Raw genomic sequence first — 57,671 nt, forward strand, 5'->3', positions numbered from 1 at the left:
GCAATTATGTTCGTTCGCGCATTCGTGTTATTTTCGTTTTGGTATATAAGTCACATGAATTTCATTAAACGAAGGTGGGCTTAGGGGTTTAACCCGATGGTAAAGAGAATAATTTGCGCGTTTTCGAATAGAAGGACGGCGGATTTGCGAGTCATATCAAATTTTATAAAGAACAGATGATATAATTGGAATAATTAGTAATAAATCTAGGGTACTGAATGATGAAAATAACTATAGATAACCAAACATTCACTATCGATGAAGAGTTAACACTTTTAGCAGCTGCAAAGGAATGCAATGTCGAGATCCCGTCACTGTGTGGAAACAACATTAATGGCGAAAAAATACCATGTGATCTGTGTGTTGTAGAAGTTGATGGTCAAGGAATTCAACGCGCTTGTGAAACTCAAGCCGTTGATGGTATGCAAGTGATCACTTCGTCTGAAGCGTTAGCAAAACGTCGTCAAAGTGCATTAAATAAAATTCTTTCTGATCATTACGCAGATTGCGAAGCGCCGTGCCAAACTGCGTGCCCAGCTGGCGTGGATATACAATCATATCTGTACCATATTTCGCAAAATGATCATCAAAAAGCGATTGAAGTCATCAAACGAACATTACCAATGCCATTGTCGATTGGCCGTGTCTGTCCTGCTTTTTGTGAAACAGAGTGTCGTCGTGGCTTGGTTGATGAGCCATTAGCTATTCGTCAACTTAAACGTCACGCCGCTGATGTGGATCTGCATGCTCAAGAATCTTACGTTCCACCGAAAAAAGCAGATAAAGGTAAATCCATTGCTGTAATTGGCAGCGGCCCTGGTGGATTAACCTGTGGCTATTACCTAACCAATGAGGGTTACAGCGTAACGGTGTTTGAGTCGATGCCTAAAGCGGGCGGTTGGCTACGTTATGGTATTCCTGAATATCGTTTACCAAAATCAATTTTAGATAAAGAAATCGAATTGATGTGTCGTAACGGTATGGAAATTCAAACCTCTGTGAAATTAGGTGAGGATTTCTCATTAACACTGTTAAGTGATGAGTATGATGCTGTCTGTTTGGCAGTCGGTGCTTCAAAAGCGGTTGAAATGCATTATCAAGGCAGTGAGCTTGGTGGTTGTTATTTAGGAGTTGATTACTTAAAAGATTACGTAACAGAATCTAAATTAACGACAGGTAAAAAAGTAGCGGTTATTGGTGGTGGCAACACGGCGATTGACTGTGCTCGTACAGCGGTACGTGATGGTGCCGATACAACGCTTATTTATCGTCGTACTCGTGAAGAGATGCCAGCAGAAGATTATGAAGTGATTGAAGCTGAACACGAAGGTGTTAAATTCCATTTCTTAACCAACCCGGTTGAAAATATTGCTGATGAAAATGGACGAGTAACTCAAGTTCGCTTGGAGAAAATGGCATTAGGTGAACCAGATGCGTCTGGTCGTCGTAGTCCTCAGGCAACCGGTGAATTTTTCATTGAAGAGTTTGATACCGTAATTTCAGCGGTATCACAAAAACCGGATTTAAGCTTTTTAGAGAACGATACGATTGATTTGCCACTGACTCGTTGGAATACCGCTGATGCAAACAGTTTGACAATGCACAGTGGTGTGAAAAATATTTTTAGCATCGGTGATTTTCGTCGTGGTCCTGCAACGGCAATTGAAGCGGTTGCTGATGGCCGTATTGCTGCAGAAGCGATTGATCGTTTCTTTAACGGTGACATGGAGAAAATTCCAACTAAACCGTTTAATTCTCAAAAAGAGAAGAAAACTAAGCAAGTTGATCCTAAGCATTTTGAACATATTCAAAAAGCAATGCGCGTCATCATGCCTGAGTTAACCGCTGAGCAGCGTGAGCAAAGCTTTGATGAAGTTGAAACTGGCTTTGATAATCTAGATGCGATTCGTGAAGCTGAGCGCTGCTTAGAGTGTGCCTGTCAGGCAAACACCAATTGTGGTTTGCGTGATTATGCGACGGAATACAAAGCCGATGAAACGGATTTAACCAACGAAAGTAAGCAAAAGTTTGCTATTGATACCAGCTCTGAATTTATTGTTTTTGATGCCAACCGTTGTATTAGTTGTGGCCAATGTGTTGAAGCGTGTAACGAGAAGGGCGTGCATGGCGTATTAAGCTTCATGAAAAATGAAGATGGAACCAATGCCTCTCGCCCTGAATGTCGTGCAGGTTTTGAACATGGTTATCAAATGGGTAACTCGAACTGTGTGCAATGTGGTGCGTGTGTTCAAGCGTGTCCTGTTGGTGCATTGGTTGATTCTCGTGATAAATCTCAAGGTCGAATCGAAATTTTAAAACCAGTAGATACCATTTGTACATACTGCGGTGTGGGTTGTAAGTTAACCATGATGGTTGATGAATCTACAAACAAAATTAAATACGTTCAAGGTGCGAAATCGTCTCCGGTAAACGAAGGCATGCTGTGTGTTAAAGGTCGCTTTGGTTTTGATTTTGTCAGCAGTGATGAGCGTTTAAAAACACCGTTAATTCGTAAAAATGGTGAGTTAGTTCCTGCAAGTTGGGAAGAGGCGATCACATTAGTTGCTGATAAGTTCAGTGCCATTAAATCTCAATATGGCGGCAATGCGCTAGCTGGATTCTCGTCGGCAAAAACCACCAATGAAGATAACTACGCATTCCAAAAATTAGTACGTCGTGAGTTTGAAACCAATAACCTTGATCACTGTGCACGCTTATGTCACTCAACGACAGTAACGGGCTTAGAAGCGTCTATTGGTAGTGGGGCGATGACCAATGATATTCCAAGTATCAAACATTCTGATCTGATCTTTATTATTGGTTCAGATACAACATCTGCTCACCCGATTATTGCTTCTCACATTAAACAAGCCATCCGTCATCACGGTGCTCGTTTGATTGTTGCGGATCCAAAACAAGTGGATATTTCTGATCATGCTGAGCTGTATGTAGCGCAACGTCCGGGTACGGATGTGATGTTACTTAACGGTATTATGCAGCAGATCATTAAAAACAACTGGCACGATCAAGCGTACATCGCTGAACGTGTTGAAGGTTTTGATGAGCTGAAATCAGAAGTGATGTCAGAGACATATTCTCCGGAAAAAATTGAGCTAATCACAGGCGTAAAAGCACAAGATGTGATTGAAATGGCACGTTACATTGGTACTGCTAAACGTACTGCTATTTATTATTCAATGGGTATTACGCAGCATACGACGGGCCATGATAACGTCCGATCTATTGCTAACTTACAAATGCTGTGTGGCAACATTGGTATTGAAGGTGGTGGTATTAATCCACTTCGTGGCCAATCAAACGTACAAGGTGCGTGTGATATGGGTGCGTTGCCAACAGATTTCCCAGGTTACCAAAAGGTCGAGAATCCTGCAGTTTATGAGAAATTTGTAAAAGCGTGGAATAAGCCAACATTGCCAAGTAAGAAAGGCTTAACATTAACAGAAATCATTGATGCAGCCTGCCATGAACAAGTAAAAGGTCTATTTGTCATGGGTGAGAACCCAGTATTGAGTGACCCTGATCAAGCACACGTTATTCACGGTTTAGAGAAATTAGATTTCCTAGTTGTACAAGATATCTTTATGACAGAAACCGCAGCGTATGCTGATGTGATTTTACCGTCGTGCTCATTTGCAGAAAAAGCGGGTCATTTTACCAATACTGAGCGTCGTGTTCAGCGTATCTCACCTGCAGTTAATCCTCCGGGTGAAGCGAAAGAAGATTGGTGGATAATCCAAGAAATTGCCAATGCAATGGGCGGCGAGTGGAACTACCAATCGGTTGAAGACATTACTGAAGAGATCACTCAAGTGACGCCTCAGTACCAAGGCATGCATTGGGATGCGATTGGTAAGAATGGACTTCAATGGCCATGTAATGAAGCGAATCCGCAAGGCACTCGCATTATGCATAATCAGCAATTCTTACGTGGTAAAGGTCAAATGGCAGCGGTTCCATTTAGATATGCGGCTGAGTTGCCTGATGAAGAGTATCCATTAGTGCTCACAACGGGTCGCTTATTGGAGCAGTACCATACAGGCACTATGACACGTAAAACTAAAGGGTTGAACAACCTTGCTGGTCCGCGCGCCATGATGAGTGTGGCTGATGCTGAGCGTTTAGGTATCTCAAACAGTGAGATGGTTCGAGTATCAACACGCCGTGGCACGATTGAAGCGCCTGCATTTGTGACTAAGCGTATGCAAGAAGGCGTGATATTTGTACCGTTCCATTTTGTGGAAGCGGCAGCGAATAAACTGACCACAACAGCGCTTGATCCTCATGCGAAGATCCCTGAGTTTAAAGTGGCAGCGGTGAAGGTTGAGAAGATCGTAGTACCAGAAATGTGTGAATAATCATTATACGTTAAAATAAAAAATGCCCGATGGTTATACAATCATCGGGCGTTTTTGTTTGTGACTTTTTTTTGATCAGAGTTAAATTACTTATTATTCAGCGCGTTTAACTCTGCAATTTTCACAATCACATCAACGGCTTGTTTCATGCCATTAATGGTAATGAATTCATGAATACCGTGGAAGTTATAACCACCCGTAAAGATATTAGGGCAAGGTAAACCCATAAAAGATAAACGAGCACCATCAGTCCCGCCTCGGATTGGTTTAATATCAGGTTGAATGTCACAAGCGGTCATTGCTTGTTTTGCTAATTCGATGACGTGTGGATGAGGTTCTACCATTTCACGCATATTGAAGTAGCTGTCGGTTAAGATTAATTCAACACGGCCCTTTTCTAGTTTTGCGTTTAGCTCATCTACTTTTTGCTGCATAAAGGCTTTACGATCAGCCATACCTTCACGACTAAAATCGCGAACAATGTAACCTAATTCTGTTTTTGCTACGCCGCTTTCCATTGATTTTAGATGATAGAAACCTTCATAGCCTTCAGTGCCTTCTGGGGTTTCATTTGCTGGCATCATCATTTGAAATTGAGCCGCGATATTCATGGAGTTAACCATCTTACCTTTAGCTGTACCCGGGTGAACGTTTACACCGTGGCAAATAACATCTGCACTAGTAGCGTTAAAGTTTTCATATTCTAATTCACCCACAGGGCCACCATCGATAGTGTACGCCCACTTGGCATTGAATTTCTCAACATCAAATAGGTTTGCGCCACGGCCAATTTCTTCATCTGGAGTAAAGCCAATGCAGATATCCCCGTGTGGTATTTCTGGATTTGCTTTTAGTACAGCAATTGCTGTTAAAATTTCAGCAATGCCTGCTTTGTTATCGGCACCAAGTAGGGTCGTTCCGTCAGTCGTAATTAGATCATGACTGATAAGATTCTTAAGATCAGGAAATTGAGTTGGGTTTAGTTCTTCACCACTAGTGCCAAGCGTAATAATATCCCCCTGATAGTTTTCAATAAGCTGTGGTTTTACATCTTTACCAGATGCATCAGGGGCTGTGTCCATATGTGCAATGAAACCAATCGCTGGCACATCGTAGTCGACGTTTGATGGTAAGCGAGCCATGACATAGCCATTGTCATCAAGAGAGACATCAGAAAGTTCAAGCTCAGTTAATTCAGCGATTAATTGCTTTGCTAAATTAAACTGCTTTTCTGTACTTGGGCATTGAGGTGCTGAAGGATTGGATTGCGTATCGATACTTACATAACGAAGAAAGCGTTCTACGAGATCTTTCATGATAGTCACTCTATATAGTTGAAAAGAAGGCAAAGAATGAGTATGGATCAAAAAAGAAGATGAATAATTGCGATGGGTCATAAAAAGTAAATTGGAGTAGCGCACATTTGCGCGCTACTCATACAGATTATTTGTTGTCTTTTGTTTTTAAAATAAAGCCGAATTGGCTAATTAAGTTACTGATTGATTTAAACAGCATTGTACGTTCTGATTTAGAGTATTTTGATAGTTCTTGATGGAACTCGATCACATCAGACATAGTGACACCTAGCCAATCAGGGATGTTGTCGCTACCTGAAACAATCCAGCCAATCTCTTTTCTCAGAGTAAAACTTAATGGAATCAATTTGGATATATGAGGGCTAGAAAGGCCACTTGTCCAGTTAATAACCGTTCTGGTTGACACATCGCATGCGGTAGCAATTTGAGTATTGGAAAGTCCTAGCTCTTTTTTTCTTGCCTCGATCCGTCGAGAGATACTTTCCATAGAGGTGCTTTCATCTAACACAATAAACCTCGGAATTGTAAATTTAATAGAATGATAACAATTCAACATCTAATTGAAATTATATTTCCAACTATTTTAGATACAAGCGAAATAAACTTCATTAGCTAACTTATAGAGTATAAGTTTTTATTTAATATTCGTTGAATTGTAGATAAACTTATTTAAGTGAGCAGATTTTTAGTAATAATCTGTTTGATGTTGCATGTTAAAATTAAATGTTAACTTGATGTAACTTATTAATTTTATTGATAAGTATCCAATAAGAAGGTATCGGATTGATTTTGTGAATGCATATTAATCATATTGCTCATTTAATGCAAATTGTTTGTTCAAAAAATAATTTAATGACTTAATGTACGAGTTCAATTGTTAATATATATATATTAAAATATAAAAAATTAGAGGGTTACGTAGATTTATTCATTTGTATTAATATAACTTGTTCGCTGTAAATAACTATGATTAGATACACTAACTCTAGTTAATTGAGGTTAAGGAATGGTAGGTCAACGACATATACAAGCATCCGTTACTTTTGATACGTTGCCTTCAGACATTTATTTGTTGTTTGACGCTTTTCGCTCAAATACCGAAACTCGTGCTCATTCTCACTCATGGGGGCAATTACAAATCATCAGTGGGGGAATTTTAGAACTCAAAGCCGAGGGGCAGCGTTTTCTTGCTCCATCTCATTTTGCAATTTGGGTTCCAGCAGGAGTAAAACATCAAAGCTATAACCGAAAGCCTATTGCTTACTGCTCTGTAAATATTATCCCAGAATTAGCTAAAAAACTTCCTGAGCATACTTGTTTACTAGAAGTGAGTGCGTTAGTTGAGGCATTAATTGAAGAACTACGAGAGCATAAAATCCAAAAGCCAGAAAATGAACAGCAAGATAGATTAATTAAGGTACTGTTTGACCAACTATTAATTGCTAAACAAAGTGAACGCTTTTTACCTACCTCTACAGATAAATTATTAAAACCAATTCTTGAAACGCTTGAAGCGAATCCCGCAGATGAAACATCGTTAGCTGAGTGGGCTGCAAAAAATCATACGACAGAGAGAACGTTATCCCGACATTGCCAACATGAGTTAGGGATGAGTTTTACGGAATGGAGATTAAGGATCCGATACCTTTACTCTTTAGAGTTACTAAGAAAGAAAATGTCAATTAAAGAAGTCGCGTTTAGCTTAGGCTATAATCAAACTAGCCCGTTTATTACCATGTTTAAGCGTTATTCTGATTGCACACCAGAGCAATATAAACTGAAACATTCAATTTGAGGTGCGTTATCGCTCATCATTTTTTATCGCAAACTTAAAAGCGAAATAAACAATGATAATCATACTTAATGGGATGATTGCCGCTGCGTATTCAAGCCAGTTAGCATCAGAAAAAAGGCTACTGAGAATAAAGTGACCTATAATAGAGAGAAACGCACAGAACAGAGCAATAGGGATAAGTTTGAGTTCTGATGGCATGGCCACTCTCCAGTAATATAATAATTAAAGGGATATTAACATTGAATGACACTCTTGTAATTGAACCAACGCAAATGACAGAAAGAGAATTGATAGATTATCTTCTTGCTAAACCTTGTAGTGAAGACTCTTACCCATTTGGTCCGGATGCACAAGTCTTTAAAGTTTTTGGTAAAATGTTTGCTCTAATTGGTTACCGTAATGAAAAACTAACCATTACGCTTAAAGCCTCGCCAGAGAATGTTACTTTTTTAAGTGAAGAGTTTGAATGCATTGAGCGGGGGTACCACATGAATAAGAAACATTGGATTACAATCGCAGTCAATAATGAAGTGTCTATTGGAATGTTAGAAGACTGGATTGATAACTCTTATTCTCTTATCACCTCTAAATTAACGAAAACACAGAAAATGATGATCTAATAAAAATCTTAACTGAGATACCACTACATTGGCTGAGTATAATGATTCTATAAATAGAACTGATTGATAAACATACAAATATTATGTTTAAATACAATTATTTTTTAGCGCAATATCACTTTTGTGTTACGGATGTATTTCAGATAGAGAGCAGAAATGAAGGTTAAACTATTTTTAGCTAAAAAATCTACAATTATAATGCTGCTAAGTTGTTGTATTTTTGTCGTTGTCTGGATGGTTGAAGATTTACATATAAAACAAAATCGATATTTGAAAAATCAAGTTAATAGTAAGTCTAAAGCTGAGTTGGCTACCGTAAGGGCGACTTTAGAAAGCTTTATTTATTCTGATATTTATTATGCTAATAGTTTATCCACGTTACTTACCGTTAACCCAAACTCTACGATTAAACAATGGGATTTGATTGCCGCAGAGCTGTACCGAGATTCACTGAATATTCGGCATTTGGCAATCGCCCCTAATGACATCGTGAAATATGTTTATCCTTTAAAAGGAAATGTAAAAGCGTTAGGTTTAGACTTTAGAAGTGTACAGAATCAATGGTTAACGGTACAAAAAGCTCGCCATTTAGAGACTATTTTTATTGCTGGCCCTGTTGATTTAATTCAAGGAGGAAGTGCTTTCATTGCGCGAATGCCAGTATATTCTGATCCTCCTTATAATCAGGATTATTGGGGCTCAATTAGTATTGTCCTTGATATTGATGGTTTGTTTTATGAGTCTGGTATTTTTGATTTAAAAACCAAATATCATTTCGCAATGCGAGGAAGAGACAGTAAAGGGGCTGAAGGCGATGTGTTTTTTGGCAACCCTAAGATATTCGATAACCCTATCATTACTGAGACAGTGACGCTTCCCTATGGTGGTTGGCAAATGGCCATTAAAGAGAAAAAACTAAATGAGATCTATCCTTGGTATCGAATTAATATTATTCGGTTAGTAGGTTATTCTTTTTTTGTTTTAGCATTGCTGTCTATTGCGATTATTTTTAGATTGTATGTTATGGCAACAACTCGTTCTTTCGAGGATGAACTGACTCAGTTACCTAACCGTCGATACTTCATGTACACATTAAATTCTTTATTTTCTAAATCTAAAAAGCAAGGAACGCCTTTTACATTATTGAATTTAGATTTAAACAAATTTAAAAATATCAATGATACCTACGGTCATGCTGCGGGAGATGAGGTATTAAGAGAAGTAGCAAAAAGGATAGTGACTGCGCTAAGAAGTAATGATGTCGTCGCTCGTATTGGTGGTGATGAATATCTTGTTCTTTTGCCAAGACTCCACCAGAAGAAAGATATTTACTTCATTATAGATAAAATCAAATATGAGATCAGTAATGAGCCGATAGTTTATAAAGACATTTCTTTTAATGTGAATGCAACCATTGGCTATAGCTGTTTTGACACTAAAATGGAGTCTCTGGATGATTTACTGCATAAGGCAGATCGCAGTATGTATTTTAATAAACGGTATTAGTAATAGGTAACACAAGAAAGGCCACTTAGTTGATGTGGCCTTTACTTTTTTTATTTTTATTAAATACTAAAACAGCAAGCTAGTTGATAATCATCCCCATTTTTTGCAGTGTATTCTTTATCTTCTCTATGTGCTTTATGATTTGATTTTTCATCACGCTTCAGTAGGCTAATCCAATGACGCATGGCTGCTAGACCAAAGTCTTGAGTAAAGGTCGTACAAGTTTCCATCTCAATATCTTCAATAGTTACCAAAGTGTGTTTTCCCGGTTCATGATGACCAAAAATGATCTCTACATGGCTACCACTGTTGTCTTTTAAAAGAATGGTATCAGGTGATGAGCGATGGCCAGTAAAAGCAACAAATTTTCCTGGGTTACGTAACCCACTGCATCCACCATCTTTAAAGAAAACCACTAAGTGATGGTAATCCAACAGATAATTAGTTACGTCTTTGTGTGAGCCTTTAGTTAAAGGGAATAGTTGATCAAGTAGAGACTTAATTTGATTCTGCTTTTCTTCTCGTTTGCTGGTATCCATCGTTTCTACGGCATAGACAGCTTCAGCCATAAACGGAGTTTCTTGTTGTGCGTTATTCGTGTTGTTTATATTTGTGATAGCCATAGTCTTGCCCTCAATTTTCGTCCTGAAAGATAAGTAAGTCACACTGGTCAGAGTTGTTTGCTTACTTGTATTGAAGCTTAGCTTAATATTTGCTACAATTTCACAACAAAAACTTAACAGTGTGAATTTTACAAGATGCGCCAGTCAAAAAGTATTATTAGACAAAGTCATTTTCTTGGAACAAAAATTCGAAATCTGAGAAAACGCAATCACTTAACGATGGAAGATCTCTCCACTCGCTGTATTCGAGTTGATCCTGAGAATTCACCATCGGTTTCTTATCTTTCAATGATAGAGAGAGGAAAGCGGGTTCCCAGCGCTGATATGTTGGAAGTTATCGCTACGGTATTTCAAAAAGAGTCATCGTGGTTCTTAGATAGCGAGCCAGAAGCACAAGCCATTACGCCAGATAAGGGACGTAGAGGTGGGATCAGCGGTATGGCACTTGAACCGAGTTTTTTATTCTCTAATGATATTCTTCAAATAGCGATCCCTGAAATGCTGAACCAAACAGGAGTGACTGGTCGTCAATTCGCACATCTTCTTATTAGAGCCCATCAAGAAAATAATCAAAATCACTTTCCTGATTTAGAACGAGCAGCAGAAGAGGTAGGGCAGAAACAATTACCATTAAGTGTCGAGCAGATGATGGACTTGGCGGCATTTCATGGATTAACTCTGAAATGGGTACAAGATACGCCAAAATCCGTTGTCGATGAGTTTGGTGTTAATGGCAAAGAACTACTGACTTCTTTTTTTGAACCACCTTGTACAGTCTATCTAAATGAAGTCTTAAAGCATCACCCGACACGATTGAAGTACGATTTAGCGGTCTACATTGGTCATTGTGTTTTACATAACAAAGAAGGTTTGAAGAGTTCTTTGTCTGTGGGTAGCCATCGAGTATTTGATGATGAAATACACCACACAGATAGTTCATTAAACGCGCAAGATATTTTACATGCATGGCGCGATTTTGAGTCTAGCTTTTTTGCGGGCGCTTTATTGTGCCCAAGAGTTCCCTTTAGGCAGTTATTAGACCGTTATGGCTATGAGATTGATGCACATCGTTTAGCTGGGGTTTCTCCTTCTGTGGCGATGAGACGAATGACTGTGGTCTCTCCGTATCCTCATTGGCATTATTTTGATGCGTACGCACCAGGGAAATTGAAAGCGGTTTATCGTGGAAATGGTATTCCCTTACCTTGGGGAAATATGAAACAAGTAAATGATCCTTGTCATCACTGGGCGGTATTTCGCCGATTATCTGAGCCAAAAGAAGGGAGTTCGGCACAAATATCGATTCTTAATGTAAATAACGAACCTCGTATCTATTGTTGTGAATCGGTAAATATGACTGATCCTGCAGGTAATAATCGCGTGTTATGCGCTGGTATTGATTTGAATCCGGCAATTGAAGCTCAGGGAAAAGACGCGGTGTCATTAGCTCGTGATTTACAAAAAGCATGTGTAAAAAATGGTGGTGAGAGCCCTATAGCAAAAGGAATAAAAAGAGAGTTAATTAGTGTCGCTAAAATATTAAATATTAATTGGATTGAGCGTGGGTTAGAAACGGATGCGAGAGTAATTTGTTCTCGTGGTGCTGTTTGCCCAAGAAAACCAAGTTGTTATTCTGACTGTAAAGATTAGAACGTTTTTTTTAAATAAAATGCCCTAGTCAGTAATGAGTAGGGCATTTTTATGTATAGATATTTGAGCTATTGATTCATACCAATGTAACTAAATAGATCAGATAATTAATGGAATTGATATCATTTGATTATTCATCAAGATCATCAGCGTAGCCTTTGGGTGGTGGTGTCCATGCACGCTCTGATTGGTTGTGTTTATCAGAACGATCTTTACTCATGGCATGTTTAATTGTGCTTTCAAGTTCAATAAACAATTTACGATAGTTATTATCAAATCGCTCGCCTTCTGAATCATCTAACCACGCTTGATATAATTTATCAGAGCTTTGATTCTCGACCTTTTTGTACGCTATTTTTTGTTGTTCTACATGGAATGGGTGTTGACCTAATCCACGCATGGCTTCTGCACCCATTTCAAGTGCTGAACGGGTGGTTTCTGATTCAATGAAATCTGCACCAGCACAACGAAGCATATAAGAATGGCCTCTATCGTAAGCACGAGCGAGCACTTTTACTTGTGGGTAAGTGTGCTTAACATACTTAACCAGTTCAACACTGCTTTCTTGGTTATCAATGGCAACCACCAACATTGCAGCATGTTCAATCCCTGCCGTATGCAGTAGATCAGGGCGAGTGGCATCCCCAAAATAACTCTTGGTATTGATTTGACGTAACGTATCTACCTGATCGGCTTGATGGTCAAGCACAACGGTTTTTACATGGTTTGATACTAAGAAGCGATTGACTACTTGACCAAATCGACCGCCGCCAGCGATGATCACTGTGCCTTTTTCATCAATGCTATCCGACTCTCTATCATTCGATTTCTGTTCAAAACGAGGTAAGATCACTTTATCAAAAAGAATAAATAACCCTGGAGTAAAGAACATAGAAAGGGCTACCACTAATGATAATGGTTGTGCGACTTCTGGTGGTAATACATGGTTTTGAACCGTAAAACTTAATAGTACAAATCCAAATTCACCGGCTTGAGCCAAACTTAAGGTGAACAACCAACGATTACTGTTTTTGATCTTAAAGATTAAGGCCGAAACATATAGAACAGCCGCTTTTAGTGCCATTACCCCAATGGTTAAACCGATAATGGTAAAGAAATCATCAAACAGAATACCGAAGTCAATTCCTGCACCAACAGTAATGAAAAACAGGCCGAGCAGCAGTCCTTTGAATGGGTCAATATTCGATTCGAGTTCATGTCTAAATTCGGAGTTCGCTAATACCACACCAGCTAAGAAAGTCCCAAGAGCAGGAGATAGCCCCACTAAACTCATAAGAGCCGCAATACCAATCACAAGCATCAATGCCGTTGCGGTGAATATTTCACGCAGGCCTGAGCTTGCCACAAAGCGAAACAGTGGACGGCTAAGATAATGACCACCAACCACAACAAGCGCAATCGATGCGGTAATCACTAAACCATAAGCCCAGCCCGGTAATCCCGCCACTATGCTTATTTCATCATGGTGTTCTGCAGCGGTTGCTGCGGCTAACTGTGCTTTTTCTATTAATTCAGGCAATGCCAATAATGGAATAAAAGCCAACATTGGGATCACGGCAATATCTTGAAATAATAATACAGAGAAGGCATTTTGACCGCCTTCAGTTTTTGCTAGCCCTTTTTCATTAAAGGTCTGTAATACAATCGCGGTTGATGAGAGGGCGAAGATTAAACCGATGGTGAGGGCAATGGTCCAAGGCTGACCAAAGAACAGAGCTATACCCATGACAATGGCAGTTGTTCCACTCACTTGTAAGCCACCTAATCCCATTAAGCGGTTACGCATTCCCCATAGCATTTTTGGTTCAAGTTCAAGGCCGACAAGAAATAACATCATTACTACACCAAACTCAGCAAAGTGTTGAATGGTTGTTGTTTCTTCACCCACTAAACCAATGATAGGGCCAATAACCACCCCAGCAATTAAGTAGCCAAGTACAGACCCAAGACCAAGACGTTTAGCAATAGGAACAGCAATAACAGCGGCAAAGAGATAGATAAAAGCTTGTAAAAAATATCCCGTCATAATGCATTAATCCTTAATAAATTTATCGAATGAATGGTTTAGCTTAGGTAAGGTTTTAGCCACTGAAATATCCACGCGATCATTAATTAACGCAGAGAGTAAGTTTTTAAATCGTTCTGTGTGTCTTTCTACACGCTGATCTTCTAGCGCAGTTCGAGCACCAAATAACACTAATGGGGCGATGTATTCCATATTGGTTAAAGACGCCATTTGTTCAAGAGGGTGCAGCAATTCACGAATGGTAAATTGGTTATAACCATTGGTTTGATAAGCTTCTTCTTTACCGCCTGCTGTAATGGCTGATAGAAAAATTTTACCCTCCAACGATTTACCTTCTGTCCCATAAGCGAATCCGTATTCAAGTACCATATCCTGCCATTCTTTTAAAATCGCAGGGGTCGAATACCAGTAAAGTGGAAATTGAAAAATAACGACATCATGCTCAAGCAAGCGTTGCTGTTCTTTATCAATATCGATATTAAATTTTGGGTAGTCATGATACAAATCAACCACAGTGACATGTTCGATTTTCTTTGCTGCTTTAATCAGTGATACATTCACTTCTGAACGATGTTGAGAAGGGTGAGCAAATAATATCAATACTTTTTTGGGTTGCTTTGTCATAAAACCTCTTTGTTTTTACTAAGTTTATAAAGTAAATCTGGCATACTTTACAATCATAGCAATAAAAGGGGCTTAATGGGTATGTGGAACCGATGAAAGATTTATGATCGCAATTCCGATACTAATAAATCCAATACCTAGCCAAATTTTGCTGTCTAAATGTTGGTGATAAAACGCACTTGAAATAAGAGTAACAGCAATAATAGCCAAACCTGCCCAAGAAGCGTGCGCGATACCAACCGGTAATGTTTTCATCGCTTGGCTAAGAAAGTAAAAAGCCCCTAAGTGTCCGGTAATAACAATCACATTAGGTACAAGGTGTGAAAGACCATCCGTTGCTTTTAGGGCGACATGTGAAAGCGCTTCAGAAGTAACTGCAAGAAAGAGAAAAAGCCATCCCATTTTATTATTCCTATTTAGAGTCAAGGTGTTATTAAGTTGAGAAGAGTATAGCTATTTCATATTTAATGATAATAGATTAAATAAATAATTACTTTTGCATATTTGTAATAATAAGGAGGGAGGATAAAATATTTGTAGTGGACATAATAAATAAGCCCCTGAAGATAGGGGCTTGAAATTGAAACAGAATTAGAAGAAATTAATTGAACGTCGACCACTTTCTGGGTCAACCGTTGTTGGAATTTCTGGTTTCTGCTTTTTCTTCTTTTCTTTTTTCTCTTTTTTAGGTTTTGAGTCTTTATACTCAGGTTCTACTGGAATAAATTGAGGTTTCTCTTCAACTTCTGGCAGCTCACCAACAGGAGTGTCACAGATAACAACGTAATACTCTTCATTGAATTCAATAACATCGCCATCGTACATTTTACGACGTTTACGTTGTTCTAATTCGCCGTTCACACCTACATAGCCTTCACTAATCATGTGCTTAGCTTCACCGCCGCCATTCACAACATTAGCAATTTTTAATACTTTATAGAGTTCGATAGGTTGAACATTTACTTCAACGCCAATCGCTTCTACTTCAAATTCTTCTTGATCTGACATGTGGGTCTCTTAGGATTACGAATTATGGCTATTGTAACTGAGAGAAAGGCATCGTCCTAGTGCCTTTCTCTGCCTATGAAGGAAAGCATTAATCAACCACTTCAATATCCGTTTTAGGTACAGAGCAACATGCTAGGATCATTCCTGCATCTTTAAGGCGCTGATTTAGTGCAGGAGAGTCTTCTTGCTCAACTTCACCTGATTCTAAAGTGACTCGACAAGCACCACATAAACCAGCACGACAACTATTATTAATGCTAAGCCCTGCTGCTTCCGCTTGGTTCAATAATGGGTCTTGTGTATTACCTTTAAACAGGTTTCCATTTAAGCTAATGGTAATTTCTTTTGATTTAGTGTCTTCTGTTACGTTGATTGGATCTACTGTGACTTGTTGAGTTGCAACAGTAGAGATTGAATCTGAATAGTATTCTTTCTCTTTGGTTTCTAATACTTCGATCTTATCACCGACGCTAATCGTCCCTTCGTTTTTAGCAATGAGGTTTTGACCAAAATACACATTACCAGAATCATCAGCACGGAATGTTGAGAAGGTTTTTAATGGCTCTTTATTTGGGTGATACTGAGCCGTATTTGGATTTACTGTCGTTAAAATGCAGCGTTGGCAAGGTTTAACCACTTCAAACTCAACCTCCCCAATACGAATACGCTTCCAAGAATCTTCAATAAAAGCCTCATTACCTGAAACGACTAAGTTAGTACGAAATTGAGCCATAGTATGATGACTGCTACTGCGTTTATTTAGTTCAGTAAGAGAGGCTTCACTGATCACTAGCAATGGGTAACCGTCGGCAAAACTCACGTTGGTTTGAATTTTTTCACGCATACGATTGGATTGCTCGCCAGAGAACAGCAGTTGTGCTTCAGTGCCTAAAATAGAAGTGAACCACTGATTGGCTTCTTTTGTGGTGGAGTAAGCCGTAAAAGTATCATTCCAAACGGTTGTATCGATCTCTTTCATTTCTAATTCATTAAAGGTGAAATGTAGATCAATCAACCCTGGATAACAAAGGATTAACCCATCAGGTTCAATAATGGCTTTAATTTTTACCATTTGTGGATGAGTGCGAGCGGTAATCATTTTTCCATCTAATGATGCAACCATGAATCGGCGATCGCATTGTAAGCCTTGCTTTTCAACTTGAGCAGTAGATAGCGAAATCCCTGCGATTGATTTTACAGGGAATACATTGATGTTTGATAAATTTGGCGTTGAATTAATTTGGCTCACGATAGCATCCATTCTTTGTTCAGTTATTTACGTAAAGTGTATCAAAGTCTATTTTATTTTACTGTCTATTATCTATTCATTATGACTCTGAAAGATCATATGAGCTAAAGGTGACGGTAGTAATGAAATCTTTCTCCGTTTTTTGTATATCAAATTCCCAAGTCATTCGTTCACAGATCCGCTCAACAATAACTAAGCCGCAGCCATAGCCAGCATTGTAGGTGTCGTTACCATCATGGCAGTTGATAATACATAATTTATTGTTGCCTAGGCTTATCTGTATATCGCCTACACTGTAGCTGAAGGCGTTCTTTATTAAGTTATTAATCACAACCGTAATAAAGCTACTTGGAGCAAGACATGCTTCACCTTTAACTATGTTTAACTGAGCGCCCATTTCTTGTTTGGCAAATAGGGGTTCTAAATGGTTAAGTTGTGTCTGTAAGATCTCTTCCACTTGATAATGATGAAAATGATGCGCTTCTATTTCTTGTTTACCTAATAGCAAAAAGGTTTCAGTAAGCAGAGTCATCTCTTCACTTGCTTGATGTAATCGATTAATTGCTTTGAGTGCGACACGAGGTTGGTCTGGCACCTTTGCAAGTAAATCGGCAGATCCTTGAATGACCATGATAGGAGTGCGTAATTCATGAGAAGCAAAGCGGCTGAACTCTTTCTCACGAGTGAAAAACTGGGCAATATGATGCTTACTTTTTAATAAGGAACGTTCAATATCTTGGGTCTCTTGGTATTTAGTGTCAATAGTAAAGTCTGGGTGTTCTGGTGACATTAAATCTACTTTATGCTGAATATGTCGTAAAGGTGTTGAAATACTACGAACAAAGTAAATCCCATATAAAACCATTAAAATAGTCGTAATAATGCCTAAACCAACAGTAATGTAATGCAAGTTGGCTTCATAGTCATCGAGATAATCATCGGCATCATCTTGAAAGAGAATATAGAGGAGCCCATCACCTGATGGGTGGTCGATAACAATAAAGTGCTTATCTTCTGTTCCTAGCAGTTGCTCATATAACCCCGTTTTTTTGTAGTTATTAAGCCAAAGTGGATGTTCTCTTTCACTCCAATACGTAGAAAACTCTTCTTCATTAGGTAATGGGGTATCTTTACCTAATTGAGCGTATTTTCGAGTGTATTGGCTGGCTTCTGTATCTAACCAGTGGTGTAAACTAATGATTTCTAATTGATCTTCTGCAATATAAATAACTGCCCAGAAAAGCCCAAACATTAAAAAGGTTAGAATGGCAAATGTCCAACGGATTTTTTTAAAAAAGCTCGGCTGCTGCGAGTGATTATTTAAGTCGGTAACCTTTTCCATGAATGGTCTCTAGTCGTGGTGTATCAAAGCCTTTGTCTACGGCGTTTCGAATGGTATATAAATGACTTCTTAATGCATCACTTGACGGAGATTCCTCTCCCCAAACGTGCTCTACAAGTTCGTTTTTACTGACAATGTCAGGCGCTTTTTTCATTAATAACGCAATGATTTTTAGCTGAATTGGTGCCAATTTAATGAGTTTTCCTTGGCGATATAGAGTGCCTGCTTTGACGTCCATTTCCATATCTTCAAACGTCAATTTTCCAATATCAGTGCGTCGACCGCGATTAGATAAAGCAAGTAAACGCATATGCAACTCTTCCATTGCAAATGGTTTTACAAGGTAATCATCACCACCAACTTCAAAGGCGTGAATTTTATCTTCTAAGGTGTCTTTTGCAGTTAAGAAAAGAATGGGGGTACTGCAGGCGTGATCATTACGTAATGTTTCAACGGTGCTGATCCCATCTAGTTTTGGCATCATGATATCCATAACAATAACATCGAAGCTCTCATTTTTTAAGAGCTCAATTGCTGCAACACCGTGGTAGGCACAATCAATATCGATACCGACTAGTTCTAGGTAGTCAGCGATGGTTTCTGCTACATGATGATTATCTTCAACAATTAATACTTTCATTTTTCTTCTTCACGAATCCTTCACAGTCATTTCAATATAGTACTCCTATAAAGTACATAATTTATAATAATTAGGTTAAAAAATGAAAAAAGTCGCTGTTTTATTATTAGGAACTGTAATGTTATCTGGCTGTGGGTCGGATGATTCGGGAGATACTGTATCCTCTCATGCTCAAGCAAACGTGATTGAAGGCACTATTGAGTCTATTAATCCTTTAGCTAATGAAGTAACAATGAATGGTGTTGATTATCATGTTACAAGTGTCTCTTTTGGTGATAATGATGATATTTCATTTAATGCTCTTAAAGATAATATGATGGTGAGATTATCTACTAATAATGAGTCTGGCTTATTAACTGTTAGTAATGCTAAGTTAACTTTAGAGCCAACTATGGTTGGTGTTATCACTAATATTAATAAAGATACTGGCGATTTTAAAATCAATGGTATGGTTCTTTCTGCAGAGAAATCAATGTTAGCTGAAATCGACAATAATGATTGGGTGATGATATCGTCATTACCAACAGCTAACGCGGGCTATCATGTCTTATCTATCGTGAAATTTGAATCTGATCCTCTAAATGGTGAAGTTGAAATGGAAGGGATAGTAAATCATATTAATGACAATCAATTTACACTAGGCTCTAATTTTACAATTACTTACAGTCAAGCTGTAATTGAAAATAATATTAAATTAAGTAATGGTCAATGGGTTGAAGTAACCGGTGAAATGACAGATGGTACGACACTTATTGCTTCTGAAATTGAAGTTGAAGAGTATGATAATCTAGATCAATATACAGATATTGAAGGTGTTATTACTAGTGTGACAAAGGATAAATCTTCATTTGTATTGAATTACAAAGGTCGTTTTATTGTTACAAGTAATACGATATATGAAGATGGTAAAAAAGAAAATCTAGTTGTTGGGACTTATCTTGAAGTGACAGCTAAAGAAGTTAATGGAAAAAACCAAGTGTTAGAAATTGAATTTGAAACACAGGATTCTGACGGGAATGATTGGCCTGATTCGAATGATATTGAATTTATTGGGAAGATAGTATCTGATAATGTTGATATTAATACAACGAAGTCTTTTATTATGAATACACTTCAAGGTGATAAAACAATATATATGACAGCAAACACTGAATTTGATGATAATTTAACGATCTTAAATTTAGACACTGGAATGGATATTGAAGTTGATGCTTATTTGATCAATGGCCAGTACATAGCAAGTGAAATTGAACGTAAAGACAACGATTAATTTGTAGCTATCCTAAAAACCACTGTCTTTAATAAGTCAGTGGTTTTTTCTTTTATGCCTTATCTAAAAAATAAGTCATCATAATTGATAAATTCGGCTTACTATTTAATGAGAACTCAAAAGAATTATTAAAAAGGAAACAAAATGGCTGGCCTAAGTTTATTAACGTTGTTAGATGATATCGCGACAGTTCTTGATGACGTTGCTTTGATGTCTAAAGTGGCGGCAAAGAAAACTGCGGGTGTATTAGGTGATGATTTGGCGCTTAATGCTCAGCAAGTGTCTGGTGTACGAGCAGAACGTGAAATTCCTGTAGTGTGGGGTGTAGCAAAAGGTTCATTTCGAAACAAGTTAATTTTGGTTCCTGCAGCGTTGTTAATCAGCTCAATAGCACCTTGGCTAATTACTCCGTTATTATTGGTTGGTGGTTTATTTCTTTGCTTTGAAGGCGCAGAGAAGGTACATGAAAAATTCTTTCATCACCATGATGCTCAAAAAGCACATGAAAAAGAAGAACAAACGACGCCAGAAGATATTGAAGACTACGAAAAGAAGAAAATAAAAGGCGCGATCAGAACTGATTTTATTTTGTCCGCTGAGATTATTGTTATTGCTTTGGGTACGGTACAAGGACATCCGTTTTTAACTCAAGTGTTAGTGATGAGTTTAATTGCTATTTTAATGACGATTGGTGTTTATGGTTTGGTGGCTGGCATTGTAAAAATGGACGACTTAGGCTTTTATCTTCAACGTAAAAGTGAAGGAAAAGGCGTGATGAGCTCTATTGGGAATAGCTTAGTTGCAATGGCACCAAAGTTAATGAAGTTCTTAACTGTCGTTGGCACCATCGCAATGTTCTTAGTAGGTGGTGGCATTGTGGTGCACAGTCTTCCATTTGTTCACCATGCGTTAGAAAGCGTAGTTAGTTTACTTCCTACTATTCCTTATGTTTCCGTGACATTTCCAACCGTTGGAAATGGGGTGGTAGGGCTAGTAAGTGGTTTTATTCTTCTTGCTGTGATGAGTCTGTACCATAAGTTCAGAGCGTAATACCAAACAGCCGATGTGTTATACATCGGCTGTTTAGATCTTACTATGCTTTGTAATTAGTGTTTATGAGTGTTGTCATATAACTCAGCATCTACCTCTTCACCTTTTTTAGGGCGAGGGACAATTTCAAAGCTTTCATCTGCATGAGTTAGTGAACTTGTCAGTTTTTGTAGTACTGACTTATCGCCTTTTATCCCTGTTTTTCCATTTTCAATAAGTTCTACTAATGTGGTTTTCCCTAGTAAAATTTGCGAGATATCGGCATGGTTAATGAATAGTGTCGCATCGGCTTTCATTGCTTTATCTACTAAAATATTGTTTAAGTTACCGTTAGACATTTCCACAAAGTATGTTTCTTTGTTATCAGGCAGAACCACATTTAATGTAAATGGTGTGTGTTGAGCCTTTACTGAATCCACTTGTACTGCCAGGTAATCTAATAAGTTTTCAACCGTCATGTTTGCAAGAACATCTGGAGATGCAGTTTTTGGTGCACCAGGCAGTGTGCCAACACGCAGCTCTTGAGCACCTGTTAGGTAAATATTTCTCCAACCAGCCCCTTCTGATTGATAACCTAGTTGCTCGTACGTGTCTGCTAGTAATTCACGAGCGTCCTTGTTTTTTGGTTCAACTTGGATAACTTTATTCAAAACAGTGGCAACAAAGCGATATTCGCCTTTTTCAAAGTCAGCCTCTGCCTTCTCTAGAATTAATTCACTGCCACCCATGTATTCTACAAACTTTGCAGATTCAGGTTTCACGGGTAGTGGGTTTAAGTTTGCAGGGTTCATGTCAAAGTAGCCTAAGTACATATTGTAAACGGCACGAGCATTATGAGAATAGGTTCCATGGTAACCATTGGTGTGCCACGTTTTTTGGATGCTTTCTGGCATTACTGTGTAAATTTCATCACCCATGTCTTGTAAAACAACACCGTTGTTCGCTAGACGTAGAGTTTGGTTATGCGTAAAACCGTAGGCATCACGCTGCATCTTTAAGAAATCAGAGATCTCTTCTGTTCCCCATACAGGTGCAGAATGTGAAGCAAACAGAACATCGGTGTCTTCTCCCCATGTCACTAGCATTTCATTGATTTTTTTAGACCATTTTAGTCCATCACGTACTTTTGCCCCACGAAGCGTATAAAGGTTATGCATGCCTTGGTAGGTTAGCTCTGCTGACCATAACGCTTTCATACTTGGAATGTAGGTAATCATCTCTGATGCCGCTTCTGTACCTGACGCATCCATAAATTGCATTTCTAACCCATCAATAACTAAGGTTTCAATTTCTTCGTTATGGTTGAGTTCGTAATCTGGCAGTACGTAAGTAATTGCGCCTTTTGATAAGCCTTTAGCTAACGCAGCATCAACTATGCCATGCTCATGACGATTCAGTGTCGCACCGTATTGATAAGCGGTACGGCGAGACATCGCGTTACCTGCTAATACGTTTTCATCAACAATTTCTTTGGTTATGTGTTTTGAGCCATACACTTTCACATCAGGAAAGGCTTCTTTAATCGCTGCTGAACCACCGAAATGATCGGCATGTGAGTGAGAGTAGATCATGGCAACAACAGGTAAGTCACCACCTTCTGGTACATTCTCTTGGAAGAATTTTAATGATTGGCTTGCTGATTCTCGTGTTAATAATACGTCATAAGCGATCCAACCACTATCACTTCGGATAAAAGAGATTGAAGCTAAATCAGTGCCACGAACTTGGTATATCTTACCTGGAATTACTTCGTATAACCCTTCAGCTGCTTGGTTTAAAACGGCTTGTCGCCATAGAGATGGGTTTACTGAGTCAGGTGCATTATCAGCGTTAGCTACAGATGGGTCGATAAAGTCAAAGCTATTACGGATAATGTCACCGGTCTTTTTATCGAATGAAGCAATGAGACCTTTGTTATTATTTTCAAAAGCACGAGTATCAGAAAAGTTTAATGTTTTTGCGAAAGCGTCATTTTTCTCAATGGTTGTTTTGGTTGCTGGTTTGCCGCCTTGTTTACCAATTTCACTAAAGTGTTCATGGTTGTGCTCTGCTGCGATTGAACCTAAAGATATTGATGAGATAACAACAGCTAAAATCGTCTTTTTCATAAATCCACCTGTGTAAGTAAATTAGAACTGAATAATAAAATGATATGAGGAATTAATGCTTTGCCTCAGTGCTGGAATCTATATTAGTGATCTCTATATATTTAAAAAATAGAGAAAACTGTATACTTGATATTTATAATATAAATGGATTGATCGGTTTAATTGCAGGAATCGAAGGGAGCAGAAAATGCCAAAGAAAAAAGATTTCGATATGAATTTATTACGAGTTTTTGTTTCTGTATGTCAAACGGGTTCATTCACTAAAGCGGCAGAAGAACTTGATTTAACGCAGTCGTCGGTGAGTAATGCGATTCGTCGTTTAAAGGAATCTTTAGGCAGAGAATTATTTGTGCGTTCAGGTCGTGGCATAGAGATGACAAATTATGGTGCGAGTTTGTTTAAACAAGTTGAGCCTTCGATTATGGTTTTAACAAATGTCGGTGACGAAGGTGAGGCATTTGATCCTAAGACATCGAAGCGTACCTTTTCTATTTATGCGTTAGAGTCAGTATTACCTCGGTTGCAGATACGATTAAAAGCATTGCTTAAAGAGAGTGATATTACGGTGACATTAAGAGAGTTACCGAGTAATGAAGAAGAGATTATTGATGCCTTGATGTTAGAGAAAGTAGATTTGGCATTGGATGTGATGAAACCAAGACAGTCGTCATTGAGAAGCATGGTGGTATCAGAAGATAAAATATGTTGTATTGCACGGTGCGGTCATCCAAGAATATCAGGAACTATTACTCGAGATCGATTTTTTGAAGAAGATCATGCGTTTTTAAACATTCGTCGTTTTAAGCAAACAATAACAGACTACTTAGCTGAAGAGGCATTACCGAACCGTAAAATGGGCAGTGAACATACTTCTATGATGGGAATGATGGCGTGTGTTGCTCAATCGGATGTTATTGGTATTAATTCGGTTCGTTTGATTTCTCAGTATAAAGAGAGTTTTGGCTTGCAACTATTGGATGTCCCTTTTCCTGTGCGAGCAACAAAAATCCATATGCTTTGGGCGACGAAATTTGAAAACAACAAAGCGAATCAATGGCTGCGACAACTAATCATCACAGCCGAACAGGGTTAATAAATTAAGGCACAAGCCAGGCTGTTTTCTTGGATTTAGAAAGTAACCAACTTAATCCAAGGGCACCAGCACCACTGAGTATAACCCAAGCAGGGATAACCCACATCGGGTTATGTCCTTGGTACCACTCGTAATTTTTCATTGGCCATAAAAATAGTGGATGAAGTAAGTAAATACCTAAGCTGTAGGTACTAATAAAACCGACAATAGTGCGGGATTTATCAGACAGTGATTCACCATAATAGCGACAAACAAAAAACAGCATTCCAGCGGCTGCAACGGTATTTATGGTCTTATAAGATAACCATCTACCTACCGTATATTCTCCTAATAGCAGACTTTGGCTTATCACCATATAAACCGTCGTTACTAATGCTGTAATACCAATTAACAGTGCGATTATGGTGTTCGTTTTAGTTAATGAAACTCGTTGGTATAACGCATAGCCTAACAGTAAGTAACCACTATACAACCAGATCTCTGTGCTCCAGACTCCTTCAAATTTAACAAGAAAGAAACAGGTAGTAAGTAACCACACACCAATAATTGAGAAGAGAGTGGTGTTATCCATTTTTTGAACCATCACCCGAAAGAAAGGGATAACGATATACAGTGGAAGGAAATAATAAAAGAAGCCTAGATGGTAATAAGTGTACTCAAAAGGAAGATCGATAAGAACTTTTTTTGCTGCTTCAAAGTCATAACCTTGCGCAGTTAACCCTGAAAATAACGCATAAAAAACCGACCAGAAAATAAAAGGAACAAAAACCTTACCAAGCCGTTTTTTTACATAATATGAGGCGTCAAATTCTCTTTTGTCACTGAGCATCAATGCGCCGGTGATCATAATAAAAACAGGAACAGCCCAGCGACTTAAACTGTTTACAGAAACCGCCGTTGCCCATTCATTAAAAGGGATGGCATTTAACTCGTGTCGATAGGGAGCTAATACGTGGATCGCCACGACTGCAACTGCGGCAATACATCTTAGTAAATCAAAAAAGAAAACTCTTCCCATACTTTCCTACTTTTTATAATCAGAATTTGTTGGTTGCTTATATCGTAAAAAAAATCAGTCAATGTTTATATATTGTAAGTATTTGTATATTTGTTAATTAGATTCAAAATATGACCAAAGAGTAAATGCAAGCTAAGATTATAACACTGGTTTAATGTATTATTAACATGTTTTACTGCGGTATTAAGGACTAAACATGAAAACACTTACAGGATTATTATTATCAGTATCTCTTTTTTCGTCTGCTTTACAAGCGGAAGAAGTTACAGTGGCCCCATATATTGTTGGTGGCGATGATGCTGATGTAGCAAATTACCCATTTATGGCTTCATTAATGTTTGAGTATGAAAGTCAACCGAATACGATTTATCCTTTTTGCGGTGGTTCTGTTTTAGATGCAACTCATATATTGACCGCAGCACATTGCGTTTATGATGTGGCTTCTTACCGTATTAGAAATATGAAAGTAGCCATAGAGGCTAATAATGCACAAGAGATGTTTGCTGTTCAAAGAGTCTCAGTGAAAAATATTTATTATCCACGCGATTATAATAACTCAACATTACTTAATGATGTAGCAGTGCTTGAGCTATCAGAGCCTCTACCGACTTATTCTACGAACCACAAAGTGAAATTAAGTGATCTTTCTGAGCAAGGTTACCGCTCTGCTAATGAGAAGTTTACGATTATTGGTTATGGTCGTTTAGATTCAAATACTCAAAATGCAGATTTAGATTTTTTGAAAGCTGAAGTTGAGTATGTTAACCCTCTTGACTGTGATGTATGGACTAATTTTACGACGTCAGATAAGCAGATATGTACAAAAGGTAAGCCTATTAGCGGTAGTAATTTAGTCACAGCTACTTGCCAAGGAGATTCCGGTGGACCTTTAGTTTGGAGTGATAATGGAGTTAAAACTCAAATAGGAATTGTTAGTTTTGGGCCGAGTATTTGTGGTCAACCTAATCAATCTAATGGGGACCCTTTAGCTGCTCAGTCCGTTTTTACCGATGTTAGTCAATATGCCGATTGGATACGTAAAGCGCAGAGCGGTGAAATAGCAGCAACAAGAACAGCGACAGATTTAAGTGATAGCTCTGGTGGCACTCTTGGCTTTGGTAGCTTACTTTCATTGGCTTTGTTTAGTTTATATCGCCGTAAATATTCTTAATTTTTTATATTCATATCAATAATATAAAAGGACAGCCAATTATAAGCTGTCCTTTTTAACGTCTACATAAGATTAAACATATTGTAGGACCAAAGAGTTCCACGCTTTTTTCTGCTGCTCAAACTGTAGTTTGATCTGCTTATGCTGCACACGAAGTAATGCTAATTCATATTGTTTTGATAATGCATTCTTTTTGTTTTCAAGCAGTTTCTTTTTAGAATCATAATACTCAGACATACGTTCAATCAGCGCATCATACTCTGCTTCTAAATGTTCTTTAACGACATGATAATTATGGAGAGATGCAATTTTATCTTCCGCTTTCTTACGTAACATAAGGGCTTTAGCTTTCTCTATTTTTGCTTGCGGACTTACTCGAAGTTTGTCTGTTAAGCCGAACCATGAACAGCTTTTGATGAACCACTTTGTCGGATCATACTGCCACCAGTAAATACCATTGCGATAATCGTTCTCAAAAATATGATGATAGTTATGGTACCCCTCACCAAAAGTAAATACAGCTAAAATGCCATTATCACGCGCGGTATTTTTTTCAGTATAAGGCTGAGAACCCCAAATATGGGCAAGTGAGTTGATAAAGAAAGTGGTGTGATGGCTCAATACCAAACGCACAGCACCAACTACAAGTAGCATGCCGATAATGTCTCCGTAAATCATGCCAAGTAATACAGGAACTCCTATATTCATTAGTAGAGCAAGTGGCACGTAATGATTATGTTGCCACATGACTATATTGTCTTTTTGTAGATCACGGCAGTTTGCATAATCATTATAAGTAGCAGGTTGGTAGTGACGTAGCATCCAGCCTATGTGAGAGAACCAAAAACCACGTTTGGCTGAATAAGGATCTTTGTCGTTATTGTCAACATGGCGATGATGAACACGATGGTCAGAAGACCAATGTAGTGCACTATTTTGTAGTGCGAACGCACCACCTAAAGCAAAAATAAAACGAAGGGCTGGATGAGCATTGTAGGCTTTATGCGACCATAAACGGTGGTAACCTGCTGTGATAGATAGATTACAAAAACTGAAAGCGACTAATAGCCAGATCCAATGTTCACTGCCTAGGCTATTGTAATAGGCATAAAGAGGAGTCGCGACTAAAGCGAGTAATAAACTTGATGTAAATATAAATACATTTAACCAAATAATAGGTGGTTTTGATCCTTGATGCATAATAAATATTCCATTTAAGCGTACAGTTGTGCGCTAGAATAGTTTGTGCCGATATTATAGTCAAGAAAAGGCTGTGATGAATATGTAACAAATGTGATGAGCAAAAAATATGAGATAACGAGTATGGTGTAAAAGAGCACTTTCTATCAGAGAAAAGAGTATAATTTGAGGTTGTAGGCATTCTAAAATTGGGAAGTAGGGAATGAAAGTTACGTTTTCCGAAGGCGATATAATTGTAAATCCACACGAGATGGTAGTGAGGCTTAATAACACCTCAAGAGTAACCATGCAGGCTGAAACAGACGCACTGACTTTAATTGGTGGGGTTAATGTAATAAGTGCCGTAGGAAGTGGTATGAAGTGGTCAATTAAACTCGATAATGCTGAGCAATTAGAGATACTTGCTCAGGAATTGGGTATTGCTATCGAGTTTTATTAATCTATATGATCTATTCAGGCATAACAATTTGGTTTTTACCCTGTTGTTTTGCCTGATACATGTTGTTATCTGCGTCTTGGATTAGAGCTTCAATATGACAATGCTTAGATGAACAAGTACTGATACCAATACTTACGGTAACGGTATGTTTATTTCCTGAGAACTCATAGTGTTCTTGTTTACATCCCTGAAGAATACGTTTTGCAAGGGTATAGGCTTGTTCTTTATCTTTTTGTGGTAGGAACACAATAAATTCCTCACCGCCCCATCGACCGACTAACCCTGAATCACCGACAATGGCTTTACATTGTTGAGAAAACCGCTTAATCACCTCATCTCCAGCATAGTGACCAAATTGATCATTGATAAGCTTAAAATTATCTATGTCAATTAATAGGCATGTTTTTGAAGGGCAAGATATACCTAGCGTTTTCTGTGTTATTTTTTCGGAAATAGCTCTGCGGTTTAACAATCCTGTTAAATCATCATGTGATGCTTGATATTTGATTTGTCTTTCTAAATTATACTTTTCCGTTACATCAATCATGGAGCTTTGAACGGCAGGTTCTCCGTCCCAATTGATGACACTTTCAAATAAATGAAAGTAGCGTATCTCGCCATCAAATGCGATATTTTCAACAATCGAATTTGTTGATTTAACTTTTCCGCTAATAAGTTCTTGGTAGCGATTTTTAGCATAATCATGGTTACGTTCAGGGATAATACGCATGAAATTATCTAGAGCCATGACTTCAGCTACGGATTTTGCTCTGATTATTTCAACAAAAGAAGGGTTGATCATTAATGGTCTAAAATCTCTATGAACAAGGATCCCTTGTAATGAATGCCAAATAAGATCTTTATATTTTTGTTCTTGCTCTAGGATTTGTTCATTCGCTTGGTCGATCATTGACATATCAATAACCGTAATTTGAAGAGCGGGTTGACCTTCCCATTCAATGACATGATCTACAGTAAGTACTGAGAATATTTCGCCATGCACATTTTGATTTGCGTAGGAACGAACTTTAGGCAGTTCTTTACCTGACATTACATCATTGTAGGCTTGTTGGGCAGCGCAATGAAATTTTGGGTCGATGATGTCAAATAAAGAGTTCAAATTCATTACATCATCAATGGATTCAAAACCAAACATTTGTGCGTATTTTTCATCAGCATAAAGAGGTGAGAAATTACGATGAATAACAACACCATAGGTGGAGTCGATATGTATTGGTTTCATTGCCTATCCTAGCTTATATATCCAAGCATCCATGCTATACCTTTGTTAAGTATAAAGAAACCCAAAAGCATAAATTAAAGTGTGATGCTTGTAGTATTAATAATTTAGAAGAAATTAATGAGATTGTTTGATTCTAAAAGGTTTATCTACGGATGGCTTACAGAAATAACTAATGATAGTGATGTGAACTACCGCTTCAATTTGTAAAAGCCAGACGCTATTTGAATTTTTAAAAGTGGTGATTTCTATATTCGACAGATACAAAAAAGCCTCGTCATTTCTGACAAGGCTTTGTTGTGTTGGCGGAGCGGACGGGACTTTCTATCTCACCTTGAGAGCAGCACGTCCCCCGGCGTGTCAGGCCGCTAAGCTCTCCAATAGAAAGTCTAATCTGACACCACTATCATTAATTATCTCTTTGCTCTTACTGGTTAAAATCTTTTTTATCTGTGTTAGAAATTTTGTAGTTAGGCCCACTAGCTTCTGCAATTTCTGCCTTGATATAAAAGATTTTTCCTGCGTAATAGTCTAAAGAAATAATTAATGGTAGTGATGTGAACTACCGCTTCAATGTGTAAAATCCAGACGCTATCTGAATTTTTAAAAGTGGTTATTTCTGTATTCGACAGATACAAAAAAGGCATCGTCTTTCGACAATGCCTTCGTTGTGTTGGCGGAGCGGACGGGACTCGAACCCGCGACCCCCGGCGTGACAGGCCGGTATTCTAACCAACTGAACTACCGCTCCAATTTGTAAAACCCAGACTCTATCTGAATTTTCAAAAGTGGTGGAGGGATAGGGATTTGAACCCTAGAACCGCTATTAACGGTTGCCGGTTTTCAAGACCGGTGCTTTCGACCACTCAGCCATCCCTCCAGTGCGGTGAATAATAGTCAGCTTTGATTTTTATGTAAAGCACTTTTTGAAGAAAATTACTTAACCGTATAAAAAATAAACGTTATTCTGCATTTTTTTCCACATCGACTAAATAATCACCTTCTAACCAGTTACGACCAATTAAAAGTTTGTAGTCTAATTTGCTTCTATCACGTAGATTCACGGCTACTTTTTTATCTTTACCATCAAATTCTAAATGCATTCTTACAGCATATCGACGCTCTACTCCTTGAGCATTACGTATTTTACTTACTTTAATGATACGGCTGGTATGTTGAGTTGCTTCACCGTCTTCGTTGTAAGTTGTAAATTTAACCGTATCGCCCAAGTGATCACGCATATTTTCACTCTCTTCATCTTGGCCAATAATTTGGATATTAGTGGCGTGAATTGAGGTGGTTGCGGCTCCTGTATCAATACGAGCTTCATAATTGGTGTTTAATTCTTTTATGTGAATGGTTTCGATTTGGCCAACAATGGTTTTATTTGAGCATGACTCCGCTGCAAAGCCAGAAGTAGAAAGTAACAATAAGCACGTTGAGAGGATTAGTTTTTTCATGAATGCCTTTAATATTGTAAATTTTATCCAATGAGAAGTATCTATTAATAATAGACGTTTAAATATGAATTGAGTTCAACGATATGTAAAGAATAAGACAGAATAATGCAAAATTAATAAATGAATCAGCGGTATCCATATTTGGTTACCGCTGAGTTCGTATTAAGCGTTTTGAGATCGGTTTTTCATCATTGAACCAAGGATCGCTAAGGTAATTATACCGACAATGGTTAATAGTGAAATGATGGTAGGAACTTCATAAGCAGTACCCATCAAGAACATCTTAATACCGATGAAACTTAGGATGAATGCTAATGCTGGTTGTAAATAACAGAACTTGTCTAACATACCTTGAAGTACAAAGTACAAAGAACGCAAGCCTAGCAGTGCAAATACATTTGCAGCAAACACTAAGAAAGGTTCTTGAGTGATAGCAAAGATCGCAGGGATTGAGTCTAAAGCAAACATAATGTCAGTAAACATAATAACAATAACAACCAACATTAATGGGGTTGCGATGGTTTTTCCATTTACTTTAGCAAGTAGTTTATGACCGTGGTATTTGTCATCAAATGGAATATATTTCTTAGCGAACTTCACCAATTTTGATGATGAGAAATCACTGCTTTCCTCAGTATTAGCAAACCATAATTTCACACCAGTAATGATCAAGAACACCGCGAAGATGTATAAGATCCAATGGTATTGAGCGAGTAACCCTGCACCAACAAAGATCATTACTGCACGCAGAGCAAGTGCCCCAATAATTCCCCATAATAAAATTCGAGGTCGGCTTGATTCAGGTACGGCAAATTGACTAAAAATTAATGCGAAGACAAATAAGTTATCGACACTAAGCATTTTCTCAAGTAGGTAACCAGTAATAAAAGCGATGCTTGCGTCTTTTGGTGAGTAGCTACTGTTTGGAGCCATTAACGGCCAGTAAACATAAAGTGCCGCACAGAAGATAAAAGCAAGAATGAACCAGAAAAGTGACCATACAAGCGCTTTTTTTAAGCTAGGTGCTTCTTTTCTTGTTTGAAATAGATCAAGGGCAAATAAAGCGAGAACAACTAAACCAAAAAGTTCCCAAGTTAACGGTGACATAATAATTCCTTACAGGTAGGTGAAAGGAATCCCGCTAAAAATGAGTGAGTAAACCTTTCACCATAAACAATAAAATTAACGTTATGGTTATTGGTCTTGTCAAAGTGATTGGCATTCTTTGCCCACTTACAGATACCGGAAGCCGAAGCTTCGGGATGACGATATCTGAACAAGATTAAGTATTAAATCTTGTGACTACTCCCCAAGATCTGGATAGTAATCTTCATTCTTAAAATATACAAATAAAAAATACGTGAAATGAAATTAATTTATAAACTTATCTTTGTCCTAGGTGAATTTTTTGAATATACATCACGATTTTTTTTTCATGTTTTGGTCATTAAGGCCGATAATAACTGGTGATATCAAAAATTTAGAATAATGGTGTAGCATGGATTGGATTCAAATCGCTGTCGTTGGGCTTGTTATTTTGCTCGTGTTAGTGTGTATTAATTTCTTTTTTGCGAATGGTAAGCAAAAGAAAAAGCAACAACAAAAAGAACGAGATGAAAGTTCGTACCGTAGAGCTTTAGCAGAGGCTCGAGCAGCAGAGCGCCAAGAGCGCGTATATAAAGCACAAACAGGGCATATATCAACACAATTGTTTTTAGCAAAAGAAGCTGAGATGAACAATTTTGAAGAGGCTTTGCACTGGTATGAGATGGCTGCAAAATTAGATAATAATATAGCAATGCGATCGGTTATACGCTTATGTGATGGTCGTCGTGATAATGTTGAGTTACGCGAGAAATCAGAGTTTTGGGCGAAAGTTGTTGCTGCTCAAGAAGGGGGAGCAGAAGAGAAACTGGCACTAGGAATTGCGTATCTACAAGGTAATGGGGTAGAGGCAGACATAGAAAAAGGTATTTCTTATATTACTGAAGCTGCAGAGTTAGATCATATTCCAGCTCAATTATTTATTGCGGATTGGTACGTGGCAGAATCAAACCCTCAGCCAAACGCCAAATTTGCCGCTGAATGGAACCTACGAGCAGCAATGCTTGATAATATTGAGGCGCAAATTCGCATCGGTAAACAGTATGCTGAAGGCCGAGGTGTGGAGGTTGATCCTAAAAAAGCCACGTATTGGTTGGAGGTGGCTGCCGAAGCTGGGGACGCTAAAGCACAATATTTTGCTGGTGAGATGGGGGCAGATACCAACGAAAAAGGTAATTCGATTGCGTATATCTGGTTATGGTTAGCGGCAAAAAATGGTATTGAAGCGGCTGCCACTCGACGAGACCATGTCGGGCATCTAGTGGGTGTTGATGCTGTGATTGGTCTACAAAGTATGGCAAAACCACTTTTTGAAAAAATGGCAAAAGGTAAAGTAAAAAAACACGTCATTATCAAGTCACTGGATAAACTTTATCAACGTGAGAGTTATTTTCCAGATGGTAATGAGTTTGTTGTTGGCGGATCAACGTCAGAAAAAGGATCACAAGAAAGTGATGTGAAAAAAACAGAGTCACAATCAGAAGAAATGACGCAATCAACAGAAAGAGAAGACGATAAAAAAGAGAGTATTAATTTTAGTCAAACAAAGATGGACAGTAATATGAAATTTTAAATTCTTTCTTTTTCAATATAACAAGGGACACTTAATTATTAGTGTCCCTTTTTTATTGGATTCTTTTATTTGGCTCTTTTATTGATAGGTAAACAAAATCGGGCAATGATCGGTTAACTGGTATTTTTTCACATCAGATTGTTTAAAAACTTGCTGAGTTACTGTGAAGTTGTTTGGTGCAATATTTGAAATGCCATGATCAATCAAACGAGTAAATGTGGTGTATTTAGGCCAGCCTCGTTTCCACTGCTTTGCAGTGCAGTTACCTTTTGTGTTTTTTGTTAATAAAATAGGTTTTTTATTTGCCTGCTTATCAATATTTCGCCATAACCAACTTCTTGGATGAGCGAGTGTATGATTAAAATCCCCTAAAATTAAATATTTTTCATTATTATCTTCTCGTTCATTTATCCAATCTGTGAGTTCTTCTGTTTGCAGCTCTAACGTAGAGCATGAATAGTTATTTTTCTTTTGACCTAGGCAGCCTGACTTTAAGTGTACAGAGAGTAAGTGGACAGGTTGCTCATTAATGGTTGCAATTACATAAGTAGCGTAACGTAATCGACTGCTTTTTTTATTTGGAAGAAGAGAAAAATCTGTAGGATCAGTGACAGGGATTGAAGAGTGGATCGCAAAACCGGTGTATTGATTAATGTCATTAAATTGCTTTTTAGGGTTTGTTGAGCGATCTGAGATAAAAATTTGATAGTCATTACCAACAACTTTTTGAATCGCTTCTATTGAATCGACTTCTTGGAAGGCCAAAACTTGGCTATTGGACAATGAAAAATAGTGATTTAGTTGTTCAAAATCTTGTGGGTGCCTTTCTGAAGATTGAAATTTTTCATTAGAGTTTAGGGTTAACCACTCCATATTCCATGTCGAAATTGTGATCGCATAGCTTGAAAATGAGCTAAAAATAAGAATGAAAAAGCTAAAAAAATGAGTAATTCGTTGATTCATAAGTCCTCCAGAAATCGCAAGCAGTTTAATTAAAAATTACGCATATAGCACATAAAAAAATGTTTCATTTTCATACATTGCAGCAAATTTGAGAACAATCATAAAGCAGTGGTGAAACTAGAATCACCCTCAGGTGTAGCTTGATCTAGATCAAGGTATTTTATTCTCAGATCGAGCTTAATACACCACATCTTGTGTTAGCTGATCTAATACACCCACTATTTAGTATTTGGAGCCACTGTGAATATAACTGTAATAAAGCGAGATGGAAGCCGTGCAACCTATAACAATTCTCGTATTATTGATGCTGTAAAAGGCGCGTCAGAGCAGGTAACTCCTGAGATTGAGAGTTATGCGCAGTTAGTGGCTCATGCAGTAGAAATTGCATTACAGGGACAAAAAGAAGTAGGTATTCGCCAGATCCAAGACTTGGTTGAAAACGAACTAATGCAAGGCCCACACAAAGTATTAGCCCGCGCTTATATTGAATATCGTCACGACCGCGATATCGCTCGTGAAAAAATCAGTGTACTAAATAAAGAGATCAGCGGCCTGATAGAACAAAGCAACGCTGAACTACTTAATGAAAACGCGAATAAAGACGGTAAAGTTATCCCTACTCAGCGTGATTTATTAGCGGGTATTGTCGCTAAGCACTACGCAACGCGTCATATATTACCTCGTGATATTGTACAAGCACACGAGCGTGGTGAGATCCACTACCACGATTTAGATTACGCACCATTTTTCCCAATGTTTAACTGTATGCTGATTGATTTAAAAGGCATGTTAACTGGTGGCTTTAAAATGGGTAATGCAGAAATTGATACACCAAAATCGATTGCAACTGCGACAGCGGTAACCGCACAAATTATCGCGCAAGTAGCAAGTCATATTTACGGTGGCACAACGATTAACCGTATTGATGAAATCCTTGCTCCGTATGTCACTATCAGCTATCAAAAAGCATTAAAACTTGCTGAGAAGTGGGGTATTCCTGATGCAGAAGCGTTTGCTCAAGCACAAACAGAAAAAGAGTGTTATGACGCATTTCAATCGCTTGAATATGAAGTCAATACATTACATACCGCAAATGGCCAGACTCCATTTGTTACCTTTGGTTTTGGCTTAGGTACAAGTTGGGAATCAAAATTGATCCAACGCTCTATTTTAGAAAACCGCATTGCTGGTTTAGGTAAAAATCGTAAAACAGCGGTATTCCCTAAATTAGTGTTCGCAATTCGTGATGGATTGAACCATAAGAAATCTGATCCGCATTATGATATTAAGCAACTTGCTCTTGAGTGTGCTTCTAAGCGTATGTATCCAGATATTCTTAACTATGACAAAGTAGTTGAAGTGACTGGCTCATTTAAAACCCCAATGGGTTGTCGTAGTTTCTTAGACTTATATGAAGAAAACGGCGAGCAAATTCACGATGGTCGTAATAACCTAGGTGTGGTGAGCTTAAATCTTCCTCGTGTTGCTATTGAAGCAAAAGGGGATGTAGATGCATTCTACAAGCTGCTTGATGAGCGTTTAGTGCTATGTCGTCGCGCTTTAGAATCACGTATTTCTCGTTTAGAAGGCGTGAAAGCACGTGTAGCTCCTATTCTTTATATGGAAGGGGCATGTGGTGTTCGTCTAAAACCAGATGACGATATTATTAATATCTTCAAAAACGGCCGAGCTTCGGTATCGCTTGGTTACATTGGTGTGCATGAAACAATCGAAGCGCTATTTGGCAGTGATGATCACCTGTATGACAATGCTGAACTTCAAGTTAAAGCATTAGAGATCATTCAGTATCTAAAAGACGCAGTTCAAGTATGGACCAAAGAAACAGGCTTCGGCTTTAGTTTATACGGTACGCCAAGTGAAAACTTATGTTCTCGCTTCTGTAAACTTGATAACACTCAATTTGGTGTGATTGATAAAGTGACAGATAAGGGATACTACACAAACAGTTTCCATTTAGATGTACAAAAAACAGTCAACCCATACGATAAAATTGATTTTGAAATGCCATACCCAGAGATCTCAAGCGGTGGTTTCATTTGTTATGGTGAATTCCCTAACATGCAGCGCAATATTGAAGCATTAGAAAATGTATGGGATTACAGTTATAGCCGTGTGCCTTATTATGGAACCAACACACCGATCGATGAGTGCTATGAATGTGGTTACACCGGTGAGTTTGAATGTACAAGTAAAGGTTTCACTTGCCCTAAATGTGGCAACCATGATTCTACAAAAGTATCGGTGACACGTCGTGTTTGTGGTTACTTAGGGAGTCCTGATGCACGTCCATTCAACTTCGGTAAACAAGAAGAAGTTCAACGTCGAGTGAAACATTTATAATGAACTATCACGTCTATCATTCGATTGATGTGATTAACGGGCCGGGTACGCGTTGTACCCTGTTTGTTTCTGGTTGTGAGCACAACTGTAAAGGGTGCTACAACAAATCCACATTGAATCCAAATTCGGGGCATCTTTTCTGTCAGCAGCTAGAAGATAAGATTATTGCTGATTTGAATGATACGCGTATTTATCGCCGAGGATTATCATTATCAGGCGGTGATCCGCTGCACCCAATGAATTGCGAAGCGGTACTTAAGTTAGTGAAACGAGTTAAATCTGAATGCGAAAATAAAGACATTTGGATGTGGACGGGTTACGAATTAAACGAGCTTAATGAGACACAAAAAGAGATAGTGGCTCTGATTGATACACTCATTGATGGTCGCTTTGAACAAGATAAAGCCGATCCGTCATTGGAGTGGCGTGGTTCGAGCAATCAAATTATTCACACAATTAATGTGTTGTAAGAAAATTGTAAAAAACTAAACAATAAAACGTGATATTTTCCTATCTGAATGGTAACTTAAATACATTACAGATCATAAGGATATGAAAATATGCTGCAAAATATAGCGACTCCTGCTAAAGATCCTATTCTTTCCCTTTCTATTGAATACCGTGCTGATGATCGTGACAACAAAGTCGATCTCGGCATTGGTGTTTATCGTAATGACAAAGGCCAAACGCCAATTATGAAAGCCGTGAGTGATTCGGCTAAGTCTATTGCGGCAGAGCAAATCACAAAGGCCTACGTAGGTCTTGCTGGTTGTGAAGTTTTTAATCAGAGTATGGTTGATTTATTACTACGTGATACCTCTGCGTATGAGCGTGTTTCTGCGATTCAAACTCCTGGTGCGAGTGGTGCTTTACGCATGCTTGCAGACTTAATCAAATCAACTGAGCCTGATGCAACGGTTTGGATAAGTAACCCTAGCTATATTAATCATCAGCCAGTAATGGAAGCGGCTGGCTTAAAGGTTAAGCACTACAATTATTTTAATCCTGCAACAAAACAAGTTGATAGTGCCGCTATGATGGCTGACCTTTCAAAAGCAGGCCCTAAAGATATTATTTTGCTTCACGGTTGCTGTCATAACCCTACAGGTGCAGATATTCGTCTTTCTGACTGGATTGCAATTACAGAATTAGCGCTAAAGAATGGTTTTATCCCGTTTGTCGATATTGCATATCAAGGGTTTGGTGATGGATTAGAAGCTGATGCTGCAGGTCTGCGTTTTATGGCTGACCGTGTTCCTCAAATGTTTATTGCTACTTCATGCTCGAAAAACTTTGGTTTATATCGTGAGCGTACTGGCGCAGCGATGGTTATTGCTGCCAATATCGAAATCGCAATGAATGCCAAAGCAAAACTTCTACAAATGGCACGTGCTACTTATACCATGCCACCCGATCATGGTGCTGCGATTGTTGGACGTATTCTAAATGATGAGGCGCTAACCTTATCATGGCGTACAGAGCTTGATGAGATGCAAAAAAGACTGCTAAGTTTGCGTGCCGATCTGTGTGTAGCGCTACGAGTTGAGACTCAGTCGACAGATTTTGATTTTATTGAGCAGCATAAAGGTATGTTCTCTGTTATCGGTTTTAATCCTAATCAGATGGCAAGTTTAAAATCGGAACATGGTATTTATGCGGTAGGTGATGGACGAATTAATATTGCGGGAATGCAAAAGCAGCATATTGATTATATTGCCAAATCTATTGCTTCTGTTGCAAATAAGTAACAGATATTTTTGAGATATTCACTATACTAAAATGAATGATTACAAATGAGACAGTAAAGGAAAGCGCATGAAAATAACAAAAAAATGGTCAACGTTACTTTTACCTATTTTACTTGCTGGTTGTATGTCTACAACAGCAACAACGACACCTGATGAGGCGGTGGAGAAGCCTGCAGTTGAGCAACCAGTTACTCCTGAAAAAAAACCAGAGATAAAACCTGAGCAAAAACCACAAGTTGATCCAAAACCACCAGTTAAGAAACCAGTTGCGACTAATTTAAAAACAGCAGATGGTAAATTAATTCTAGGTGAAGAAGAGTGGATGTACATCAAGGCGATTAATCATAATGCGAAAGCTCGTATTGACACCGGAGCAACCACATCATCAATCTCAGCGATTGATATTGAGATGTTTGAGCGTGATGGAAAAGATTGGGTGAAGTTTAAATTAGCGCATAACGATAAAGAAACAAAAGAGTTTGAATCACCTGTTGTACGTATTGTAACAATACGCCAGTCAAGTACAGAAGAGCGAACAGATCGTCCTGTTATTGACGCTTGGGTTCAAATTGGTGATTTAAAGACCAAAACAGAGTTTACATTGAATGATCGTACGCACATGACTTTTCCTGTACTGTTAGGGCGAACTTTCTTCCGTGATGTTGCAGTTGTTGATGTAAGCAAAAAGTTTGTTCAACCAAAAGTGAAATTAGCTAAATAAAGCCTATTTATTCTGGTTTAGGTTATCTAATACCAATCTACATAAGTATTTGATCATTCTTGCTTGTTAAAATCGATTATATCTGCGTTATAAATTTTGTAATTAGATCCACTAGTTACTGTAATTTATGCCTTGCTCTAATCGATTTTTCCTAAGCAATTATCTGAACAACTACTTATCCAGAATGGTATAAGTATAATTAGCAAAAAATGCCCAAATTAGATTTGGGCATTTTTGTATGACTAAAACAGTTTGTAGTTAGAGGCATTTTGGTGTTCTCTAAGTGATTGTAGTAGCGCAATCTGCTTATAGATAACATAGTAACGGCTAATATTTGCAACATAATGCACAGGCTCTTTGCTGACGTATTTACGGGCCATTATCTCCACATTATTGAACCAAACATTTGGGTCATATCCATGTTTTACTGCCATTCTACGCATTTTTCTTACATTAGCGGGCCCCGCATTATAAGCAGCCAATGAGAAATACATTTGATTCTCTTTGGTTATCTCAGGTTTTAAGAAGTAGCGTTTATGGACAAAATCCATATATTTAACTCCTGCGTGAATATTGTGCTCTAACTCTCTGAAGTTTTTAATGTTAATGTAAGGTTCTCTTGCTGTTTTTGGTAGGACTTGCATAATGCCTACGGCCCCCATATGAGAAACCAGTCGATTATTAAATCTTGATTCTTGATACGCTTGGGCTGAAATCATTAGCCAATCGAATTGGTATTGTTCTGAATATTGTTCAAACAAGAGAGCAAGATTATTAAATTGTTTCACAGTGTTTGGGTTTAATGCATTTTTTAGCCATTTGGTATTATCAAGGTATTTATTATAAATAACGTTACCTAGAAAAGATCCTTGTTTGATTTTTTTTACGTATTGGTTGATCGCAGATTTTAATTGAGGGCTGTCTTTTCTGATTGCCCATCCTATATTAGCGTTAGTACGGATAGGGAGAGATTCATGAATCACTATATTATCCATGATCTTTGTCCACAGCTGAGATTTATGACTATCGATGACGGTTATTGGCAGGATGCCTTGATTAATCATTTCCATTAATTCGTAATCTTGAAGGTTTTCTTCAATAAATTGGACATGGATAGGTGGAATGCCATCAGAAGATAGTTGTTTATTAATTTGCTGTAGGCTTTCAAAGTAGCTTGAGCTTGCTCTAACCCATACTTCTTTACCTGATAACTCTTCAAATGATGCAATTGTAGCTGTTGATTTTGATGTCACAAGCCATTCTTGGCTGTTACTTATAATTGGGTCACTAAAGTCTACATATTTAAGACGTTGAGGCGTAATTGTTAAATTTGCTACTGCAATATCACCAAATCCAGCTTCGAGTGCATTGAGTAGATCATCTCGTGGCACGGGAATGACTTGAACATTGACATGAATTTTATTTTTATGCAAATGCAGTTCAAAGTGATGAACAAACTCAGCAATGATCCCCTTAGGCTGACCTTTTTCTATATAATAAAAACCGAGATCGGCAGAGACAAGAACTCGTATAGTCCCTTTCTTTTCTAGTGCTTTTAAGTCTCCAGCATAGGGAACTTGAGCTAATGGAGACAGCTCAATAGAAAAAGCCAAGTAGGGAATAAACCAAAGTAATAATAGTAATTTATGCAACACTTTCATGTCGTAACATCCTTTTTAACAACATAGTAACAAGTTAGGTGTAAAAGGAAGTGAAATCAAGTGTTTTTCTGTTGATTTAAAGAATGCTTATTTTTGAAACAAAAAAGCCAGTGAATTAATTATAAATTGCACTGACTTTATGCTGATTTTTCTAAAATTGACTTGAAAGGCTAATATTTAAGTAAATTGATTAGCCATTATTTAGGCTTTTTAGTTACTTAAAAATGTATGGAGTCATTAAATTGTTCTTAAGTTTACTAGAACGTAAATCTTGCTGTCATCATTACCTGATCACCATAAATACCACTGAATTTGGCTTCAGCGCCAACAGAAAGTTGCTCTGTGGAGTGGAAGCGAAAATGCACGCTACCAATATCTTTGTTTGTGTTGCTATTAAAGAGTTGGCCATATTTTGCACCCACTTCAATTTGTTGCACTAACCAAGTACGAAAACCGAAATTAACTTCAGTGAGCATTTGATCACCAAATTTGTCACTTGATTTATCTTTTACGTTATGAAGTAGTAACTGGCCATAAATATCAGCAAATTCATTAATAGGACCGTTAAAACCAATACCACCATTTATATCCCAATCACCTTCAAATTTACTTTCAATTTGTCCAACTAAGTGCGAATTTTCTGTAAATTGTTGGTTAATTTGGGCTCCAAATGTACCAGGACTCGTTCCTACTCGAGCTTCAAAAAAGCTATAAGGGAAGTTATTGGCCATCGCTGTTGAAGAAGTCAATGCTGTTGCCAATATAAGTGCCTTTTTAATGTGTTTTGTTGATTCCATACCCTATTAACCTAACATTCATGAATTTTATCTATAAAAAAGCCTGCAATATGCAGGCCAAGTTATGATAAGTTAATTTTTTACAGGATTTGCATTCTATCTACTTCTATTTCAGGTACTTTACCACCTTCATATTCACCAAATAAACGCACCTTCGTGGTTTCATTTATAGCGGATGGTAATGAGATATCATCGTCTAACTCAATTTGGATTTCTGTTGTACCGTCAGAGAACAGGTATTTATCTTTACGAATATGGCGAATGATTTTTCCATCTACAATAGCATTCTTTTCTGTAAACATACTTGTGTCTTTCAGTAATTCAGCAACGGTAATTGTACTTACAGGGCCCGTATAGTTAAGTTGTGCTTGTTTATGGTTGTTGTGACCATCATTACCAGCAAGAGCGATAGTTGGAGATAAGATTAGAGCTGCGGTAATGGCAATAATTGTCTTTTTCATAATAGATCCTTAAGTGATGCGTAAGAGTTAATTTAAGCGATGTCGCTTCGATAGAGCTATTAAAACAAAACCTGCTTGAATCTATCGTGAGTAAATTATTCATATTCCATTCATCTAAACTTAAGAAGTGAAGAAGATAAACTGATCCTCCCTCTTAACAGAGAATAATGATAATATCAGTGGCTTAATATCTAACGTAAATAGATGGAATTATGAATAAAATTTCTCCACTGATGGTTCAAGGAACCACCTCTGATGCTGGTAAAACGGTGCTGGTGGCAGGCTTATGCCGAGTTCTTGCCAATAAAGGGATCCAAGTTGCCCCTTTTAAACCACAGAATATGGCACTCAACAGTGCAGTAACCGAAGAGGGAGGGGAAATTGGTCGTGCTCAAGCGCTTCAAGCTGATGCCGCAAGAGTTAAGCCTCATGTTCATATGAATCCTATTTTATTAAAACCTAACACAGATATTGGTGCTCAAGTAATTGTTCAAGGTAAGGCGATTGAAACAATGGATGCTTGGGGCTTTCAAGATTACAAAAAATTAGCCATGCCTTATGTATTGGAATCATTTTCTTATTTAACTGATAATTATCAATGCGTTGTTGTCGAAGGGGCAGGAAGCCCTGCAGAGATTAACTTGCGTGAAAACGACATAGCCAATATGGGGTTTGCTGAAGCGGCTGATGTTCCGGTTATTATTGTTGCCGATATCGATCGTGGCGGTGTCTTTGCTCATCTCTATGGTACATTAGCTCTTCTCTCAGAATCAGAACAAGCGCGAGTAAAAGGGTTTGTTATTAACCGCTTTCGTGGTGATATCTCTTTACTTGTTCCCGGTCTCGAGTGGTTAGAAGAAAAAACAGGTAAACCAGTACTAGGCGTTATTCCTTATTTGCATGGGTTAAACCTAGAAGCTGAAGATGCAATTAAGAGCGAGCAACAAGAGAAAGGTAAGTTTGTTGTAAAGGTGCCAGTTGTGACTCGAATTAGTAACCATACTGATTTTGATCCATTACGCTTACATCCAGAAATAGATCTTCAGTTTGTTGGCAAAGGACAATCATTATCAGGTGCTGATTTTATTATCCTTCCTGGGAGTAAGTCTGTGCAAGCCGACTTACATTATCTTAAATCGCAAGGTTGGGATAAAGATATTGAAAGGCATCTTCGTTTTGGTGGCAAAATCATGGGCATTTGTGGTGGTTATCAAATGTTAGGTGAAAACCTTTCCGATCCACTTGGTCTTGAAGGAAAAGCCTCATCTATTGCAGGTTTAGGGTATTTATCTATTACGACGGAACTTAAAAAACAAAAACAATTAACGTTGGTCGAAGGAGAGCTTAAGTTACCAAACCAAGAGACAGTAAAAGTCAAAGGATACGAGATTCATGCAGGAGTAAGTACTTACATAAAAGAAGAGGAAAAAGGGGATGATAATCAATTCCCTATCTCAATTACAAATGAAAGTATTGTAAGGCATGATGGTACACTTAATAATGAAAGCACCATTTTTGGTACTTATTTACATGGTATTTTTGATGAACCAAGCGCGTTTGAAGCAATTCTGTCTTGGGCTGGGTTAAAAGAAAATAAAGCGATAGATATGGATGCGATCCAAGAAGAAGCGATTGAACGCATTGCTGAGTCTATAGAAGAGAGTTTAGATCTATCGCAGATCTGGCCAAATGAATTTGAAAAAAAAGCGGCTTATTAAGGAAGGTATAAGTATGTCTCGATTGACATTATTTTTAGTATTGGTGTTTAGTTCTTTATCGGTATCAGCGAATGTTACTGTTTATGCTGCTTCGTCCTTAACCAATGTAATGAATGACATTGTTGATGATTATCAAGATAAAACGGGTGATCGAGTTCGTGTTAGCTATGCCGGTTCATCGTCACTGGCTCGACAAATAGCCAATGGTGCACCAGCAGATATTTACCTTTCTGCAAACACTAAATGGATGGAATACTTGGTAGAGCAAGATCAAATTGATACTGCAAGCAAAGTTGATTTATTACGAAATAGCTTGGTTCTTATTGCCTCTAAGACAACACCAAAAGAAAATACATGGCACTGGTTTATTGGGCAAAAAGGCTTTCGTATTGCAATGGCTGATCCAAGACATGTTCCTGCTGGAATCTATGGAAAACAAAGCCTTACAAAACAGTATCGTTGGCCAGAAGTAAAAGATCATATAGCATCAGGTAACAATGTTCGATCGGCTTTATTGTTTGTTGAGCGTGATGAAGCGCCTGTCGGAATTGTATATAAAACAGATGCATTGTTATCGAAAGGCGTTACGATTGTTGAAGAGTTTCCTGCAGATTCACATGATCCGATTGTCTATCCAATGGCTATCATAAAAAATAAAAACTCAGATAAGGTGACTCGCTTTTACCAATACCTATTGTCTGATGAAGCAAAAAATACATTCATCTCTTATGGATTTTCGACTATCTAATGATATTAACGGATTACGAAGTAGAGGCTTTACTATTAAGTTTAAAAATTGCAGGTATTGCCGTTAGCTTTTCTTTGCCAATTGGTATTCTCCTAGCTTGGGTATTAGCTCGTTGTGAATTTAAAGGAAAGGGCTTACTTGATGGTTTAATTCATTTACCTTTAGTGTTGCCACCGGTAGTGATTGGTTACTTACTGTTAATTTCAATGGGGCGACAAGGTGTTATTGGTAAATGGTTATATGAGCTATTTGGTTTAACGTTTAGTTTTAATTGGAAAGGTGCTGCACTTGCCTCCGCTATCGTTGCATTACCTTTAATGGTACGTGCAATTCGCTTAGCTCTAGAATCCGTCGATCAAAAGTTAGAGCAAGCCGCAAGAACATTGGGCGCTTCACGTTCTAAAGTATTTACTACGATTACTTTACCATTAATGTTACCGGGAATTTTAACTGGTGCGGTATTGGCTTTTGCACGAAGTTTAGGTGAGTTTGGTGCCACGATTAGTTTTGTCTCAAATATAGAGGGTGAGACTCGAACGCTTCCTCTTGCTATGTTCAGTTATATTGAAATCCCAGGGGCCGAAATGGAGGCTGCACGCCTATGTGTTATTTCTATTATTGTTGCTTTAATCTCATTATTACTCTCAGAATGGTTAGCGCGTGCCAGCAAAAAAAGGTTAATGGGTTAATTCATGTTAGTCATTGATATAAAAAAACAATTAGGTGATTTGAATCTTGATGTTCAGTTAACGTTACCCTCATCTGGGATCAGCGCCGTTTTCGGGCGTTCGGGTGCAGGTAAGTCCTCACTTGCTAATATAATTAGTGGACTTAGCTCACCAGATTCAGGGCGAATCACTCTTAATAACTCCGTATTATTTGATTCTGAGAAGAAAGTATCTATACCACCAGAGCAGCGTCATGTTGGTTATGTTTTTCAAGATGCGCGCTTATTCCCCCACTATAAAGTAGAAGGAAATTTGCTGTATGGATGCAATGGAAAAAGAACGCATTTATTTGATGATGTGGTAAAGCTGTTAGACATTGAATCTCTGCTGCAACGTTATCCGCATTCATTGTCTGGTGGTGAGAAACAAAGAGTGGCGATTGGCCGAGCTATCTTATCAGAGCCTGCATTACTTATTATGGATGAGCCATTAGCCTCTTTAGATCTACCAAGAAAACATGAAGTAATGCCTTATTTAGAAAGGTTAGCAAAAGAAATCCAAACCCCAATTATTTATGTCACCCACAGTTTAGATGAAATTTTACGTTTAGCCGATCACATGGTTTTATTGAACCAAGGTAAAGTGAGTCTATCTGGAGACATTACTGATGTATGGGGATCGCCATTAATGCGCCCTTGGTTAAATGCATCAGAACATTCTGCATTATTAGAAGGATTTATTACTGAGTTACATTCAGATCACCCTATGACATTAGTCACCTTAAATAATTCTCAGCAGGGTATCTGGGTTAAGGCGCCTTGCAAGTGTACGGAAGAAGGGCAAAAAATTCGATTACGTATTCGAGCTAATGATGTTTCTTTAATTAAACAGCAACCAGAACAAAGCTCTATTCGTAATATTCTTCCAGTAATCATCGACAGTTTAACGGAAGATAAAGAAAACGATGTAGTGGCAGTTAAATTGAATTTATCTGGACATATACTGTGGGCCAATATTACACGTTGGGCACAAGAAGAACTGGCATTAGACGTTGGGCAACACTGGTTTGCACAAATTAAAGGTGTAAGTGTGACTCAATCAGACTTATGCTCAAAATAAAGATCTTGAAAATATAAGCCTCATAAAGGAAGTAAATATGAAGTACCAATGGATATTATTTGATGCCGATGAAACACTCTTTCATTTCGATGCGTTTGCAGGTTTGCAACGTATGTTTGAAGGATACGGTATTCATTTCAGTAAAGAACAATTCATTGAATATCAATTGGTAAATAAACCATTGTGGGTGCAATACCAAGATAATGAAATTACCGCTCAGCAGCTACAAGAAACGCGATTTGAAGAGTGGGCAAAGAAAGTCGGCGTTACACCAAAAGCGATGAACAGTGCTTTTATGATGGCAATGGCAGATATTTGCACACCATTAGATGGCGCAAGAGAATTACTTGATTCTTTGTTAGCGAATAATGTGAAGATGGGGATCATAACTAATGGATTTACTGAGCTACAGAAAATTCGTTTAGAAAAAACAGAGTTTAGCCACTACTTTGAGTTGATTATTATCTCTGAGCAAGTTGGTGTAGCGAAACCTGATAAGCGTATTTTTGAGCATACGTTTTCTCAAATGGGAGAAGTAAACTTACCTGGAGTATTAATGGTAGGGGATAACCCAGACTCAGATGTTCTTGGTGGTATGAATGTAGGTATTGACACATGCTGGTTAAATGCAACACAACAAGCGTGCCCTGAAGGGGTTAAACCAACCTATACAGTTAAGAACCTGAATGAGTTACAAGTACTGTTACATAATGCTTAGAAGGCTTTTGATGCAGTAAACTATATTATTATAAAGCACCTCATTGTTTATTATAGCAATGAGGTGTTTTTGTATCACTTGACCAGAAATATTACTCTTCTGATGGTGTTACTTGTTCTGTGTTCTCAGGCTCTACTGTTGTTTGTTCTGCTTCAAGAGCCATTTTTTCACGATCAGCTTTACTGATGTATTTTGGCTTATTATGCGAACGGCTATTTTTTGTTTGGGTTCTGCGGTGTTTCTTTAAAAGAGTCTCTTTAACTTTGTTTTTACGGCTCATTGTATTACCACATTAAATCATCAGGAATAACGAATTCCGCATACGGGTCGTCTTCATCCTGTGCATCTTCCGCTATTACGTTGTTAAGCACAACAACTGATTCATCACGCAAGGTAATCTTATCAGCCACACCTGCAGGGACAATTTCATAATCGTCATTAAAGTGCACGATAGCAAGACGGCCAGCAACTAATTGCGTTTGCATTGTTTTATCAACATACATTTTTTTGACTAGTGTACCGTCAGTAAAGTTATAACCAATGTCACCGTGAGAGCGATCTAGTTTATTTGCAGTGATCAATTGTTTGATTTGAGCGGTTAATTCTTTCTGATCTTTCTCGGCTTTGTGTTTCAAGCTTAGTTCTTTGTCTTTTTCAGCTTGAGCTGCTTTGTTCAATTCTACAGCCGCTTTTGCTTCACGATTTTGAACGCGTGATTTTTTTGAAGCTTTTTTTGCTTTTGCTACTTTCTTTTGGTTCACTAACCCAGCTTTTAGCATTTGCTCTTGTAAGCTTAGTGCCATAAATCATTCCTAATAATAACGATATTGAATTCCAATGATTATCCCATGACTTGTATGGGATTTAAAGGATATAGAGAGAAGTAAAGATGAAAACACCCTGTATTGCAGCTTGTAAAAACGAAGATGGCATTTGTATTGGTTGTAAACGTACCATTACTGAGATCATAGAGTGGAAATCAATGACTGATGAAGAAAGAGACAGAGTAATGGATAGATTATCAGGAAAAACAACAACACATACTTGTCCCGAATGCACAAAGCCAGCTCAATGTGATATCAAAATGGGTAAAGAAACGTGTTGGTGTTTTGAGGTCGAAACTCGCGATGTAGGTATTGTTTCTGAGAATTCTGAATGTTTATGCCAAGATTGTTTAACAAAGAAACCGATAGCGTGATATTTACGTGCTACCTTATAAATAGGGTCCTAAATTTGATATAGATCAATTGGTAAAGTTATCAAAGTTACCTATCCTTTAGAGGTATTTAACATTGTTAACAATATTTACATAAAATTAATTTGTCACAAGTATTAATATTTTTATACATTATTTTTCAATTAAATACATCTCTGGATGAACGCAAAAAACTAGTCAATAAAAGGGTTTATCTTAAAAATTTAATTGAAGCACTATTTGTGAGGGATTAAAATCTATGTCAGATAGGTTCGACAACTTGTTAACATTTTCTATATTTATAAAGTAGAAAGATAACTAGGAATAAAATTATGAGCAATGCAATAAAGCAAAACGATGGAGCAGAACGTTCTTCTGAATGGAAAGCATTTTTCTTCATTACGGTTGTTCTTTTCCCAATTCTAAGTGTGGGTGTGGTTGGTGCTTACGGTTTCTCTGTATGGTTCATGCAGATGCTGTTTTTTGGTATGCCAGGTCACGGTGGTTGATTCTTTTTTAAGTATCACCAGCTATAACAAATTAGAATTATTTAAAGAGAAGCAATTATGATGTCATTACTTAAAAAAGCTTGGTCGGTTTTTGCCCGTCCGAGTGTTCATATCAGCTTGGGTGTACTTACCCTTGGTGGTTTCATCGCAGGTGTTATTTTCTGGGGTGGCTTTAATGTTGCGTTAGAAGCAACGAACACTGAAGAGTTCTGTGTAAGCTGTCACGCTGATAACATTGCACCTGAATACGCAGGTACTATTCATGATAAAAACCGTTCAGGTGTTCGTGCTACATGTCCTGACTGTCACGTTCCTCATGAATGGACTTCAAAGATTGCTCGTAAAATGCAAGCAAGTAAGGAAGTATTCGCACACGTATTCGGTTTTATTGATACTCCAGAGAAATTTGAAGAGCGTCGTATCGTTTTAGCCCAGCATGAATGGGATCGCTTTAGCGCAAACAAATCTCTTGAGTGCCGTAACTGTCATGACTATGACGGCATGGATTTCTCTAAAATGCAACCTACAGCACGTATTCAAATGCAAGGTGCAAAAGAGCGTGATCAAAGTTGTGTAGATTGTCATAAAGGTATTGCACATAGCCTTCCTGCAAATATGGATAGCTCTGGCGGTATGGTTAGTGAGTTAACTCAACTAGCAAGCAACACTAAATACGAAGATGGCCAAACTTATGTTTCTGTTCGTCACCTTCCAATGTATGAAGATGCTAAATTAACAATTGAAGCAGGCCTATTAAATCCAGCCTCTCAAGTAACTGTACTTGAAGAGAAAGGCGATGCAATGAAAGTTGCAATTGAAGGTTGGCGTAAAGTTAAAGGCTTCGGTCGTGTTATCCAAGAAGATTTTGGTATGAACATTGCGGTAGGAGCTTTACTTAAAGATGCAGCTCAGAACGATAAATTTGTTCAGAAATTTGAAACTAAAGAAGATGATCTAACAGGTCTACCTTGGCAGCGTGTAACTGTAAATCTATGGATGAAGAAAGAAGATTTCTTACCTGATTACACTACAGTTTGGCAGAAAGCGGAAGAGTCATACAAAACAAACTGTTCTGTATGTCACACACAACCAGCTGAAGCGCACTTCGATTCTAACACATGGCCTGGTATGTTTGACGGTATGATGGCATTCGTTAACTTCGATACAGACAGTAAGTCACTTGTATTGAAATACCTACAAAAACACTCTTCAGATTTTTCTGACGAAAAACACTAAGAATTAATGGAGTAGATAGAATTATGTCTATTAGCAGAAGAAGTTTTCTAAAAGGTGTTGCAACAACAAGTGCAGTATCTTTAGTAGGTCCAAGCCTACTAATGTCTTCAAAAGCCAATGCTGCAGAAACAACTGGCACATGGCGTACATCTGGCTCACACTGGGGTGCGTTCCGTGCGCACATCTATGGTGGCAAAGTACAAGAAATTACAGCGTTAGAAATGGATAAGCATCCAACAGATATGTTGAATGGTATCAAAGGGATTATTTATAGCCCAAGCCGTGTACGTTACCCAATGGTACGCTTAGATTGGCTGAAAAAACATAAGTACTCAGCTGAGACTCGTGGTAACAACCGTTTTGTGCGTGTAACTTGGGATGAAGCGTTAGATTTATTCTACCGTGAGCTTGAGCGTGTTCAAAAAGACTACGGTCCATGGGCGCTTCATGCTGGTCAAACTGGTTGGAACCAAACAGGTTCTTTCCACAACTGTACTGCTCAAATGCAACGTGCTGTTGGTATGCATGGTAACTTCATCAAGAAAGTAGGTGACTACTCGACGGGTGCAGGTCAAACAATCATGCCTTATGTTCTTGGTTCTACAGAAGTATATGCACAAGGTACTTCTTGGTCTGAGATCATCGAGCATTCAGATAACATTATTTTATGGGCAACGGATCCAGTTAAAAACCTACAAGTAGGTTGGAACTGTGAGACTCATGAATCTTACGCATACCTTGAAAAGCTAAAAGAAAAAGTAGCTGCGGGTAAAGTAAATGTGCTTTCTGTTGATCCAGTTAAAAACAAAACACAGCGTTACCTACAAAATGACCACATGTACTTAAACCCACAAACTGATGTGGCGTTCATGCTGGCTGTGGCTTACACGCTATATACAGAGAACTTGTACGACAAAGCATTCATTGATACTTACTGCCTAGGCTTTGATGAGTTTATGCAATACGTGCTTGGTGAAACTAAAGATAAAGTAGTTAAAACTCCTGAGTGGGCTTCTGAAATCTGTGGCGTATCACCTGAGCAAATTCGTGACTTTGCAAAAATGATGGCAACTGGTCGTACACAGATCCTATTTGGATGGTGTATCCAGCGTCAGCAGCACGGTGAGCAACCATACTGGATGGGTACCGTTCTATCTGCAATGACGGGTCAAATTGGTCTTGCTGGTGGTGGTGTATCTTACAGTCACCACTACTCAAGTGTTGGTGTTCCTTCTACTGGTTTTGCAGGTCCTGGTGGCTTCCCACGTAACGTGGATCAAGGTCATGAGCCTAAGTGGAATAACAACGACTTCAATGGTTACAGCAATACTATTCCTGTAGCACGTTGGATCGACTGTCTATTAGAACCAGGTAAAGAGATCCGTTATAACGGTTCTAAAGTTGTACTGCCTGATTTCAAAATGATGGTTATTTCTGGTAACAACCCTTGGCATCACCACCAAGATCGTAACCGTATGAAGCAAGCATTCCAAAAACTTCAAACGGTTGTAACGATTGATTTTGCTTGGACGGCAACATGTCGTTTCTCTGATATCGTACTTCCAGCATGTACGCAATGGGAACGTAACGATATTGACCAATACGGTTCATACTCTGCACGTGGCTTAATTGCAATGCATAAGCTTGTCGATCCTTTATATCAATCACGATCTGACTTTGAGATCATGACTGAACTGACTCGTCGTTTTGGCCGTCATAAAGAATATACTCGTGGTATGGATGAAATGGAGTGGGTTCGTTCACTTTATGCTGAATGTCGTACAGCAAACGAAGGCAAATTTGATATGCCTGAATTTGATGTATTCTGGGAAAAAGGCGTTCTAGACTTCGGTGAAGGTAAACCATGGGTTCGTCACGCTGATTTCCGTAAAGACCCAGAAGTAAATGCACTAGGTACACCTTCTGGTTTCATTGAAATCACAAGCCGTAAGATTGCACGTTTTGGCTACGAAGAATGTCAAGGTCACCCTATGTGGTTCGAGAAATCAGAACGTTCACATGGCGGTCCAGGTTCTAAAGAACACCCATTCTGGATGCAATCTTGTCACCCTGACAAGCGTCTGCATTCACAAATGTGTGAATCTGAAGAGTTCCGTGCAACCTACGCTGTTCAAGGTCGTGAGCCGGTATACATTAACCCTCAAGATGCTAAAGAAAAAGGCATTAAAGATGGTGATTTAGTTCGCGTATTCAATGGCCGTGGTCAGCTTCTTGCTGGTGCTGTTCTTACTGATAGTTACCCTCGTGGTGTTATCCGTATCGAAGAAGGTGCATGGTACGGTCCATTGAATGAAAAAGTGGGCGCAATCTGTACTTATGGTGATCCAAATACACTAACACAAGATATTCCATCATCTGAGCTTGCTCAGGCGACATCAGCGAATACATGTCTAGTTAACTTTGAGAAATTCAAAGGTAAAGTACCACCAGTAACTTCATTTGGTGGCCCAATTATTGTTGAATAAGACAATAAAAGTAAATTAATTTAAAAAGCACCTACATTTGGGTGCTTTTTTTATATATTCTTATTTTATGTATTACAATTACATATATTTAAAGGTTGCTAATATATAAAATAAATATAAAAACAATACTATCTTATAACAAGAGCGTTCTATTTTTTATTGATTTTAAATTAATTTAAAATCAATGTGATTTTGCTATGAGAAAATCAAAATATGTATTATCCTCTCGCCGAAAATTTCACATAGGTGAAATCATTAGGATAATGCAAGAATGCTGCAAAAGTTACTTTCAAATTTAAAAACAAAATATCAAATATTAGTACCAGTTCTAGCTACTATCGTAGTAATGATGTTAGCTATCTATTTGGTTAATTCAAAATTAGAATCAACTAACCGTAATGTTCAAATATCAGATCATCGAAGCTATCAACTAAGTAGTGTCTCTATTGCTGAGGCGCAATTGTTGTTTCTTCGATTAAATGTATCTGCTACATTTACAAACCTTGAGTCATTAAAATCAATCGATTTTGATGCTGTTATTTCTGAGCTTAACGTTAACTTTACCAACATGGTAAACCAACAACGAACGTTGCAAAATATGGGGGCAGCCGTTAAGTCTCCTGAGCAGCTTCAATCTGAATTGAATTTAATAATATCTCAATTGAATGGTTACAAAAAGCATTCAGATGAGATGATAAAATATAATGATAAAAAGATAAAAGAATGGGGCAACTCACTGTATCTAACGACGCCAATTCAACAGGCAAGTGAGCTAATATTCTCACCATCACAAAGTGAAGAATCACAGCTATATTGGGGAAAGGTAGTACCTGAAGTATACAATAAAGCAAATAGCATCGAAATTCAGATGACTTCTCTATTTAATGAAGATTTATATACATCGGTAAGTAAAACACCAAGAATCGATATCGTTAATAGAGACTTTGATGCATTAGCTAAACTGATTGAACCATTAGAGAATGAAGAAGCTAAAAATATCCTTGCTTCTGCATTTAAATCTCAATCTGAAATGAATACGGTATTATGGAATGCTACTAACGAAATAAATAAAAATAAGAAAGCATTAATTGCTCTTGGAAATACAATATATCAAGAGTTAAATGATGAAAGAGTTCGTCTAACTAAGATGAACGGCAGTATTTCAGAAGACAATATGGCATTAATTTCTGAAAGTCAGACATTATTGTTAACTGCTCTAATTGTTACTGTAATTATTTCTTTAATTATTGGTGTTGTTATTGCTCAGATCGTAACTAAACCAATTTTAGTACTTCAAGAGCAGATGTCAGATATTTCAAATGGCCGTCTAGATTCATTGAATAATCAATCAAGTGACAATGAAATTGGTGAGCTATGTAAAAATACAGACAGCACAGTAGTTCGCTTACAAGATATGATTAGTAGTTTACGTAACGTTGGTGAAGAAGTTTCTTCATCGTCAACGGAACTCGCTGCAATTATGGTACAAAGTGAAGCGAATGCATCAGATCAAAAATCTCAAGTTGATTTGATTGCAACGGCAATTACTGAATTGGCTGCTTCTGCAAATCAAGTAGATGCATCTGCAAATCAGGCGGATATTAAAGCTAAAGAAGTATTAGGAATGAGCAGAGATGGCGCTCAATCTGCTGCAGAAGGTGTGAAATTAAGTCAAGATCTTGCGATTCAGATGGATGAAACCTCTTCTGAAGTAATGATACTGAAAGATCAAACGGATCGCATTAGTGAAGTGATTACGGTTATCGATTCTATTTCTGAGCAAACGAATCTACTAGCATTAAACGCAGCGATTGAAGCGGCACGTGCTGGTGAGAGTGGTCGAGGTTTCGCGGTTGTTGCTGATGAAGTTCGCGTACTTGCTGCTAAGACTCAACAATCAACTCAGAATATTCAAGATATCATTAATAACTTGCAGCAAAAATCATTGACTGTGGTTGATTCAGTTAATCAGTCTATTAATATGATTCATAAAACTGCTCAGATGAGTCTTGATACAAATAATCAATTATTAAGTATTTCTGATTCAATAGAGCTTATCTCTCAAACTAATGCAGAAATGGCAACAGCAGCCAACGAGCAAAGTAGAGCGATAGAGTCTATTAGTGAAAACGTTAATGTGATCACTGAGAGTATTAACCAGAACGTAGAAGGGATTAAAGAATCTGCGCAAGCTAGCCAGCATTTATCTGAACTTTCTGAAAACCAAAGAGAACAATTGTTATTCTTTAAAGTGTAAATTTATTGATTAGTTTACCAAGTCAGTATGAATGATACTGGCTTGGTATTTTTAATATTTAACCCCTCCAAACTCTCGCCCTTCATCTGTTATTGTTGCTTGTATCTTGAATAGTAGTATTCTATGGAAATTACACAGTTATCTGATTAATTTCGTTATAGAAACGAGCAGTAGGAAGTGCATGATGAACCCATTATTTTTCTTATGCGGACAAGAAACCATTCCTGTTCAAACCGATTTAGTTTATGAACTGCAAGACGACCAAGTTACTATGCGTTTTGCTGGCATTCATAACCTGCCTATCAATGATCATTATCTTGTTTTACAGTTCCCTACACAATTAGAGCATGATGCTAAGATTTTAGGTGATGGCTTTCAAATGCTATCTCAAACGGGTGGTCAGGTTAGCTCTCCTCAAGATATAGGTCGTTGCCCAGATAATAACGCCAGTTATCGTTTATATTCAGAAAACGCTAAAAAACGTTTCTATAACTATTTAGTCATTGAGCAGTCCGATGGTTTTACACTATTTGGGTTCACATCGTGCTATCGCTTTGCTGGTTATTTTGAAATCCATCAACATCAAGGCGAAATGAACGTAATGGCATTTCTTGATGGGGAGCATACTCACCCTCAGGATTGGGCGAGTAATGAAATGGAAGTGGTTACTGTTATTCAAGCGGATTCACTTGATGAAATGTATGAACTTTATGCCGCAAAAGTACAGCAACAGCACCCGATTAGAGCAGGAGTAAAGCAAAATGCGCCTGTCGGATGGTGTTCATGGTATGCCTATTATGCAGATGTAACCGAACAAAACGTCTTAGATAACCTTGAAGTGATGAGTGATGAACAAGCAGAGCTTGAGTGGGTCTTACTCGATGATGGTTACCAAGCATTTATGGGGGATTGGTTAACACCGTCAAATAAATTCCCTAATGGCATTGAAAGCTTATTAGCGGCAATAAAAAGTAAAGGTAAAAAGCCAGCTATTTGGATTGCTCCGTTTATTGCTCAACCGGAGTCAGAGATCTTTAAAAATCATCCAGATTGGTTTGTACGTCATGAAAACGGTGAGTTATTAAAAGCGGAAGATATCACTTATGGAGGCTGGCGTTGCACACCTTGGTATATTCTTGATACTTCAAAACAAGCCGTGCAGATTCATTTAACTGAAGTGATTCGAACCATGAGAGAGGAGTGGGGAGTTGAACTTTTCAAATTGGATGCAAATTACTGGGGCTCATTAAAAGGTGCTCGTGTTCAGTCTGGGATCACAGGAATTGAAGCCTATCGTTTAGGTATGCAAGCCATTATTAATGGTGCTGGAGAGGCGTTGATTCTAGGGTGTAATGCGCCAATGTGGCCATCTTTAGGTCTTGTGGATGCAATGCGCGTCTCTGATGACGTAGAAAGGAAAGCTGAGCGATTTGAGCAAATTGCAAAAGAAACATTTTATCGTAGCTGGCAACATCGTAAATTATGGCAAATTGATCCGGATTGCATCACGTTAATTTCCTTACCTAATCAAGGGGCAGAACGAAAAGATTATGAATTTCACCGCAATGTGATTTTAGCTGCTGGCGGATTAGCCTTATCTGGAGACCCGTTACCTGAGTTGAATAACTTTGCGAAGAAGACATGGAAGAATCTATTGTCACGTCATCGCCTAACACAAGATTCAGCCCAGTTTAAATCATTATCGAATCGTCACTGTACACTTCGACTTAATCATCAGCATGAGCTCCATTGTGTCTTTAACTATGATGATGAGCCAATGGAGCACACGTTAGTGGCTGATCAGCCTTCAATTTGGCGTGATTTTTGGACAGGTGAGCAACTGAATGACGAGCCTGCGCAGATGTTATTACTGACTTTAGAAAGTGGGTTAAGTAGCCGCGCAATCTTGGTATCGATCTAAATTAACATTACTGACTTATTGGTTTAATTTAAGTGCATGAAAAATTTACTACTCGACTTTCTTATCCCGAGTTGAGGTTACATAGTCCCATCTTTATTATTGATAATAGAGATGGGATTTATTTAGTCTAATCTAGCACTCAATTTTAGGTGTCGCTGCACTAATACGCTGTTTTCTATCATGTGTAGGGGCATCAAAATGGCTAGCTAAAAGGCGCTGTGTAATAGAGTGTTGAGGGTTTGCAAAGATCTCTTGGGTTGGACCTTTCTCTACCACTTCCCCTTCATGCATCACCATCACTTTGTCGGTAATATGTTTTACTACACCAATATGTTGCGATACGTAGATAAATGAAATCGCCATCTCTTGTTGAAGCTCTAAAAACAGGTTAATGATTTGAGAACGCATCGCCATATCGAGTCCATTCAACGCTTCATCTGCAACAATAATAGACGGCTGTAAGATTAGAGCACGAGCCAAACAGACCCGCTGTTTTTGGCCTGTCGCCAGCATTTGTGGGTAGAAGTAAGCGTGTTCAGGTAACAAGCCAACACGTTGCAGAGTATCTTTAACACGGCGTTCTCTTGCTTCTGGAGGCATGCTGGTATTACGCTTCAATGGACCTTCTAGAATTCGGCCTATTTGAATTCGAGGATTTAACGATGAGTTAGGGTCCTGAAAAATCATACGTATTAATTTACAACGAGTTTGAAAATCTTTGTAATCTAAAACCTCACCATTAACTTTAATGATGCCAGAAGTAGGTTCTACGACACCTGCAAGCATTCTTGCTAAGGTTGATTTACCTGAGCCGTTCGCACCAATAAAACCTATTGTTTGTCCTGCTTCTAACGAAAAGCTG

Annotated in this window: 50 protein-coding genes and 2 tRNA genes (1 of these 52 running past the window's edge); 26 read left to right on the forward strand and 26 right to left on the reverse strand. The window is 38.1% G+C overall.

The window, feature by feature from the left end:
* Positions 1–218 precede the first annotated feature (218 nt).
* A complete protein-coding gene (gene fdhF, locus PVK63_RS10385; RefSeq protein WP_130086506.1) occupies positions 219–4,376 on the forward strand; it encodes a formate dehydrogenase subunit alpha in 4,158 nt (1,385 codons plus the stop codon).
* Between the two features lie 86 nt (positions 4,377–4,462).
* On the opposite strand, the gene pepT is transcribed toward fdhF, so the two are convergent.
* Positions 4,463–5,692: a peptidase T gene (gene pepT, locus PVK63_RS10390; RefSeq protein WP_130086505.1), complete on the reverse strand. Its 1,230-nt coding sequence runs from the start codon at positions 5,690–5,692 to the stop codon at positions 4,463–4,465.
* A 127-nt stretch (positions 5,693–5,819) separates the two neighbouring features.
* On the reverse strand, positions 5,820–6,179 hold the full coding sequence (locus PVK63_RS10395; RefSeq protein WP_242504900.1) for a helix-turn-helix domain-containing protein: 360 nt from the start codon (positions 6,177–6,179) through the stop codon (positions 5,820–5,822).
* Between the two features lie 519 nt (positions 6,180–6,698).
* Between PVK63_RS10395 and PVK63_RS10400 the strand changes: the two genes are divergently transcribed.
* Entirely contained in the window at positions 6,699–7,487 is a 789-nt protein-coding gene (locus tag PVK63_RS10400; protein WP_130086504.1) for an AraC family transcriptional regulator, read from the forward strand.
* Between the two features lie 6 nt (positions 7,488–7,493).
* On the opposite strand, the gene PVK63_RS10405 is transcribed toward PVK63_RS10400, so the two are convergent.
* Positions 7,494–7,685 carry a hypothetical protein gene (locus PVK63_RS10405; RefSeq protein ID WP_130045203.1) on the reverse strand — a complete coding sequence of 64 codons (192 nt, stop codon included), beginning with the start codon at positions 7,683–7,685 and terminating at the stop codon, positions 7,494–7,496.
* A 41-nt stretch (positions 7,686–7,726) separates the two neighbouring features.
* Between PVK63_RS10405 and PVK63_RS10410 the strand changes: the two genes are divergently transcribed.
* On the forward strand, positions 7,727–8,107 hold the full coding sequence (locus PVK63_RS10410; protein ID WP_423734704.1) for an MmcQ/YjbR family DNA-binding protein: 381 nt from the start codon (positions 7,727–7,729) through the stop codon (positions 8,105–8,107).
* Positions 8,108–8,263: 156 nt separating this feature from the next.
* A complete protein-coding gene (locus tag PVK63_RS10415; RefSeq protein ID WP_130086503.1) occupies positions 8,264–9,613 on the forward strand; it encodes a diguanylate cyclase in 1,350 nt (449 codons plus the stop codon).
* A 59-nt stretch (positions 9,614–9,672) separates the two neighbouring features.
* Here the strand turns inward: PVK63_RS10415 and PVK63_RS10420 are convergent, their stop codons facing one another.
* Entirely contained in the window at positions 9,673–10,236 is a 564-nt protein-coding gene (locus PVK63_RS10420) for a hypothetical protein (protein WP_130045201.1), read from the reverse strand.
* A 135-nt stretch (positions 10,237–10,371) separates the two neighbouring features.
* On the opposite strand from PVK63_RS10420, the gene PVK63_RS10425 reads away from it, so the two are divergent.
* A complete protein-coding gene (locus tag PVK63_RS10425) occupies positions 10,372–11,886 on the forward strand; it encodes a DUF3612 domain-containing protein (RefSeq protein ID WP_130047598.1) in 1,515 nt (504 codons plus the stop codon).
* Positions 11,887–12,016: 130 nt separating this feature from the next.
* Here the strand turns inward: PVK63_RS10425 and PVK63_RS10430 are convergent, their stop codons facing one another.
* The 7 genes from PVK63_RS10430 to PVK63_RS10460 all read right to left on the reverse strand — a co-directional run bounded on the left by PVK63_RS10430 (position 12,017) and on the right by PVK63_RS10460 (position 18,796).
* Complete coding sequence (locus PVK63_RS10430; protein WP_130086502.1) at positions 12,017–13,933, reverse strand: monovalent cation:proton antiporter-2 (CPA2) family protein; 1,917 nt, start codon at positions 13,931–13,933, stop codon at positions 12,017–12,019.
* A gap of 6 nt (positions 13,934–13,939) precedes the next feature.
* Positions 13,940–14,557, reverse strand: a complete 618-nt coding sequence (locus PVK63_RS10435; RefSeq protein WP_130086501.1) for an NAD(P)H-dependent oxidoreductase — start codon at positions 14,555–14,557, stop codon at positions 13,940–13,942.
* Between the two features lie 72 nt (positions 14,558–14,629).
* On the reverse strand, positions 14,630–14,959 hold the full coding sequence (locus tag PVK63_RS10440; RefSeq protein ID WP_130086500.1) for a DMT family transporter: 330 nt from the start codon (positions 14,957–14,959) through the stop codon (positions 14,630–14,632).
* Between the two features lie 189 nt (positions 14,960–15,148).
* On the reverse strand, positions 15,149–15,565 hold the full coding sequence (locus PVK63_RS10445) for an RNA-binding S4 domain-containing protein (RefSeq protein WP_130086499.1): 417 nt from the start codon (positions 15,563–15,565) through the stop codon (positions 15,149–15,151).
* 88 nt (positions 15,566–15,653) lie between these two features.
* Positions 15,654–16,826: a YcbX family protein gene (locus tag PVK63_RS10450; RefSeq protein WP_130086498.1), complete on the reverse strand. Its 1,173-nt coding sequence runs from the start codon at positions 16,824–16,826 to the stop codon at positions 15,654–15,656.
* Between the two features lie 67 nt (positions 16,827–16,893).
* On the reverse strand, positions 16,894–18,156 hold the full coding sequence (locus tag PVK63_RS10455; RefSeq protein WP_130086497.1) for a sensor histidine kinase: 1,263 nt from the start codon (positions 18,154–18,156) through the stop codon (positions 16,894–16,896).
* The gene (locus PVK63_RS10460) at positions 18,131–18,796 is read right to left on the reverse strand and encodes a response regulator transcription factor (protein WP_130086496.1); all 666 of its coding nucleotides are present in this window, start codon (positions 18,794–18,796) and stop codon (positions 18,131–18,133) included. Before PVK63_RS10460 ends, PVK63_RS10455 begins: the two co-directional genes overlap by 26 nt.
* A gap of 82 nt (positions 18,797–18,878) precedes the next feature.
* Between PVK63_RS10460 and PVK63_RS10465 the strand changes: the two genes are divergently transcribed.
* Positions 18,879–20,066: a DUF5666 domain-containing protein gene (locus tag PVK63_RS10465; protein ID WP_130086495.1), complete on the forward strand. Its 1,188-nt coding sequence runs from the start codon at positions 18,879–18,881 to the stop codon at positions 20,064–20,066.
* Between the two features lie 144 nt (positions 20,067–20,210).
* Positions 20,211–21,116 carry a DUF808 domain-containing protein gene (locus PVK63_RS10470; RefSeq protein ID WP_130086494.1) on the forward strand — a complete coding sequence of 302 codons (906 nt, stop codon included), beginning with the start codon at positions 20,211–20,213 and terminating at the stop codon, positions 21,114–21,116.
* 56 nt (positions 21,117–21,172) lie between these two features.
* Here PVK63_RS10470 and PVK63_RS10475 read toward each other — a convergent pair whose 3' ends face one another.
* A complete protein-coding gene (locus tag PVK63_RS10475; protein ID WP_130086493.1) occupies positions 21,173–23,224 on the reverse strand; it encodes an alkyl/aryl-sulfatase in 2,052 nt (683 codons plus the stop codon).
* Between the two features lie 187 nt (positions 23,225–23,411).
* On the opposite strand from PVK63_RS10475, the gene PVK63_RS10480 reads away from it, so the two are divergent.
* Entirely contained in the window at positions 23,412–24,317 is a 906-nt protein-coding gene (locus tag PVK63_RS10480; RefSeq protein WP_130086492.1) for a LysR family transcriptional regulator, read from the forward strand.
* Between the two features lie 4 nt (positions 24,318–24,321).
* On the opposite strand, the gene PVK63_RS10485 is transcribed toward PVK63_RS10480, so the two are convergent.
* Positions 24,322–25,335 carry an acyltransferase gene (locus PVK63_RS10485; RefSeq protein WP_130086491.1) on the reverse strand — a complete coding sequence of 338 codons (1,014 nt, stop codon included), beginning with the start codon at positions 25,333–25,335 and terminating at the stop codon, positions 24,322–24,324.
* A 196-nt stretch (positions 25,336–25,531) separates the two neighbouring features.
* On the opposite strand from PVK63_RS10485, the gene PVK63_RS10490 reads away from it, so the two are divergent.
* Positions 25,532–26,506 carry a S1 family peptidase gene (locus PVK63_RS10490; protein ID WP_130086490.1) on the forward strand — a complete coding sequence of 325 codons (975 nt, stop codon included), beginning with the start codon at positions 25,532–25,534 and terminating at the stop codon, positions 26,504–26,506.
* A gap of 72 nt (positions 26,507–26,578) precedes the next feature.
* Here the strand turns inward: PVK63_RS10490 and PVK63_RS10495 are convergent, their stop codons facing one another.
* A complete protein-coding gene (locus PVK63_RS10495) occupies positions 26,579–27,706 on the reverse strand; it encodes an acyl-CoA desaturase (protein ID WP_130086489.1) in 1,128 nt (375 codons plus the stop codon).
* A 202-nt stretch (positions 27,707–27,908) separates the two neighbouring features.
* On the opposite strand from PVK63_RS10495, the gene PVK63_RS10500 reads away from it, so the two are divergent.
* Positions 27,909–28,145: a DUF3389 domain-containing protein gene (locus tag PVK63_RS10500; RefSeq protein ID WP_130047612.1), complete on the forward strand. Its 237-nt coding sequence runs from the start codon at positions 27,909–27,911 to the stop codon at positions 28,143–28,145.
* Positions 28,146–28,155: 10 nt separating this feature from the next.
* Here the strand turns inward: PVK63_RS10500 and PVK63_RS10505 are convergent, their stop codons facing one another.
* From PVK63_RS10505 to PVK63_RS10525, 5 genes are all read right to left on the reverse strand, one after another.
* Complete coding sequence (locus PVK63_RS10505) at positions 28,156–29,388, reverse strand: sensor domain-containing diguanylate cyclase (protein ID WP_130086488.1); 1,233 nt, start codon at positions 29,386–29,388, stop codon at positions 28,156–28,158.
* A gap of 671 nt (positions 29,389–30,059) precedes the next feature.
* Positions 30,060–30,136: transfer RNA gene (locus PVK63_RS10510), tRNA-Asp, on the reverse strand.
* 38 nt (positions 30,137–30,174) lie between these two features.
* Positions 30,175–30,265: transfer RNA gene (locus tag PVK63_RS10515), tRNA-Ser, on the reverse strand.
* A gap of 82 nt (positions 30,266–30,347) precedes the next feature.
* Positions 30,348–30,845 (reverse strand): ATP-dependent zinc protease family protein, encoded by a 498-nt coding sequence (locus PVK63_RS10520; RefSeq protein ID WP_130086487.1) that lies wholly within the window; start codon positions 30,843–30,845, stop codon positions 30,348–30,350.
* Between the two features lie 162 nt (positions 30,846–31,007).
* Positions 31,008–31,952, reverse strand: coding sequence for a TerC/Alx family metal homeostasis membrane protein (locus PVK63_RS10525; RefSeq protein ID WP_130047615.1), 945 nt, complete (start codon positions 31,950–31,952; stop codon positions 31,008–31,010).
* A gap of 391 nt (positions 31,953–32,343) precedes the next feature.
* On the opposite strand from PVK63_RS10525, the gene PVK63_RS10530 reads away from it, so the two are divergent.
* Positions 32,344–33,522, forward strand: coding sequence for a tetratricopeptide repeat protein (locus tag PVK63_RS10530; protein ID WP_130086486.1), 1,179 nt, complete (start codon positions 32,344–32,346; stop codon positions 33,520–33,522).
* A 78-nt stretch (positions 33,523–33,600) separates the two neighbouring features.
* On the opposite strand, the gene PVK63_RS10535 is transcribed toward PVK63_RS10530, so the two are convergent.
* A complete protein-coding gene (locus PVK63_RS10535; RefSeq protein WP_242511047.1) occupies positions 33,601–34,485 on the reverse strand; it encodes an endonuclease/exonuclease/phosphatase family protein in 885 nt (294 codons plus the stop codon).
* Positions 34,486–34,725: 240 nt separating this feature from the next.
* Here PVK63_RS10535 and nrdD point away from each other — a divergent pair, with 240 nt between their 5' ends.
* The 4 genes from nrdD (at position 34,726) to PVK63_RS10555 (ending at position 39,315) form a co-directional block, all read left to right on the forward strand.
* Positions 34,726–36,846, forward strand: coding sequence for an anaerobic ribonucleoside-triphosphate reductase (nrdD, locus tag PVK63_RS10540; RefSeq protein ID WP_130047617.1), 2,121 nt, complete (start codon positions 34,726–34,728; stop codon positions 36,844–36,846).
* Positions 36,846–37,316, forward strand: coding sequence for an anaerobic ribonucleoside-triphosphate reductase-activating protein (gene nrdG, locus PVK63_RS10545; RefSeq protein ID WP_130086485.1), 471 nt, complete (start codon positions 36,846–36,848; stop codon positions 37,314–37,316). Before nrdD ends, nrdG begins: the two co-directional genes overlap by 1 nt.
* Before the next feature lie 90 nt (positions 37,317–37,406).
* Entirely contained in the window at positions 37,407–38,594 is a 1,188-nt protein-coding gene (locus PVK63_RS10550; protein WP_130086484.1) for an amino acid aminotransferase, read from the forward strand.
* 67 nt (positions 38,595–38,661) lie between these two features.
* On the forward strand, positions 38,662–39,315 hold the full coding sequence (locus PVK63_RS10555) for a putative ATP-dependent zinc protease (protein WP_130086483.1): 654 nt from the start codon (positions 38,662–38,664) through the stop codon (positions 39,313–39,315).
* A gap of 242 nt (positions 39,316–39,557) precedes the next feature.
* Here the strand turns inward: PVK63_RS10555 and PVK63_RS10560 are convergent, their stop codons facing one another.
* The 3 genes from PVK63_RS10560 to PVK63_RS10570 form a co-directional block, all read right to left on the reverse strand.
* Positions 39,558–40,976, reverse strand: coding sequence for a lytic transglycosylase F (locus PVK63_RS10560; protein ID WP_130086482.1), 1,419 nt, complete (start codon positions 40,974–40,976; stop codon positions 39,558–39,560).
* 257 nt (positions 40,977–41,233) lie between these two features.
* Positions 41,234–41,773: a hypothetical protein gene (locus PVK63_RS10565; protein WP_130086481.1), complete on the reverse strand. Its 540-nt coding sequence runs from the start codon at positions 41,771–41,773 to the stop codon at positions 41,234–41,236.
* An 80-nt stretch (positions 41,774–41,853) separates the two neighbouring features.
* Complete coding sequence (locus tag PVK63_RS10570; RefSeq protein WP_130086480.1) at positions 41,854–42,234, reverse strand: YgiW/YdeI family stress tolerance OB fold protein; 381 nt, start codon at positions 42,232–42,234, stop codon at positions 41,854–41,856.
* A 212-nt stretch (positions 42,235–42,446) separates the two neighbouring features.
* On the opposite strand from PVK63_RS10570, the gene PVK63_RS10575 reads away from it, so the two are divergent.
* The 5 genes from PVK63_RS10575 to yjjG are packed head-to-tail and all read left to right on the forward strand — an operon-like array spanning position 42,447 to position 47,205.
* A complete protein-coding gene (locus PVK63_RS10575) occupies positions 42,447–43,952 on the forward strand; it encodes a cobyric acid synthase (protein ID WP_130086479.1) in 1,506 nt (501 codons plus the stop codon).
* Positions 43,953–43,965: 13 nt separating this feature from the next.
* Positions 43,966–44,700, forward strand: a complete 735-nt coding sequence (gene modA / locus PVK63_RS10580) for a molybdate ABC transporter substrate-binding protein (protein ID WP_130086478.1) — start codon at positions 43,966–43,968, stop codon at positions 44,698–44,700.
* The gene (gene modB / locus PVK63_RS10585; RefSeq protein ID WP_130047626.1) at positions 44,700–45,389 is read left to right on the forward strand and encodes a molybdate ABC transporter permease subunit; all 690 of its coding nucleotides are present in this window, start codon (positions 44,700–44,702) and stop codon (positions 45,387–45,389) included. Before modA ends, modB begins: the two co-directional genes overlap by 1 nt.
* Before the next feature lie 3 nt (positions 45,390–45,392).
* A complete protein-coding gene (modC, locus tag PVK63_RS10590) occupies positions 45,393–46,487 on the forward strand; it encodes a molybdenum ABC transporter ATP-binding protein ModC (RefSeq protein WP_130047627.1) in 1,095 nt (364 codons plus the stop codon).
* Between the two features lie 37 nt (positions 46,488–46,524).
* Positions 46,525–47,205 (forward strand): pyrimidine 5'-nucleotidase, encoded by a 681-nt coding sequence (gene yjjG / locus PVK63_RS10595; protein ID WP_130047628.1) that lies wholly within the window; start codon positions 46,525–46,527, stop codon positions 47,203–47,205.
* Between the two features lie 91 nt (positions 47,206–47,296).
* On the opposite strand, the gene PVK63_RS10600 is transcribed toward yjjG, so the two are convergent.
* Both PVK63_RS10600 and PVK63_RS10605 read right to left on the reverse strand, forming a co-directional pair.
* On the reverse strand, positions 47,297–47,485 hold the full coding sequence (locus tag PVK63_RS10600; protein WP_130047629.1) for a DUF2986 domain-containing protein: 189 nt from the start codon (positions 47,483–47,485) through the stop codon (positions 47,297–47,299).
* Positions 47,486–47,489: 4 nt separating this feature from the next.
* Positions 47,490–48,008 (reverse strand): DUF2058 domain-containing protein, encoded by a 519-nt coding sequence (locus PVK63_RS10605; protein WP_130047630.1) that lies wholly within the window; start codon positions 48,006–48,008, stop codon positions 47,490–47,492.
* An 86-nt stretch (positions 48,009–48,094) separates the two neighbouring features.
* On the opposite strand from PVK63_RS10605, the gene PVK63_RS10610 reads away from it, so the two are divergent.
* The 6 genes from PVK63_RS10610 to PVK63_RS10635 all read left to right on the forward strand — a co-directional run bounded on the left by PVK63_RS10610 (position 48,095) and on the right by PVK63_RS10635 (position 56,809).
* Positions 48,095–48,403, forward strand: coding sequence for a cysteine-rich CWC family protein (locus PVK63_RS10610; protein ID WP_130047631.1), 309 nt, complete (start codon positions 48,095–48,097; stop codon positions 48,401–48,403).
* 329 nt (positions 48,404–48,732) lie between these two features.
* Positions 48,733–48,909, forward strand: a complete 177-nt coding sequence (gene torE / locus PVK63_RS10615; protein WP_130045382.1) for a trimethylamine N-oxide reductase system protein TorE — start codon at positions 48,733–48,735, stop codon at positions 48,907–48,909.
* A 57-nt stretch (positions 48,910–48,966) separates the two neighbouring features.
* On the forward strand, positions 48,967–50,145 hold the full coding sequence (gene torC, locus PVK63_RS10620) for a pentaheme c-type cytochrome TorC (protein WP_130086476.1): 1,179 nt from the start codon (positions 48,967–48,969) through the stop codon (positions 50,143–50,145).
* Positions 50,146–50,168: 23 nt separating this feature from the next.
* Positions 50,169–52,631, forward strand: a complete 2,463-nt coding sequence (gene torA, locus PVK63_RS10625) for a trimethylamine-N-oxide reductase TorA (protein WP_130047633.1) — start codon at positions 50,169–50,171, stop codon at positions 52,629–52,631.
* Positions 52,632–52,902: 271 nt separating this feature from the next.
* Positions 52,903–54,888 (forward strand): methyl-accepting chemotaxis protein, encoded by a 1,986-nt coding sequence (locus PVK63_RS10630; RefSeq protein ID WP_130086475.1) that lies wholly within the window; start codon positions 52,903–52,905, stop codon positions 54,886–54,888.
* A gap of 181 nt (positions 54,889–55,069) precedes the next feature.
* Positions 55,070–56,809 carry a glycoside hydrolase family 36 protein gene (locus PVK63_RS10635; RefSeq protein WP_130086474.1) on the forward strand — a complete coding sequence of 580 codons (1,740 nt, stop codon included), beginning with the start codon at positions 55,070–55,072 and terminating at the stop codon, positions 56,807–56,809.
* A gap of 132 nt (positions 56,810–56,941) precedes the next feature.
* Here PVK63_RS10635 and PVK63_RS10640 read toward each other — a convergent pair whose 3' ends face one another.
* Positions 56,942–57,671 carry the 3' portion of a peptide ABC transporter ATP-binding protein gene (locus PVK63_RS10640; protein WP_130047636.1) on the reverse strand. 95 nt of this gene lie beyond the right edge of the window, so the window shows 730 of its 825 coding nt (coding positions 96–825); its start codon lies beyond the right edge, outside the window; it ends in the stop codon at positions 56,942–56,944.

This window comes from Aliivibrio sp. S2TY2 (assembly GCF_028765525.1).
GTDB lineage: Bacteria > Pseudomonadota > Gammaproteobacteria > Enterobacterales > Vibrionaceae > Aliivibrio > Aliivibrio finisterrensis_A.

Excerpts from the sequence above, each read along its gene's own strand:
- PVK63_RS10630 (WP_130086475.1), top strand. The coding sequence starts at position 52,903 with ATGCTGCAAAAGTTACTTTCAAATTTAAAAACAAAATATCAAATATTA.
- PVK63_RS10610 (WP_130047631.1), top strand. The coding sequence starts at position 48,095 with ATGAAAACACCCTGTATTGCAGCTTGTAAAAACGAAGATGGCATTTGT.
- modA (WP_130086478.1), top strand. The coding sequence starts at position 43,966 with ATGTCTCGATTGACATTATTTTTAGTATTGGTGTTTAGTTCTTTATCG.
- PVK63_RS10465 (WP_130086495.1), top strand. The coding sequence starts at position 18,879 with ATGAAAAAAGTCGCTGTTTTATTATTAGGAACTGTAATGTTATCTGGC.
- PVK63_RS10500 (WP_130047612.1), top strand. The coding sequence starts at position 27,909 with ATGAAAGTTACGTTTTCCGAAGGCGATATAATTGTAAATCCACACGAG.
- PVK63_RS10490 (WP_130086490.1), top strand. The coding sequence starts at position 25,532 with ATGAAAACACTTACAGGATTATTATTATCAGTATCTCTTTTTTCGTCT.
- PVK63_RS10440 (WP_130086500.1), bottom strand. The coding sequence starts at position 14,959 with ATGGGATGGCTTTTTCTCTTTCTTGCAGTTACTTCTGAAGCGCTTTCA.
- PVK63_RS10555 (WP_130086483.1), top strand. The coding sequence starts at position 38,662 with ATGAAAATAACAAAAAAATGGTCAACGTTACTTTTACCTATTTTACTT.
- PVK63_RS10450 (WP_130086498.1), bottom strand. The coding sequence starts at position 16,826 with ATGGATGCTATCGTGAGCCAAATTAATTCAACGCCAAATTTATCAAAC.
- PVK63_RS10395 (WP_242504900.1), bottom strand. The coding sequence starts at position 6,179 with ATGGAAAGTATCTCTCGACGGATCGAGGCAAGAAAAAAAGAGCTAGGA.
- PVK63_RS10520 (WP_130086487.1), bottom strand. The coding sequence starts at position 30,845 with ATGAAAAAACTAATCCTCTCAACGTGCTTATTGTTACTTTCTACTTCT.
- PVK63_RS10550 (WP_130086484.1), top strand. The coding sequence starts at position 37,407 with ATGCTGCAAAATATAGCGACTCCTGCTAAAGATCCTATTCTTTCCCTT.
- modB (WP_130047626.1), top strand. The coding sequence starts at position 44,700 with ATGATATTAACGGATTACGAAGTAGAGGCTTTACTATTAAGTTTAAAA.
- PVK63_RS10575 (WP_130086479.1), top strand. The coding sequence starts at position 42,447 with ATGAATAAAATTTCTCCACTGATGGTTCAAGGAACCACCTCTGATGCT.
- PVK63_RS10430 (WP_130086502.1), bottom strand. The coding sequence starts at position 13,933 with ATGACGGGATATTTTTTACAAGCTTTTATCTATCTCTTTGCCGCTGTT.
- nrdG (WP_130086485.1), top strand. The coding sequence starts at position 36,846 with ATGAACTATCACGTCTATCATTCGATTGATGTGATTAACGGGCCGGGT.
- torE (WP_130045382.1), top strand. The coding sequence starts at position 48,733 with ATGAGCAATGCAATAAAGCAAAACGATGGAGCAGAACGTTCTTCTGAA.
- PVK63_RS10400 (WP_130086504.1), top strand. The coding sequence starts at position 6,699 with ATGGTAGGTCAACGACATATACAAGCATCCGTTACTTTTGATACGTTG.
- pepT (WP_130086505.1), bottom strand. The coding sequence starts at position 5,692 with ATGAAAGATCTCGTAGAACGCTTTCTTCGTTATGTAAGTATCGATACG.
- PVK63_RS10635 (WP_130086474.1), top strand. The coding sequence starts at position 55,070 with ATGATGAACCCATTATTTTTCTTATGCGGACAAGAAACCATTCCTGTT.
- PVK63_RS10560 (WP_130086482.1), bottom strand. The coding sequence starts at position 40,976 with ATGAAAGTGTTGCATAAATTACTATTATTACTTTGGTTTATTCCCTAC.
- PVK63_RS10475 (WP_130086493.1), bottom strand. The coding sequence starts at position 23,224 with ATGAAAAAGACGATTTTAGCTGTTGTTATCTCATCAATATCTTTAGGT.
- PVK63_RS10505 (WP_130086488.1), bottom strand. The coding sequence starts at position 29,388 with ATGAAACCAATACATATCGACTCCACCTATGGTGTTGTTATTCATCGT.
- PVK63_RS10420 (WP_130045201.1), bottom strand. The coding sequence starts at position 10,236 with ATGGCTATCACAAATATAAACAACACGAATAACGCACAACAAGAAACT.
- fdhF (WP_130086506.1), top strand. The coding sequence starts at position 219 with ATGATGAAAATAACTATAGATAACCAAACATTCACTATCGATGAAGAG.
- PVK63_RS10415 (WP_130086503.1), top strand. The coding sequence starts at position 8,264 with ATGAAGGTTAAACTATTTTTAGCTAAAAAATCTACAATTATAATGCTG.
- PVK63_RS10405 (WP_130045203.1), bottom strand. The coding sequence starts at position 7,685 with ATGCCATCAGAACTCAAACTTATCCCTATTGCTCTGTTCTGTGCGTTT.
- PVK63_RS10485 (WP_130086491.1), bottom strand. The coding sequence starts at position 25,335 with ATGGGAAGAGTTTTCTTTTTTGATTTACTAAGATGTATTGCCGCAGTT.
- PVK63_RS10530 (WP_130086486.1), top strand. The coding sequence starts at position 32,344 with ATGGATTGGATTCAAATCGCTGTCGTTGGGCTTGTTATTTTGCTCGTG.
- PVK63_RS10495 (WP_130086489.1), bottom strand. The coding sequence starts at position 27,706 with ATGCATCAAGGATCAAAACCACCTATTATTTGGTTAAATGTATTTATA.
- torA (WP_130047633.1), top strand. The coding sequence starts at position 50,169 with ATGTCTATTAGCAGAAGAAGTTTTCTAAAAGGTGTTGCAACAACAAGT.
- PVK63_RS10425 (WP_130047598.1), top strand. The coding sequence starts at position 10,372 with ATGCGCCAGTCAAAAAGTATTATTAGACAAAGTCATTTTCTTGGAACA.
- PVK63_RS10600 (WP_130047629.1), bottom strand. The coding sequence starts at position 47,485 with ATGAGCCGTAAAAACAAAGTTAAAGAGACTCTTTTAAAGAAACACCGC.
- PVK63_RS10535 (WP_242511047.1), bottom strand. The coding sequence starts at position 34,485 with ATGAATCAACGAATTACTCATTTTTTTAGCTTTTTCATTCTTATTTTT.
- PVK63_RS10570 (WP_130086480.1), bottom strand. The coding sequence starts at position 42,234 with ATGAAAAAGACAATTATTGCCATTACCGCAGCTCTAATCTTATCTCCA.
- PVK63_RS10480 (WP_130086492.1), top strand. The coding sequence starts at position 23,412 with ATGCCAAAGAAAAAAGATTTCGATATGAATTTATTACGAGTTTTTGTT.
- PVK63_RS10445 (WP_130086499.1), bottom strand. The coding sequence starts at position 15,565 with ATGTCAGATCAAGAAGAATTTGAAGTAGAAGCGATTGGCGTTGAAGTA.
- modC (WP_130047627.1), top strand. The coding sequence starts at position 45,393 with ATGTTAGTCATTGATATAAAAAAACAATTAGGTGATTTGAATCTTGAT.
- torC (WP_130086476.1), top strand. The coding sequence starts at position 48,967 with ATGATGTCATTACTTAAAAAAGCTTGGTCGGTTTTTGCCCGTCCGAGT.
- PVK63_RS10470 (WP_130086494.1), top strand. The coding sequence starts at position 20,211 with ATGGCTGGCCTAAGTTTATTAACGTTGTTAGATGATATCGCGACAGTT.
- PVK63_RS10435 (WP_130086501.1), bottom strand. The coding sequence starts at position 14,557 with ATGACAAAGCAACCCAAAAAAGTATTGATATTATTTGCTCACCCTTCT.
- PVK63_RS10455 (WP_130086497.1), bottom strand. The coding sequence starts at position 18,156 with ATGGAAAAGGTTACCGACTTAAATAATCACTCGCAGCAGCCGAGCTTT.
- PVK63_RS10605 (WP_130047630.1), bottom strand. The coding sequence starts at position 48,008 with ATGGCACTAAGCTTACAAGAGCAAATGCTAAAAGCTGGGTTAGTGAAC.
- yjjG (WP_130047628.1), top strand. The coding sequence starts at position 46,525 with ATGAAGTACCAATGGATATTATTTGATGCCGATGAAACACTCTTTCAT.
- PVK63_RS10565 (WP_130086481.1), bottom strand. The coding sequence starts at position 41,773 with ATGGAATCAACAAAACACATTAAAAAGGCACTTATATTGGCAACAGCA.
- PVK63_RS10460 (WP_130086496.1), bottom strand. The coding sequence starts at position 18,796 with ATGAAAGTATTAATTGTTGAAGATAATCATCATGTAGCAGAAACCATC.
- PVK63_RS10525 (WP_130047615.1), bottom strand. The coding sequence starts at position 31,952 with ATGTCACCGTTAACTTGGGAACTTTTTGGTTTAGTTGTTCTCGCTTTA.